We start from the raw sequence: 49,732 nt of genomic DNA on the forward strand, positions 1-49,732 counted from the left end.
ACCCGCGCCCGCGCCGAAGGGCGCCGGCTGGCCGACGCGATCCGGCTGTTCGCCGCGACCGGCGCCGACTGGCGGCTCAGCCAGCCGACTTGAGGATGTCGGCGATCCGCGCGGCGTCCGCCGCGTCGAGGTCCATGTAGAACGGCAGGCCCAGGGTCGAGCGCGCCAGGCGCTCGGTGTTGGGCAGGTCGGTGCGCGGGCACTCGGCGAAGGCGGGCGAGGCGTGGCAGCCCTCGCCCCACCACTGGCGGGTGTCGATGTCGGCGGCCTTCAAGGCGGCGATCAGGCGCGGCGCCGCGCCTTCCGGGGTGGCGACTACGCAGACGCTGGTCGTCCAGTCGCGGCCCCAGCCCGGCTGGAAGCCGATGTCGGATCCGTACAGCGCCTGGCGCAGGGTCTGGGCGGCGGTGAACCAGCGCAGCCGGTCGCCCGGCCAGGCGTCGAGCGCGGCCAGGCCCACGGCCGCGGCGTACTCGCTGATCTTGGCGTTGGTGGCGGCGTGCTGCGACAGGCGCGAGCCTTCGAAGCCAAAACCGGTCAAGCGGCGCAGGCGGCTGGCCAGGGCCGGGTCGTCGGTGACAACATAACCGCCTTCGCCCATGCCCAGGACCTTGGTGGCGTGCAGGCTGACGACCGTCGGCAGGCGCGGGTCGCCGGCGGCGTCGAAGGCGGCGGCCGCGTCGAGGATCACCTTCACGCCGGTTCGGTCCTGGAAATCGAGCCAGGCGGCGACGTCGGGCATGTGGCCGAACGGGGCGACGATGATCACGGCGCTGACCGGCCCGGGCGCGCGGGGCAGGGCCGCTTCCAGCGTCTGCGGCGTCAGCATCCAGCTGTCGCGGTCGGCGTCGAGAAACCAGGGCATCAGCCCGGCCTGCACGGCCGCGTGCGCCGTGGCCACGAAAGTCCAGGACGGCATGGCGCACAGCGTTCCGGGCGTCGCGCCGAGGGCCTTGAGGGTCAGGGTCAGGCCCTGGGTGGCGTTGCTGCAGGTGACGGCCAGAGCGTTCGCGCCGAATCGATGGGCCAGGCGCTCTTCCAGCTCCTGCACCAGCGGGCCGAAGTTCGAATACCAGCGGGCGGTGTCGATCCGGCGAAGATAGGGAAGAATGGCGTCGGCCAGGGGCAGGCGAGGTTTCGCGACGGCGATCGGCGAAACACTATCGGCGCGAAGGTTGCGGGCCTGCTTGGCCATGGAGATTCCCCGATTGGTTTCGTAACCTGCGGGCAACATAGTTAACGGGTGCTAACCGGCGCCGTGTACGGGTTGCGACGGATTGCCTCGTCGCCCAGAAGCGGTATTGGGTGGCGGTATTCATCTCATCCGTCGCCGTCGTGTTCGGCGGTCATGGAGAAGCTTTCGATGTCGGCAGCGACGCCCGGCCCCGTGCAGGATCTGATCGAGCGCGGCTATCACGTGCTTCCGGGCGGACTGGACGCCGACGCGGCGGGCCGGCTGCTCGCGCGCATCCGTGATCTGCGCAGCTTCGGCGAGGAGCTGTTCCTCAGCGAGGAAGAGTTCGACGCCAATCCGCAGTATGTCGGCGTCAACCCCGCCCCCGGCCGCAACCTGCTGGAGCGCTTCGACGAGGAGCTGGCCTTCGTCGAGAAGGACGCCGGCCTGACCGGCGCGGTGGCCGGCCTGCTGGGCGACGACTACGAGATCCTGCTCAAGAAGCTGATCTGCGGCGTGCCGGCCTCGGCCGTGCCCCAGTGGCTGAAGACCCGCATCCATGGCAACCCGGTCAACAACCTAGGCCCCTATGTGAAGCCGCAGTACCGGGACGTGACCTATTTCTACGGCATCGACTTCCACCAGGACCTGATCGACTACAAGGACCGGGAAGCCGACTTCATCACCCTCTATGTCTATCTGCACGACGTGGGCGAGCGCGACGCGCCGCTGTTCCTGCTGGAGAACAGCCAGACCCTGGGCGGCACGCTGTTTCCGCACGACCTGACCAAGGACGAGAGCGGCTGGACCTACGGCGATCGCAAGGGCGGGCAGGTGCACTGCCCGCAGCACCTGCTGATCGGCCCGGCCGGTTACGCGGCCATGTGGCACGCCTGCACCCTGCATGGCACCCAGCCCGATGCGGCCGACCACGAACGCCTGTCGCTGCGCTACCTGATCGCCCGCAAGCCCTCGCGCAAGGACACCGGCATCGACGCGGTCAACGCCACGCTGAAGGGCCCGCTGAGCCTGACAGCGACGCGCAACGATCTGGACGAGGCCGGGGCGGCCAAGGTGAAGGCCAACAGCGTCAACGAGGCTTAGGGCTTCCCTTGGTCCGTCATCCCGGGCGGAGGGCCGCGAAGCGGACCGCAGACCCGGGACCTAGGGGCGGCCGCATTGCGCTGGCTACCGCCCTGGGCGGACGAAGCTGACTGCTGCGCCAGTCTCCTTAAGTCCCGGCTCTCCGCTGCGCTGCGGCCGGGATGACGTGGAAATGGTGGGCGTCAAACCTTGCTCGCCATCGCCGCGAACGCCGCCTCCATCCGTCGCGTGAACCCCGCCTCGTCGCGATAGGGCGAGGCGTCCAGGGCGGGACGGATCCTGGCGCGCAGCGCGGCCAGGGCCTCGTGGTTCTGATCCAGTCGCGCGGCGAAGGCGGCCATGGCGCTCCAGTCGTCGAACAGCAACTCTTCCAGCCCCATGGCGCTCAGGGCCTCGACGGCGACGCGGCTGTAGTAGTCGCGGCCCCGGATCGCCAGCACTGGCACGCCGCGCGAGACGGCCTCCATGGTCGTGGTGCCGCCGCCGACCGGGCTGGGGTCGAGCGCGAAGTCGATGCCGGCGAAGGCCTGCTCGTATTCCTCGCCCGTCGTCTTGCCCTCGAACTGGATGCGCTGGGGCGCGATCCCGTGAGCCAGGAACCGGCACTGGGTCGTGGTCTGCAGCACCGGATCGACGAAGTAGCTGTACTTGAAGAGCAGCTCGGCGCCCGGGCAGGCGTGCAGGAGCCCGGCCCAGCCGGCGACGGTCTCGTCGCTGATCTTGGCCGGATGGTTGAAGCTGCCGAAGGTCAGATGGCCGGTCTCGATCGCCGGGGAAGGCGAGGGGGCCGCCGTCGGCGTCGGCCGGAACGCCGCCAGGATCGGGCCGATGTCGTGCAGCGTCTCGACGAACAGCGGCGGGGCGTCGGCGGTCAGCATGTGCGAGCCGAGCATGGAGTAGTCCATGGCCTCCAGGCCCGTGGTCTGGATCCAGTTCAGCCAGGCGAGTTGCACCGGCGCGGGGCGGCGGGCGAACACCGCCAGGCGGTTGCCCGAGGCGTGGCCCCAGACATCGACCAGCACGTCGATCGCGTCGGCGCGGATCAGGTCGGCGTGGGCGTCGTAGGTCAAGGCCTTGCAGGACCGCACCGTGACGTGGGCGGGCAGGCGTTCCTTCTCTGCGTGATCCACATAGGCGAAGACCTCGAAGCGCTCGGTGTCGTGGTTCTCGAACACCAGGTCGACGAAGTGGCGCAGCTGGTTGGCGAAGCTGGGCGCCACATAGCCGACGCGCAGCTTGCGCCGGCCGTCCCAGGCGGGCGGGAACTTTGGCGAGGCCGGCAGGACCTTGCGCATCACCTCGCCCCAGCGGCGGGCGGTGTCGGCCTGGCGCTGGAGGCCGTCCTTGGCGAACATCAGCGAATAGAGCACGAAGCCCGAGAGGTACGACGCCCCGGTCAGGCCCACCGCCTTGTCGAAGGCCGCCAGCGCCGCCTCGATGCGGCCGGCGTGGTGCAGCGACTGGCCGTAGACGAACAGGCCCTCGTTGGCCGCCACCGCAGGGTCGTTCAGCGCGCAGCCGCAGGCCGCGGCGGCGACGCCGACATAGTCCTCTGCGTAGAACATTCGGCCGACGTCGAGGGCGAAGGCGGCGTCGCGGGCGATCCGGTCCAGCGCGATGTCGTTCTCGCCCATCACCGTGAAGGCGTGGTTCATCCAGGCCGTCTCGAAGGCCGCTCGGGCGCGGGCCTCCTCGCCCATCGCGCTCAGGGCCGCGGCGTGGAAATAGTGGACCTGGACGTCGTCGCCATTCTGCGCGGCCAGCGGACCCAGCAGCGCCTCGGCGCCGACGGCGTCGCCGGCCAGGAGCAGCTCCATCGCCCGGGGGAACACGTCTTGCGCCGACATTGAAGGTTTCCCGCAAATCAAACGGCTGGCCCTTGGGCCAACGACGCGCTTAGATTGCGCTCGACATTGTTCTGCAATGATTCATTCCGCGGCCGCGAGGCGTATATGTTGACCGCCAGGATCAAGGCGATCGCAGGTCACCTGCCCGAAGGCCGCCTGACCAACGACGCCTTGGCCGCACGCTTCCCCGACTGGAGCGCCGACAAGATCCTTGAAAAGACAGGCATAGCCGAGCGTCGCATCGCGGCGGACGGCGAGACCGCGCTCGACCTCGCCGAAGGCGCGGCCCGCGCTCTGTTGGCGAAGGAAGGCCTCGATCCAGCCGAGATCGATTTCCTGCTGCTGTGCACCCAGACGCCCGACTATGTGTTGCCGACAGGCGCCTGCCTGTTGCAGGCCCGCCTTGGACTGCCGACCAGCGCCGGGGCCCTGGACTTCAATCTGGGCTGCTCGGGCTTCGTCTATGGGCTGAGCCTGGCCAAGGCGCTGATCGAGAGCGGCCAGGCCAAGCGGGTGCTGCTGGTCACGGCCGACACCTATTCCAAGCTGCTGGATCCCGACGACCAGAGCGTGCGCACCCTGTTCGGCGACGGCGCGGCCGCCACCCTGGTCGAGGCTGTCGAGGCCGACGCGCCGCTGATCGATCCCGTGGTGTTTGGCACCGACGGCAAGGGCGGCGAGCACCTGATGGTGCGACGCGGCGGCTTCCGCGAGCCCTCGGCCGGCGGCGACATGGTGTTGCGGATGGACGGTCCGGCGGTGATGGCCTTCACCCTCGGCCACGTGCCCAAGGCCGTCGACGGGCTGCTGCAACGCACCGGGCGGACGATGGAGGAGCACGACCTCTTCGTCTTCCACCAGGCCAACGGCTTCATCCTGGAGCGCCTGCGCCGCAAGCTGGCCATCGCACCCGAGCGCTTTGTCATCGACATGCGCGAGGTGGGCAACACGGTGTCGTCGACCATTCCGCTGGCGCTCGCCCCATTGTTGCAAGCCGCGGGCGCCCCTAGAGGAGCCCCCAGACGCGCGATGCTGGTGGGCTTCGGCGTGGGCCTGTCGTGGGCCGCCGCCAGCGTCGTCATTTGAGGAGACCAAGATGAGCGCCCTTTACGCCGGACTGGCCGAGATCTTCGAGGTCGACGAGTCCGAGATCTCGCCGGCCGCCGAGCTGGCCGCCTTCAACTGGGACTCGCTGGCGATCATCTCGACCCTGGCCCTGGTGGACGAGGTCCATGGCGTGCTGCTCGACGGCCAGGCCCTGGCCAAGTGCGAGACCGTGGCCGACATCGAGGCGCTGGTCGCCAAGGAAACCGCCTGATGCAGCCCGCGCCCGGCGGCTATCGGGTCGAAGGCGTCCGCCTGGCGGGCGTGGTCTCGACCGTGCCTGCCCGCCGGCTGGAGAACCAGGCGTTCGAGGACCGTCTCGGCGAGGCGGCCGTCGCCGACGTCGCCAAGATGACCGGCGTCCAAACCCGCTACTGGGTCGAGCCGGGCCAGACCACGGCCGACCTCTGCCAGGCCGCCGCCGAGCGGCTGATCGAGCGCCTGGCCTGGGACCGCGCCTCGATCGACGGGGTGATCTTCGTCTCCCAGACCCCCGACCACGCCCTGCCGGCCAGCGCCTGCCTGCTGCACGGCAAGCTTGGTCTTTCGCCGCACGCCCAGGCCTTCGACGTCGGCATGGGCTGCTCGGGATACGTCTACGGCCTGTGGCTGGCCTCGTGCCTGCTGCAAGCCGGCCTGAAGCGCGTGCTGCTGCTGGCCGGCGACACCATTAGTCCCTTGCTGGATCCCGATGATCGCGCCACCGCGGTGCTGTTCGGCGACGCCGGCTCGGCCACCGCGCTGGAGCGCGACGCCGCCGCCGCGCCGCTGCATTTCCGCCTGGGAACCGACGGGACCGGCGCGACCGAGCTGATCGTGCAGGACGGCGGCTTCCGCTCGCCGTGCGGTCCCGCCGGCGGCATCGCTCCGACCCTGAAGATGGACGGCAACGCCGTCTTCGCCTTCACCCTGCGCGCGGTGCCGGCCCTGATCGAGGCCGTGCGCGTCGACGCCGGCCTGACGGCTGAGGATGTCGACTTCCACCTGCTGCACCAGGCCAACCAGTTCATGCTGCGCCACATCGGCAAGAAGGCGAAGGCCCCGCCCGAGCGCCTGCCGATCAACATCGGCAAGTTCGGCAACACCAGCTCGGCCACCCTGCCGCTGCTGCTGACCGACGCCGTGGCCGAGCGCTTGAGCGGTGAAGCCGCGACCCTGGTCCTGGCCGGGTTCGGCGTGGGCTATTCCTGGGGCGCGGTCGCCGGCCGCTTCGGCCCTCTCGACTGCGCGGAGACGCTGTACCTGTGAGCCTGCATCCCCAAGCCCTGGCGGATAAGACCATTCTCGTCACCGGCGCCTCCTCGGGCCTTGGGCGCGCGACGGCGCAGGCCGTGGCCGCTGTCGGCGCGCGGGTGATCGCCGCCGGCCGCGACGCCGGGCGCCTGGACCAGACCCTGGCCAGCCTGGCCGGCGAGGGCCACGTCTCCCTGATCCAGGACCTTTCCGAAGGCGACGCCGCCACCGAAGCCGTGGCCAAGGCCGCCATCGAGGCCGGCGGGCTGGACGGGATCTTCCACGCCGCCGGGATCGAGATGGTCCTGCCGATCCGCATGACCAAGGACGCCAAGCTCGACGAGGTGATGGGCGCCTCCTTCGGCAGCGCCTTCGCTGTCGCTCGCGCCGCCGCCAAGGCCAAGGTGATGAAGGACGAGGGCTCGATCGTGGTGGTCAGCTCGGTCGCCGCCGAGCGCGGTCGTGCGGGCATGACCGCCTACGCCGCCTCGAAGGCCGCCGTGGAGGGCCTCGTGCGGTCGCTGGCCTGCGAGCTGGCGCCGCGTCGCATCCGTGTCAACGGCCTGGCGGCCGGCGCGGTCGAGACCGAGATGCACGAGCGGATCACCCGCGGCCTGACCGGCGACGGGATCGAGGCCTATCGCGCGCGCCACCTGCTGGGCTTTGGCCGGCCGCAGGACGTGGCGGCCGTGGCGGCCTTTCTGCTGACCCCGGCCGCGGCCTGGGTCACCGGCGCGATCTGGGACGTGGACGGCGGCTACAAGGCCGCCTGACAAGACTACACGGAGGAAACGCGAGATGGACTACGTGATGGTCGGGGGCGGCGCGCTCGCCCGGGAAATTCTCGACTGGTTCGGCCCGCAGTTCGCCAAAAGCGGCGACCGCTTCGTCGGCTATCTCGATGACGGCGACGCGCCGATGGCCGCCTTCGGTCGTGACCTGCCGTATCTGGGCAAGATCGCCGGCCACGTTCCGGCCGCCGGCGTCCTGCTGGTGATGGGCATCGGCACGCCGGCGGGCAAGACAGCGGTCGGCAAGGCCCTGCGCGCGGCCGGCGGCAGGTTCGCCACCCTGGTCCACGACCTGGCCTTCGTCACCGCCTCGGCCAGGCTGGGCGAGGGCGTGCTGGTGGGGCCGTTCGCCAATGTCTCGTCCGACAGCAAGGTGGAAGACCTCGTCACCATCAACGGCCATTCCGGCGTCGGCCACGACGTGGTGCTGGGCGCCGGCTCGACCCTCAGCTGCCATGTCGACCTGACCGGCCGCGTGAAGGTGGGCGAGGGGGTGTTCTTCGGCTCCGGGGCGAGGGTGCTGCCGGGCGTCACCGTCGGCGCGGGCTGCACGATCGGGGCCGGGGCGGTGATCGTCCGCGACACTACGCCGGGCGCGACCTATTTCGCCGCGCCGGCCCGGAAGCTCTAGGCCAGAAAGCTCTGATGACGCCTCAGGTCGACGCGCTCTACCGCTGCTACTGGCACCTGGTCGCCCACCGCTCGGAAGTGGCCGAGCCGGGCGCCTGGCTGCGCCTGGACTGGGCGTTCGGCGACCTGCTGGTGTTCAACGACGACGGCGAGATCGGGGCTTTCGACAATGTCTGCCCGCATCGCGGCGCGCGCTTCTTCGTCGGCGACCATGGCGTCGGGCCGATGCTGTGCCCCTATCACGGCTGGCGCTATGGCGGCGGCGCGCTGAAGCCGGCCCTGGCCAAGAGCTTCGATCCGGAAGTCCTGGCCGCCCAGACCATCGGCCGCTACCGCACCGCCTGGTGCGGCGACTTCCTGTTCGTCGGCGTCGAGCCCGAGCAGGACCTGGCCGATCAGCTGGGCGGTGCGGCGGTGCAGCTGGAAACCGTCTCGCGCCTGATCACTAGGCGCCGCGACTTCCACGCCCTGCCGTTCGAATGCGACTGGCGGGTGGCGGTCGAGAACGCGCTGGAGACCTACCACGTCAACCTGATCCACGGCGAAACCCTGGCGAGCCTGGCCATGGTCGAGAAGAGCCTTGTGGTGGACGGCCCCAACCTGACCTGGGAGGGCGAGGTCACCGACAAGCGCACCCTGCGCGGTCTTTCGGCCTTGGGGCGCTATTTCGACGCCGCCGAGGCCTATCAGGGCTACTGGACGATCCACGTCTTTCCGTTCGCGATGATCTCGTCGACCTTCGGCTATTCCTATGCCGTGCAGACCTATTTCCCGGCCAGGGACGCCCGTCGGACCCACTTCTGCACCCGCCTGCTCGACGGCCGCGTGCGCCCCGGCGCCGAACGGGCGGTCGAGGCCTTCCTGGACTCCAGCGCCGAGATGAACCGCCGGATCTTCGAAGAGGACCGCCAGATCTGCGAACGCGTCAGCCCCGCCTACGACCTGGAAAAGCCCCAGCGGGCCTTCGCACGGTCGGAGGAGCGCCTGCGGCTGCTGCACGAGCGGCTGTCTGCGATGAAAAACCCTCTCTCTTAGAGAGAGGGAGGGGGCCGCCGCGAAGCGGTGGGAGGGTGAGAGGTTTCACCGTCGGCAGGCAAATCCTGACGCATGATCATATGTCAGTAAGTAGCTGATAAATAATCGAATAATATCCAAACCTCGCGCAACGGAGCGCCGCGCCTCTTCCGGAGAGTTTGTTACCTCTCACCCTCCCACGCCTTCGGCGCGGGTTCCTCCCTCTCTCAAAGAGAGAGGGATTTATCGGGCGGCTCAGGCCTGATCCGGCCACTTCGCCGCGAACATCCCGAGATAGGCCTCCTCCAGCGTCCGCGTCACCAGCGCCTCGTCGCGGAACGAGGCCTTGGCGAAGCCTTCCCACGTGCGGTCGCGCAGGGCCTGCAGGCTCGCCGGATCGGCCGCCGCAGCCGCGGCCTTGGCGACGTAGTCGTCCCAGTTGTCGGCCACCAGGTCGGGCAGGCCCGCGCCCTCGACCAGTTGAACCCCGATGCGGCTGTAGAAGGTCGGCCCGCGCAGGGTGATCACCGGCACGCCGCGGGCGAGGGCTTCCAGGGTGGTGGTGCCGCCGGGGCAGGGGGAGGGGTCGAGCGACAGGTCGATCCTGGCGAAGGCCTGCTCGTAGTCGTCGCCCTGAGAATGGCCCTCGTAGACCAGCCGGTCGGGGTCCACGCCATGGGCGGCGAAGCGCGCCGTCGTGGCTCGGGCCAGCACCGGATCCTCGAAATAGCGGTACTTGAGCAGCAGCCGCGAGCCGGCGACGGCGAGCAGCAGCCGCGACCAGCCGGCGACCGCCTCGTCGCTGAGCTTCGACGGATTGATGAAGCTGCCGAAGGTGACGCTTCCGCTGGCCAGGCTGGGGGCGGGGGAGGGCGTCGCCGGATCGGCGCGGAACGGGGCCGAGATCGGCTCCACCGGCCAGACGGTCTCGGTGAACAGCGCCTCCATGCCGGGCGTCAGGATCGACTGCGAGTGGATGGCGAAGTCCATCGCGCGCAGGCCGGTGGTCTGCTGATAGTTCAGCCAAGTGGCCTGCACGGGCGCGGCCCGGCGGGCGAAGATCCCCAGCCGCGAGCCGGAGGTGTGGCCCCAGGCGTCTATCAGCACGTCGATCTGGTCCTGCCGGATCAGGGCCACGGCTTCGTCGTCCTTCAGCGCGCCGATCGGGCGCACGGTCGGCGCCGCGCCCCAGTCGGTCGTGTCGGCCTCGTTCGGATAGAGGAAGATCTCGAACCGCTCGGTGTCGTGGTGGTCGAGCAGCGGGGCCATGAACTGGCGGATCTGGCCGCTGGAGAACACCGGCGCCACATAGCCCACGCGCAGGCGGCGGCCGGCCAGCGGGGCCGGGGGCAGGGCGGGCGTCAGCACCGGCGTCTCGAAGCGTTCGGCCCAGGCCCTGGCCGCCTGGGCGTGCCGCGCCACCCCGTCCTGGACCATGAACAGGCTGTAGAGCTCGAACTGCTGGGCCGGGGCGCTGTCCGGCATGGCTTCCGAAAGCGCGCGGAAGATGTTGTTGGCCTCCTCGGCGCGACCCTGGTGCAGGAAGGCCAGCCCCAGCGACACCAGCGACTGCGGCTCGTCCCGGCCGGCGATGACCGCCAGACCGAAGGCGACGGAGGCGCAGGCCGGATAGTTGGCGTTGTAGAGGCGGTGGCCGATCTGCAGGGCGTATTCGCCTTCGGTCGTCAGCCGCTTGGCGTCGCCGCCGATGGCGCGGATGACCGCCAGGCCGTGGGTCAGGCGGGCGTCGTTCAGGGTCTGGGCGGCGGCCGGATCGCGGTTGGCCGCCTGGGCCGAGGCCAGCCAGTAGAGCGGTTCCGCCGTGCCCGGCGCCTTGGCGACGGCGGCCTTGGCCGTGTGCAGGGCCACGGCCGGCTTGCCCGTCAGCAGGGCGTTGCGGGTGCGAAGAAGATCCTGCTCGGGCGCGGCCATGGATTGCGATCATCTCGGGCGAGACGCCGCCCCCCATGGACGAAAACGAGTCACCTAACCACCGATTGTAGCCGATCGGCCGGATCGCCAGAAAGGCGGTTCGGGCGGTTCGGGCGGCTCGCGGCGTCTCAGTGCGTCATCCGGGCGCCGCCCCAGACGACCACCGGCGGCGCGGCCGCGTCACTGGAGACGGCCACCAGCTCGAGCACCTTCACGCCCTTGATCGGCGCGTTCAGCGCCACCGGCGCGTCGCCGGCCCGTAGCGGCTTGCTGCGCGCCAGGAGGCGGCCGTCGCCATAGACGGCCAGGCGCACGCTCGCCCCGGACGCCTTCGAGGCGTCGTCGACGCCGACATTGGCGGAAAAGCGCTGGAACTCGCCCGCGGCCAGGACCTCCAGGCGCGAATTGGCCAGCACGCCGATCCCGTGGGCGAAGCGGCGCCCGCCCGCCGCCAGCGGCGTGCGATAGGGCGAGAAGTCGGCCTGAGCGCCGCCGGTGTGGCCGGCCGGACCGACCGGTCCGTCGAAGCCGTCGGCCGGCGGCGGCCACGAGGGCTCCTGGGCTACATGGATGCGGGCCGGGATCTCCGACAGCAGCACGCCGTCGGCGATCAGCGGCGCGCCCCTGACCTCGAACACCTTGGTCTCGCGCGGCGCCAGGTCGAAGGCGGCCCGGCCGGTGAAGCCCGGCGCGTCCTTGCCGGTCCAGAGATCGCGCAGGACCACGGGCGCATCGGCGGCCAGCTTCAGCTGCTCGTTCGTCAGCGTGATCTTCGCCGGCTGGCCGCCGCGATTGAACAGGGCCAAGGCCTTGCGCCCGCCGCTCAGCGTCTTGAGCAGGACCTGCACCTCGCCTTCGTGGTGGACCAGAACGGCCTGGTCGCCCAGCGGGTCCTGGTTCACGGCCACGAGATCGGCGGCGGCCCAGATGTCGAGCAGCGCTTTCGGCGCCTGACGCAGGTCGTAGCCGATCAGCAGCGGGGCGGCGGTCATGGCCCACAGCGCAAAGTGGCTGCGGGCTTCGGTCAGGTGGTTCTCGTCGAAGTCGCCGGCGCCGATGTAGAGCATGTCCGGGTCGTTCCAGGCCCCGGGGCGGGCGTAGAGCGAGCGCGTCGCCACGCTGTCGAACGAGCGCAGCATCGAACTCCAGCGCGGGCTGATGTCGGGGCTGGTGCGCCACAGGGCGCCGACCTCGCCGCCCCAGGCGCGCACGTCGCCGCGGCCCCAGGTGCAGATCGACAGCACGCGCTCGCCGTCGGCGCCGTGGCGGGCCATGGCGGCGGCGACCTGGCGGTACATCGCCTCGATCCGGGCCGAAGCGTCCTTGGCCGGTTCACGGCGAACGATCAGCGGCTCGCGCGGCCGATAGCCATTGCGGCCCACCACCGGCGCGCCGGGCGCGTAGTCGGCCAGGCCGCAGGCGTCGACCTTCACATAGTCGAAGCCCCAGGTTCCGAAGAAAAGATCGATGTCCTGGTCGACATGGTCCTCCAGCCCGACCTCGCGCTCGGCCGTCGAACCGACCGGCAGGTTCGGCGACTTCAGGTCCCAGGCCTGCGAGCAGGCGTTACGGCCGATGTCGGTATAGATGCCGGCCTTCAGGCCCATGCCGTGCAGGCGATCGACGAACGGCTTGAAGCTGGAGTCGCCGCCGGGAACCTCGGCGCTGGGAAAGATCGCCGTGCGGATCTCCAGCTGGCCGTCGCTCTGGCGACGCCTCAGCCACCAGCCGTCGTCGAGATTGACCTGCACATAGCCCAGCCTGGCCAGGCCGGTATCGACCAGGGCCTGGGCCGAGCCCATGACCTTGGCCTCGTCGACCTCGGTGCGAAAGGCGTTCCAGGCGTTCCAACCCATCGGCGGCGTGGCTGCTGCGCCCGGCTTCCGGGCCGTCCAGCGGCCTGTCGGCTCGAGGCTGTCCTGGGCGAAGGCGAGGAGCGGCGCGGCCAGCAGGGCCAGCGCCGCCGTCGCCGTCAGGAGCTTGCGGAGGCGGCGACGGGGCAGGGGGCGCATGGCGGTTTCAGGCCCCCAGCATGTTGCCGTAGCCGATCACCACCGTGGCGCCGACCAGGAGGGCGACGCCGGCCCAGACCATGTTGCGCACGGCCGGACGGGCGTCCTTCCATTCCTTGAAGGCGAAGCCCCACAGCGTGCCGAAGATGATGATGCTGGCCATGTGCAGGGTCCAGCTGGAGAAGCCGAACTTGCCCATCTGGCTTTCGCCCATGGTGTAGAAGAAGAACTGGAAGTACCAGGCCGTGCCGGCCAGGGCGCTGAGCAGATAGTTGGCCAGCAGCGGCGGCCGGTCGGCCGATTCCTTGGCGTCGGGCGCGCGGCCGATCCACTGGCCGGCGCTGCGGTTCCTGACGATCAGGAAGGCGCACCAGACGCCGTTGGTGATCAGGCCCCCGAACATCACCAGGCACAGCACCGGCAGGCCGGTCCACAGCGGGCCGGTGCCGGCCGCCGCCGAGATCGCCTTGATTCGGCTCGCCGGCCGCCAGGCCGAAGGCGAAGCAGGCGCTCATCACGCCCGAGAACACCGCCACGGCGATGCCCTTGCGGAAGTCGAACTCAGCCACGGCCGCGCGCTTTTCCTCCGGCGACAGGTCGCCGTCCTTCTTGGCGCCGGCCCAGGCGACCACGACGATGCCGGCCAGGGTCATCATCAGGCCCAGCAGGATGATCCGGCCAGAGGGGGTGGCCAGCAGGGCGTCGGCGAAGGTCCCGCGCACCAGCGGCGGGATCAGGGTGCCGAATACGGTGCACAGGCCCAGCACCACGGCCATGCCCAGCGACAGGCCCAGATACCGCATGGTCAGGCCGTAGGTCAGGCCGCCAAAGCCCCACAGCACGCCGAACAGCACGCACAGGCCGACCACGTTCGGCGGAACCTGGGCCATGACGCCGAACAGATCGTGCGTTTGCAAGGAAGCGAAGAACCAGGGCGCCAGCAGCCAGGAGAACACGCCGCCGGTCAGCCAGTAGATCTCCCAGGACCAGCGCCGAACGCCACGATAGGGCACGTAGAAGCTGGCCGAGGCCAGACCGCCCAGCCAATGGAAAAGGACGCCCAAAAGCGGATTCAACGTCAACTCCCGTAATTTGGAACATTGTTCTAATTAATGAGATGGTCGGCGCGCCAGTCGGATCTGTCAATGCGCCGCTGTGCGTGTCGGATGAAATCCGCGCCATGGACTTGTGGTGGAGAGTTTTGCAACTGTAGCGACGCTCGAAACTGGAGGGGGATCGATGCCGCTTGTGATCATGAACACCCCGCAAGGACCGGTGGCGGTCAATTCCGCCGACGTGTTCTGCATCGTGCCGGAGCCGCAGACGCCGGCGGCTGACTGCGAGATCCGCTACGACGCGCCCAGGAGCGTGCTGGCGCTGCATACCGCCGACGAGGCCGCGGCGCGGCTCGACGCGGATCTGCGCCGGCTGGCGGCGGCGTCGCTGGACTTCGACCATGTCTGGATCAATCCGGCGCGGGTCACGAGCGTCGTGCCGCATCCGCAGGTCGCCAACGTCTGTTTCGTCGTCAGCGCCGCACGCAAGATCGCGGTGAAGGGCGAACTGGAGGCCGTGGTGGCGGCGCTGGGCTGAAGACGACGCTGGCGCTAGAGAGCGTGCGGCTCGATTTGGGGTATTATTGCTGATAATATTCCTTAGGCGATGTATCTGGCCTCAAATCCCCCACGACGGCGGCCCGCCCAGGGCTTAAACAGCCGCCTCGTTCGAAAGGCCCGACCATGTCTCTCCACATCGCCCTGCTGCGCGGCGTCAACGCCGCCGGTGGTCGTCTGATCACCGCCGACGAGCTGACCGGCCTGCTGACCGATCTCGGCCACACCGAAGTCCGCATGGGCCCCAAGGTCGGCGACCTGGTGTTCGAGAGCGGCGAGCGCACCGGCGCGGAACTTCAGACCCAGATCGAAACCGAGCTGATGGCGCGCCTGGGCCTGCGCACCGATGTCTATGTCCGCACCGCCGAGGCCTGGCGGGCTCTGGTCGCGGCCAACCCGTTCCCGGATTTCGCGGCGGCCGATCCGGGCTGGCTGATGACTTTGTTCTGCAAGGACACTCCCGACAAGAAGGCCATGGGCGCCCTGCGCGCGGCGATCCGCGGGACCGAGCAGGCGCGGGCCGAAAGCCGCCAGATCTATGCGATCTATCCCGACGGCGTCGGCGGCTCGAAACTGACCACCAGCCTGGTCGAGAAAACCCTCGGCACGCGGATCACGGGGCGAACGTGGACGGCGGTGCTGGCGCTCGCCGACATGCTTGAGCCGACCTAGTCCCTCACCGTAAGGCCCCTACCCTTTCGCAAGGCAGAAATAGGGATTGGGCCGGAAGTCCAGCGACCGATTTTTCAGTCCTTCGACGACAGATTTTTCCCCGAACGCCCCGTAGTCGATGTAGCCGTTTATGCTCGCGCCAGGGGCTATCCGGATTTCGCAATCAGGGCCGATACAGTAGGGAAATTCGGTCTCGATCGATGCGATCGTGCCATTGTCTCCCTTGATCGCAGCGAGATCCCCACCTCCGGAAACCTTGCCCACGTCGTTGGGCCAGGAAGGCAGTGACATGCAAAGGCGCCGCTTGCTGGTCGAGGTGAGGATCACGTCGAAGCGTTCTCGCGAGACGTCTTCCCGCCAAGAAACGCTAAAGTCCTTGCCCTCGACCGCATAGTCGATCTTCGGAGGCGAAGTGGCGCAGCTCGACGCCGAGGCGCCGAGGGCTATAGCCAGTAAGCTGACAACTGAATTTTTCATCACCGCACCGCCGCAGGTATACGGCCATAGGCCTGCAACATGATGTAATCCGGATTGGTCATCGCCGCGGACGACGATATTGACCGATACCGTCCATAAGCCCCACCCACGCACAAGCTTAAGCTCCGATAGACGATTGGGTGAATTCGCGTCAAGGTTGCCTTGGTAATAAAGGCCCTGCCCTGCTAAGTAAAAATCCAGATTGAGCGAAAACTAATCCGCCGACAGACTGATTTGCCCCTCATTCCTAATGGCAAAGCATTGATGTCGAACATAAAAAATCGACCGCTGCCAAGCATCGACGCGGACATGTCGCCCCAACCGACAAATCTCGGCCGTTAGATATCCGGTTGCGGCATATGCCAATTGCGACGCGACCTTTCATAAACGGCCGATAGCGCAGCGCGCGCCGTCGAAAGGAATATATTCCTATTATTGCGGAGTGGCTGGTCTCACAGATCAGCGACAGCGCATCTAGGACTAAATTCCTATTCCCCGCCGATCCTGCGGCTCAGAGCCTGGCCTGCTTCACGCACCTGGCCTCTCAGGCGCTCCAGGCGCTCGTCGTCGAGATACTGCGGGATGGTCGACAGGCTGATGGCGGCGACGATCGCGCCGGCGGCGTCGCGCACGGGCGCGGCGATGCAGACGATGGCGTCGCCGAATTCGTCGCGGTGGAAGCCCAGGCCGCGCGTCCGCGCCTGGCGCATGACCGCAGTCCATTCGGGCGTTTCGCCGGCTTCGTCGTCGCTGTCGAGCATCAGCGCCTGGCCCATGGCCGTCTGGCGCAGCCGGTTGCGCGCGCCGACGCCGTGGCGGACGACCAGCCGGCGCGTGCCCGGCGACTGGGCGACGTAGATCACCTCGTCGCCGTCGCGCACGCCCAGATTGGCCGCGTCGCCGGTGTCGCGGGTCAGCCCCTCCAGGATCGGTTGGGCGAGCCTGGGCAGATCGACGGCGCGCGCGGCGCTGGCGCCCAGGGCGAACATCCGCGGTCCCAGCTTGTAGCCGTGGCCGCCAGCGTTCAGGTGACCGCGTTCTGCGAGCAGCGCGGCCAGCCGGTAGGTCGTGCTGCGGCTCAGCGACAGGCGCTCGGCGATCTGCGCGGGACTGGCGCAGCCGGCGGCCACGGCCTCGAGGATGTCGAGGCCGCGGTGCAGGGTCTGGGAGAGCTTCTGGGCGCTGTCGGTCATCGAGCCATCCTACGCCGCCAGCGCGTTGCCAAGACCGATGACCACGGTCGAGGCCACCAGCACGGCGATGCCGGCGATCACCAGGCCGCGCGTCTTTTTGCTGGCCGCCGCCCACTCCTTCAGGGCGAAGCCCCACAGGGTCGAGAAGATGATGATGCTGGCCATGTGCATGGTCCAGCTGGAGAAGCCGAACCGGCCCATCTGGCTCTCGCCCATGGTGTAGAAGAAGAACTGCAGATACCAGGCCAGGCCGCCCAGGGCGCAGAGGCCGAAGTTGAGGGCCAGCGGGGCGCCCTGCCCCCCTCCCCGGCCCAGCCATTCGCCGGCGCTGCGGTTCTTGAGGATCAGCCCGCCGCACCAGACGAGGTTGGTCGACAGACCGCCCAGCAGCACCACGCACAGCACCGGCAGGCCTTGCCACAGCACGCCCGTGCCGTGGGCCAGCGACAGCCTGCGGATCGGCTCGCCGGCGGCCAGGCCGAAGGCGAAACAGGCGCTCATGATCCCGGAGAAGACGGCGACCGCCAGGCCCTTCCTGAGGTCGAACTCGCCGACGGCGGCGGTCTTGGCCTCGTGCGACAGCTCCGCCTCCTTGGCCTTGCCGGCCAAAGCCACCAGCACGATGCCCAGCAGGGTGACGACGACGCCGGCCAGGATCACCCGGCCGCTGGTGTTGCTGAGCAGCTTTTCGGCGAAGGTGCCGTCGAACAGCGGCGGAACCAGCGTGCCGAAAGCCGTCGTCAGGCCCAGGGCCACGGCCATGCCGAGCGACAGGCCCAGATACCGCATGGTCAGGCCGAAGGTCAGGCCGCCCAGGCCCCACAGGGCGCCGAACAGCCAGCACCAGAACAGGGTGTCGCGTGGCGTCGCGGCCAGCACGGCCAGCAGGTCCTTGGTCTGCAAGGACGCGAACAGCCACGGCGCGATCAGCCAGCTGACGATGCCGCCGGTCAGCCAGAAGATCTCCCACGACCACTTCCGCACGCCCTTGTAGGGCACATAGAAGCTGGCCGACGAAAGCCCGCCCAGCCAGTGGAAGACGAGCCCGAGAAGCGGGTTGCCCATACGCGATTACTCCTGGCGCTCGACGATCAGCCTGGCCGGCTCGATCAGGCCCGAGGGCGACAGCGGCGCCTGCGGCGGATAGGGATCGAAGGTGGCGAAGGTCTTGGGACCGGCGTAGCCGGGCTGCTTGTCGCCGATCAGGCGGTTGGGCCACAGGTTGACGACCTTGACCTCGAGCTTGTTGTCGCCGGCCTTCAGGGCGTCGGTGACGTCGACCTCGAACGGCGCCTTCCACAGCACGCCCAGGTCCTTGCCGTTGACGCTGACGCTGGCCAGGTTCTTGACCGCGCCCAGGTCGAGCACGACGCGAGCCCCCTTCCCCGCCTTCGGGGCCTTGAAGGTGGTCGTGTAGGCGGCGGTTCCGGAGAAGTAGCGGACGGCGGGGTCGGCGCTGTCGGTCCAGGAGCCGGGCTTGACGTCCTTCAAGGTCGGGCCTTGCGGGAAGCTGAGCGTCCAGCCGCCGTCGATCACGGCGGCGACGGTGCGGACCTTGGCCGGAACGGCGCGTTCCGCCGGACCGGACTTGCGGAACACCACGAACACCGCGTCGTGGGCGTTCAGCGCCAGCGGCACGTTGGTGCGGCCGTCGGCGGTCTTGTAGCTGGCCGGCGCGATCGAACCGGTGTCGGCCCGCCAGATCTCGGCCTCGCGGCCGGAAGTGCGGAAGCTGACCGAAGCGGTCTTGGCCTCGCCCGGGTTGCTGACGAAGTAGAGGTCGCCGTCCGGCAACTGGCGGTGCACGAAGCGCAGACCCGCGCCGCCGTCGTCGGCGTCCGGGCCGATCCCCGCCAGGGCCGCGCCCAGGTCGGCGCTGACCCCCGCGAACACCTGGTCGGCCAGGCGCTGGAACTCGGCCGGATCGTCCGACAGGCTGGGCGTGGCGTCGGGGCGGACGCCCACGATCGGCACGCCGGCCGCCTTCAGCGTCAGAAGCTTGCGCAGAACGGGAACGGTCATGCGGCGCACCGACGGATCGATGGCCAGCACGCGGTAGCGCATGCCGCTGGGCGTTGCGACCTGACCGTCCTTGGCGTCCAGCAGGTTCACCAGGGCGTCGCCGTTGACGAAGTCGTAGGCGTGGCCGACCGGGATCTTCGGCATGGCCTTGCCGTAGAGCTCGGTGATGTTGCCGTCCTCGCCGTAGAACCAGGCCACGTCGGCGACGAACCGGCCCTGCTGCAACAGCAGCGAGCTGCGCGACAGATAGTCGATCCATGGCCCTGCTTGCTCGGCCCAGGTCTCCTTGCGGGTGAACCACTGGCCGAAGATGGCCAGGGTCATGCCCGGCCCGGCCGTGTCGAGCGGCTGATGCACCGAGGTGTGAATGATGAAGCGGTTGAGGCCATTGGCCATCATCGCGTCGGCGGTCGGCTTCAGCTTGGCCGGGTCGTAGCCGAAGGGGCTGCTGGCGCTGGTGAACGACTCCGCCGCCACCAGGTTCTGGCCGTAGAGGTGGGCCACCGACGCCGATTCACGAATGTCGGCGTCGTAGCTGAAGGGGTCGTTGGTGACCGGCACCTCGGTCCAGGTCGCGCCCATCGGCACGTCGGCGCTCTTCTTGACCTGCATGCCGTCGCCGACGAAGGCGCGGCCGGTCTCGTGGGACTCGCCGTAGCGCTTCATGCCGCGTGCATGCAGGGCGTCCGACAGCGCGCCGTAGTGCTCGTCGGCGATCAGGTCGCCGATGGTCTTGCGGAAGTCCCAGAGGAAGGCGTCGCTGGCCGCGGCGCTCTCGACCACCCGGCCGCTCAGCACCGGCAGCCAGGGCCTGGCGTCATAGCCGCGCCGGGCCTGGAACTGGGCCAGCATCTTTTCGGTCCAGTTGGCCGAGCCGGCCTCCCAGCTGTCGGTGATCATCGCCTGGACGCCGCGCTTGCCCATCAGCTCGGGGCCGACGGTCTGCTGGTAGAGGTCCAGATAGGTGTCGGCATAGGCGGTCACGTGCTCGCGGCTGAGCTTGTCGACCTCCAGGCCGGTGCCCTCGGCCGAGGCCGGGCTGTTCTGGCGCCCGGTCAGCGAATAGCCGTAGCGCAGCACCTCCCAGCGGCCGGCCGGCGGCGTCCAGTCCAGGGTCCCGTCGGGCTTGAGACGGTCGGTCAGGTCGACGACGTCGGCGCGGTGAACGATGGTGTCGGCCGAGGCCTGCGGCGTGGGATCCTCGTCCAGGCCGCCGGCCGACGACCAACCGGCCTTGTCCTCGAAGCGGTGCACCCGCGCCCCGGCCTCGAAGGCCAGCTCGGCGATCTGGTGGCTGGTCGGATCCTTCAGCCCAGCCATCGCCAGGGCCGGATTGGACGGCCGCGGCAAGAAGACGACCCGGAAGTAGCGCGCCGTCGTCGCCGGGAAGGCCACGGTCTGCTGCAACGCGCCGTGGACCGGCAGCTTGACGACTGGACGGAAGGTCTTGCCGTCGTCGCTGGCCTCGATGCGGCCCTCGGGCGCTGTGGCCCCGAACTCGCCGAAGCCGCCGGCGTGGGCGGCCACCAGTCGCAGGGCGCGCAGGGTCTGGGGCTTGGCGTATTCGACCTGGATCCAGGTTTCCTTGTCGGGCGCGAAGGGCAGCTCGACCTGGCGCACCAGGTCGCCGTCGGTCAGCAGGGCGACGTCGACCGGGTTGCTGGCGGTGATCTTGGCCGACGCGAGCGGGGCCTGCTCGGCGGCCGGCAGGCGGTAGGCGACCACGGCCGCGTCGCGATAATAGGTCGGCAGCTGGCCTTTGATCGCCGACATGGCCGAGCCGCCGCCCGGCACGCCCAGGAACGGTCCGGTGACCGACGGCGGCGCGGCCAGGGGCTTGTCGAGCTTGCGGCCGCCTTCGACGATCGTCTCGCTCCAGACCAGCTTCTTCATCGCCTGTTCGGGTTTGACCCAGGGACCGCCGGTCTCGCTCCAGCCGGGCGAGCCGGCGATGGCGAACTCGAAGCCGTCGGCGTCGGCCGTCTCGACCGCGTGCTTGAACGCCGCCCGCCACTCCGGCGTCATGAACACCAGGCGCTTGTCGACGACGTGCGGGGTGTCGAAGAAGCCGCCGTCGTTGAAGCCGGCGTCGAAGTTCTGCACCCCGGCCAGGCCGATGCGCTTCATCCAGGCCAGGTCCTTGTCGATGCCATCCTGGGTGACGTTGCCGCTCATCCAGTGCCACCAGACCCGCGGCCGGGCCGTGTTCGGCGGATCGACGAAGCTCGCGCCGAGGGCGTCGGCCTGCTGCCGGGCCAGGGCCGGCGATCCGGCGAGCATGGCGGCCAGGGCCGCTCCGGCGATCAGGCGTCGGGCGAGGGTCATGGGCAGATACTCCAGAGGCGGCCGCGCGCCGGCCGCCCCAACAAACAGGATGTCAGGCGGCGGAAGCGGCGCGACGGGCCTTCAGGCCCTCGACCAGCAGGGCCATGAAGCCGCCGAAGAAGCCGCTGAACAAGCCGCTGATCCCATTGCCGAGCGCGTTGGCGGCGGCGTGGGGCGGCAGCGGGACGACATAACCGACGGCGGCGCTGATCACGGCGCCGATGAGCCCGCCGATCAGGCCGGCGATGAGGGCGTTCTTCATGGCGTCAGATCCGGTTGGCGCGGGCGATCTGGCCCAGCAGCACGGCGCTGGGCTTGGGCGTGCGGGCCTGGGTGGCGCGGTCGACGGCGACGAGGCCGAACTTGGGTCCGTAGCCGAACACCCACTCGAAATTGTCCAGCAGCGACCAGTGGACGTAGCCCTTCACCGGGATGCCATCGTCCATCGCCGCCTTCAGGCCTTCCAGCGCGATCTTGATGTAGGCCACGCGACGCGTGTCGTCCTCGATCGCGACGCCGTTCTCGGTGACGTAGATCGGCTTGCCCGAGAGGGCGTGGGCGTAGCGCACGGTCTGACCCAGGGCCTGGGGCGAGAACTCCTCGCCGGTCTGGGTCAGCTCGACGCCCTGCGGCGGCTGCATCTGGCCCTTGGCGTCGATCTGGGCGCGGCTGTAGGTCTGGACGCCGACGAAGTCGCCGGTCTGCTTGATGGCCTCCAGCCAGGGATCGTAGCACTGGGCCCGCTTCTCGTCGCGCCGGCTGTTCTCGCCCACGGCCTGATCGTCCAACATCGCCAGGGTGGCGCCGACCGGGAAGTCGCCGGGACCGGCCTTGATGGCGGCGTAGCCCTGCTTGTGGGCCTCGATCAGGTTGGGCAGCATCACGTCCTGGCGACCGAACTGGGCGCTGGAGAAAAGCGGCGTGCCGCAAGCCTTGGCCGCGTCGACCATCGCCTGCTTCATCTGGTCGAGGATGAACGGCGGCAGAATCCACTGCAGCAGCAGGCCGATATTGGGCTCGTTGAAGGTGGCGGCCCCACCGGCCAGGTCGCCCACGCCCTTGACCGCATAGGCGCAATAGCGCGCGAACAGGGCCGGACTTTCCGGGTTCTCCCAGCCGCCCTGGGCCGCGAACCAGCGCGGCACGACGAAGTGGTTGAAGGTGATCAGCGGCGTGACGCCGTGCTTGCGGCAGGTCAGGGCGACCCGGCGATAGTGCTCCAGCTCGGCGGCCGAGAACTGGCCCTTGGCTGGCTCGATCCGCGCCCACTCCAGCGAGAAACGGTAGGTGTTCAAACCCAGCTTCGCCAGCAGGGCGATGTCGGCCTCGTAGCGGTGATAGTGGTCGCAGGCGTCGCCCGACGGCTCCATGAACGGGCTGGGCTTCAGCTGCTCCAACAGCCAGGTGTCGCTGTTGACGTTGTTGCCTTCCACCTGGTGGCCGGCGGTGGCCGCGCCCCAGAGGAAGCCCTTGGGGAAGTCGCCGCCGGCGGCCTTGGCCTGGGAGACGGCGGGACTGGCGGCGGCCGCGGCGCCGGCCGCCATCAGCAGCCGGCGGGTGAGCGGGAGGTCACGGAAGGTCATCGGGATCTCCGGAAAAGGAACGCAATAGGGGTCACTGGACGGGTCACTGGGCGGGCTTCAGCAGGCCGCGTGCGGCCATCCAGGCGTAGAACTGGTCGATCCAGAGATCGCTGGTCGTGCCCCGCTTGTGCAGGCCGAACCCGTGGTCGCCCTTCTCGTAGACGTGCATCTCGACCTTGCCGCCGGCCTGCTTCCAGGCCTGGACGAGGCCGTAGTCGGTATTGCCGAACAGCGGATCGTCATTGGCGATGGCGGTGAACATCGGCGGCGGGTCGGCCGGCGGGCTCACCGTGTTCATCGGGCCGTAGATCGGGGCGATGAAGTCGGGCCGGGCGTCCGGCGCATTGCGCAGCGTCGCGCCCAGGGTGGTCATGGCCCCGGCGGAGAAGCCCATCAGCCCCACCCGCCTGGGATCCACGCCCCACTCGCCGGCCCGCGAGCGCACCAGGCGCAGGGCCTGCTGGGCGTCGTCCAGCGCCAGGGGCTGGCTGATCGGCGGGGCCTTGTCGGCCCCGGCCTTGGCCGCCGCGCCGAAGCGCGCGCCCAGCACCTGAAGCGTCTCCTGGTCGTTGTCCGGCGTCGGGTCCAGGCGGTACTTCAGGACGAAGGCGGCGATCCCGTGATCGGCCAGCCACTGGGCGACCTTCTCGCCTTCCCACTCCATCGACAGCAGCATGTAGGCGCCGCCGGGGGCGACGATCACCGCCGCGCCCGTCGCCTTGCCCTTGGCCGGCAGATACGGCGTCAGGGTCGGCCTGGTGACGTTGCGCACGGCCACGCCGTCGATCAGGTAGTTCCAGTGCTCCACCTGGGTCGCGCCCTCCGAACCCGGCGCGACGCCGGGCCAGAGCGGGATCGCCCCGGCTTGGGCCGGCGCAGGGATCGTGCGGATCTCGACGCGCTGAGGAATGCCCTGGGCCAAGGCGCTCCCGGCGAACGCGGCGAGAGCCGCGCCCACCAGAAGGAAGAACCTCGCCCGCATCAGAAGTGGCCTTCGAGGGTCACGCCGACGGTGCGCTCGGCCTCGCGGGTGCGCCAGTTGATGTAGCCGTCATAGCCGCTCTGGAACGGCAGGGTGATGATCGCCGCGTTGAAGTCCTGCTTGAGCAGGTTGCGGGCGAACACCCCGACGCGCCACTGGCGGTCTTCCGGACCGATCCCGGCCGAGACGTTGAGCACGCCGTAGCCCTTCTGGATGGTGTTGGGATCGCCGACGCTGTTCTGGGTCTTGGTGCGGTAGGAGTAGTTGGCCGCGGCGTCGAACGTCAGGGCGTCGGTGATCGCGTGCTCATAGTTGGCGCCGAGCACGACGGTGACCTTCGGCGCGCCGGCCAGGGTCTGGCCCTTGGCCTGATAGACGTAGGTGCCGTTGTTCAGGGTGCAGCCGACGTAGCCGGCCAGGATCAGGTTGTTCGGGCAGCTGGTGACGTAGTCGGTGTACTTGGCGTCGGAATAGGTGGTCGAGGCGTTCAGCTTCAGCGAGCTGTTGACCCGCAGGTTGGCCTCGATCTCGAAGCCCTTGGCCTCCAGCCCGCCGGCGTTCTCGGTGACGAACTCGTTGTTGCGCAGCACCGCGGTCTGCAGGTCGGTGTACTTGTCGTAGAAGATGTTGCCATTCAGCGTCAGGCGACGATCCAGCAGGGTCGTCTTGGCGCCGATGGTGACGTCGTCGACGGTCTGCGGCGCGACATTGGTCTTGGTGCCGCTGAGCGCCGAGAAGGTCACCGTCGGGCCGAGATAGCCGCGGGCCACGGTGCCGAAGATCAGCACGTTGTCGGACGGCTTCCAGTCCAGGCCGATGCGGCCCGAGGGGCTCGACTTCGAGGTCTCGCCGGTCTGCAGGGCGCGCGGCGTATAGGGCACGGTGGTCCCGCCGGCCGTCAGGAAGGCCGGCAGCGACGGATCAAGCTCGGACCAGTTGGAGGCCTCGACTTTGTCCTTGGTCATCCGCGCCCCGCCCAGCAGGCTGAGGGTGTCGCTCAGCTTGTAGCGGCCGTCGATGAACACCGCGGCGCTGTCGGTCGTGGTCTTGCCGTGGTTCAGGCCGGCCGTGATCGAGACCACCGGGGCGGTGCTGTAGGGCGTGGCCGGGCGCAGTTGGGCGCTCTCGCCTGTGTTTTCGGTCTCCAGGCGCGAGACGAACAGGCCGGCGACATAGCTGAGGCGGCCGCTGCTGGGCGAGGTCAGGCGGAATTCCTGCGAGGCCTGGGTCTTGACCTGCCCGCGGGCCTGGGCGGTGAACTTGGACTGCGGCGAGGCGTCGATCGAGTAGTTGTACGGATCGTCCTTGTAGCCGCGATAGGCGCTCAGCGAGGTCAGGGTGTACTCGCCCAGCTCCCAGTTCAGCTCCAGCGAGGCGCCGTAGTTGGTCGTGCCCAGGCTGCCGCCGCCGTCCTCGATGGACTTGTCGTTCGAGGCGCTGGCCGTGACGCCCAGGGCCGAGAGGCTGGTGAAGGGCGCCAGGAAGTTGGCGTCGGTGGTCGGGGCCTTGTTCAGGGTCCAGAGCTGGCCGGGACCCTTCTGGCGCTGGCGCGAATAGTCGCCGATCAGGTAGGCGCTAAAGGTGTCGGTCGGCTTCCAGTAGAGCTTGCCGCGCGCGCCGTTGTTGTGGATGCCGCCCCAGTCCTCGTTGCGCACGACGTTGTGGACGTAGCCGTCATAGGCCTTGTCGTAGAGGAAGATGCCGACGGCCAGGGTGTCCGACAGCGGGGCGGTGACGCCGCCGTGCACGTCGCGCTCGTTCAGCGAGCCGTAGGAGGCGAAGAAGTCGCCCGTCGCCGTGGTCAGGCTAGGCTTGCGGGTGGTGATCGAGATGACGCCGCTGGAGGCGTTCTTGCCGAACTGGGTGCCTTGCGGGCCTTTCAGCACTTCGACGCGCTCCAGGTCGCCCAGGCTGTCGACCGGCGAGCCGAACGGAACCACGACGCCGTCGACCACCAGGCCGACCGGCGATTCCGAGCTCGAGGTGAAGCCGCCGGCCGAGCCGACGCCGCGCAGGCGGAAGCCGGAGTCGTTGGGCGTGGTGCCGAACTGCACGCCGGCGACCGAATACTGCAGGTCGGTCACGGCCTTGGCGCCGGTGGCGGCCAGCTGGTCGCCGCTGACGGCCGAGACGGCCAGCGGCACGTCCTGCAGGCGCTCGGAGCGGCGGGTGGCGGTGACGACCACTTCTTCGATGGCGATCGGCGACTCGGTGGTCGCGCCGTTGGCGGGCGAGGCGTCCTGCGCGTGGGCCGCGCCGCCGATGGCGACGGTGAGGCTGGTGGCGGCCAGCAGGCTGAGCTTGAATGCGTTCATGGGGGTTCCCCTTCCCTGCGAGCCGGCGATCTTCGTCGTCCGGCTTCGTTTCCGTTTCCCTGGACCCCGGCTTGGCGCCGGCGTTGGTGTTGAGCTGGACGGTAGCGAGGGGGTCCCGCACCGACCAATTCAATCGTTGAACAGCAACTATCACTCAAGATTATGCGGGACTGCGTTTCATATAATGAAACTGATAAGGTGCTTGCCCCAATGGCGCCGCTCGGTCTAAGCCGCTTGAAATGTCAGGGTCCACAGAAGGCCCGATGTCTCTGGAGGATCCTGCCGTGCGCTTTCACAACCTCGACCTGAACTTGCTGGTCGTGCTGGATTCCCTGCTTCAGGAGCGCAGCGTCAGCCAGACGGCCCAAGCCCTGCGCCTCACCCAGCCGGCGATCAGCAACGCCCTCTCGCGCCTGCGCCAGCACTTCGAGGACGACCTTCTGGTCCAGGTCGGCCGCAAGATGGTCCCGACCCCGTTCGCCGAAAGCCTGGCCGCACCGGTGCGCGAGGCCCTGGACGGCCTGCGCCGCATCGTCGTCAACCGCTCGGAATTCGATCCCGCCGCCGCCGACCGCACCTTCACCTTCGTCTGCTCGGACTACGTCTTCAACGTTCTGATGACCGGAGCCATCCGCAAGCTGGTGACCGTCGCGCCGCGGCTGAAGATCGTGGTGCTGCTGACCTCCGACCAAAGCGCGGCCCTGCTGGGCGAGGGCAAGATCGACTTCATGATCTCGCCCGAGCGCAAGTGCGATCCGGGCCATCCGAAGAGCCCGCTGTTCAGCGACCGCTTCGCCTGCATCGCCTGGCGCGACAACCCGCTGGTCGGCGCCAGCCTCACCCTCGAGAAGTACCTCGAACTGGAGCACGTCTCGGTGACGCTGGGCCCGCACAACCCGCCGCACATCGAGCAGGAATCGCTGGACGCCCAAGGCGTGGAGCGCAACATCGTCGTCCACGCGCCCACCTTCAACTGCGTGGCCGAGATCGTGGTGGGCACCAACATGATCGCCACCGTCCATGCCCGCAACGCGGCTATCCTGGCCAAGCGCCTGCCGCTGAAGGTGCTGGCGCCGCCGGTGGAGATCGCGACGTTCACCGAGTTCCTGCAGTGGCACAAGAACAAGGAAACCGACGCGGGCACGCTGTGGCTGCGCGACTTCCTGATCGAGCACGCCCAGAGCCTTTAGAGGCGAGGGTCGGTGACCGGCCCTAGGTCGCCAGGCCGATCAGGATCTTGAGCACGACCGCGGCGGCCGTCAGGCCGGCGATGATCGTGGTGAAGCAGAAGAGGCTGCTGGTCAGCCCGTGCGCGCGGCGCTGGCGACGCGAGACCATGTCGATGGTCATGTCCTGTTTCCTCCCAAGACCGCTCTGACGGCGGCATGGGAGGAGCTTCCTCGCGATACTGACTATCCGCCAATTCAATCGCTGAATGGCGACCATAAGCCGCATGAAGGTGTCGGCCCCATCATCGCCGGTGATGCGAGACATTCCCCGATTGAATTTTTTCCGGCCGGTCCCCTCCCCGTAAATGGTCGCAAGGGGCGCGGCGCATCATCGACCGCCGCCCGCGAACAAAAATCGGCAGGGTGGAATCCACGTGGCGCGTACGCTCATCACCAATATCCAGGTCTTCGACGGCACGGGCCGCGCGCCCTTCGCCGGCGAGGTCCTGATCGAGGACAACCGCATCGCCCGCGTGGCGGCGACGGCTTCCGAAGGCCGGATCGAAGCGGCCGACGCAACGGTCATCGACGGCGCCGGCGCGACCCTGATGCCGGGTCTGATCGAAGCCCACGCCCACCTGTCCTGGCCCTCGTCGATCGAGCGCTTCATTCCCGAATTCATCCTGCCGCCGGAAGAACAACTGCTGGCCACGGTGCGCAACGCCCGCGTCCTGCTGGAAAGCGGCTTCACCAGCGCCTATTCGGCCGGCGCCCTGGGCGAGCGCATCGAGGTGGTGGTCCGCAACGAGATCGACGGCGGCTGGACCCCGGGTCCGCGCCTGCGCGCCTCGACCATTGAGCGCAGCCCCGAGGGCGAGAACACCGGCGAGATCGACCACGGGCGCGGTCCCGAGGCGATGAAGGCCTTCGTCAAGCACTGCAAGACCATCGGCATCGACCAGGTCAAGCTGGTGATCAGCGGCGAAGACGCCCTGCTGCCCGGCTCCTCGCAGCACATCCTCTACACCGAGGAAGAGGTCCAGGCGGCCGGCGAGCAGGCCCGCGAAAGCGACATCTGGCTGTCGGCCCACACCCAGGCCGGCGAGGCGATCAAGATGGCCCTGCGGGCCGGCGTACGGGTGCTCTACCACTGCACCTACGCCGACGAGGAAGCGCTCGACCTGCTGGAAGCGCACAAGGACGAGATCTTCGTCGCCCCGGCCATCGGCGTCATCGTCGCCACCTTGGAGGCCAAGCCGCCGCCGCACATCGACATGACCTCGATGAAGGAAGCCGCCGTTCCGGTCGTCGAAAAGTGCAAGGTGCTGATCCCCGAGCTGAAGCGCCGGGGCGTGCGCGTGCTGCCCGGCGGCGACTACGGCTTTCCGTTCAATCCCAACGGCGCCAACGCCCGCGACCTGCAGCACTTCGTCGACCTGTTCGGCTACACGCCCACCGAGGCCCTGGTGGCCGCCACCAAGCTGGGCGGCGAGCTGATGGGCCGCGCCGACGAACTGGGCCTGGTCGAGCCGGGCTACCTGGCCGACCTGCTGCTGGTCGACGGCGACCCGACCCAGGACGTCTCGATCCTGCAGCGTCGCGACCGCCTGCTGATGATCATGAAGGACGGCAAGATGCACAAGGCGCCGGCCCAGCCGGTTGCGCGGGCCGCCGCCTGATGAGCGTCCGTTCCGATATCGTCTTCGGCGTCGCCGGCTCGGCCGAGCTGAAGGGCGACCTCTATCTGCCCGACGCGCCGGGCCCGCATCCGGTGCTGGTCGCGGCCCCCGGCGGCGCCTGGCTGCGCAACGACAAGGCCCAACTGGCCCGCTGGGGCAAGTATCTCGCCGGCCAGGGCTACGCCGTCTTCGCCATCGACTATCGCCGCTCGACCAACGGCAAGTCGTTCCCCGGCAACGTCCAGGACGTGGTCGAGGCCGCGCGCTTTCTGAAACGCGAGGCCGCCGGCCTCGGTGTTGACCCCGACCGCATCGGCCTGCTCGGCGCCTCGGCCGGCGCCCACCTGACGGCGCTGGCGGCCCTGGCCCAGGGCCAGCCCTGGCTCTATGGCGAAACCGTCCAGTTCAAGACCCTGGTCGCCGTCTACGGCGTCTACGACCTCTTCGCGCACTGGCAGGCGGATCTGGCCAAGAACGCCGCCCCGGGAACCGATCCGACCTTCCGGATGCTGGGCGCGGATCCGTACGAGGATCCGCAGCTCTATGTCGCCGCCTCGCCGCTGCGCCACGTGCGCTACGATCGCAACGCCCTGAAGGCGCTGGTGATCTGGGGCGAGCGCGACCACGACATCGATCCCGGCCAGTCGGAAGCCTTCGCCCGCGCCCTGCGCCAGGCCCGCTTCTTCGTGCGCACCCTGCCCGTGCCCGACGCCGGCCATTTCTGGTTCAGCGAGGAAGAGGTCGACACGCCCCACACCGCCGCCGGCCGGGTCGCTCCCGCCATCGTCCGTTTCCTCGACAAGCACCTGTGATGATTTACGACGTCGCCATCGTCGGCTGCGGCCCCGTCGGGGCCCTGGCCGCCAACCTCCTGGGCCAGGCGGGCCTCAGCGTTCTGGTGCTCGAGCAGGAGCGCGATCCTCATCCCCTGCCCCGCGCCGTCCACCTCGACCACGAGATGATGCGCATCTTCCAGGGCGCGGGTCTCGTCGAGCGCCTGCATCCCTTGATGCGCGAGACGCAGGGCCACCTGCACATCGGCGCCGACGGCGGGGTGATCCGCTACATGGGCACCGCCGGCCAGGCCAAGCGCTTTGGCTGGGCCAACGACTACTTCTTTTACCAACCCGAGCTTGAGGCGCAGCTTCGCGACGCCCTGGCCCGTTTCCCGGCCGTCACCCTGCGCCTGGGCGCCAGGCTGGAAAGCCTGACCCAGGACGCCGACGGCGCCGACCTCGCGCTGGCCGGCGGCGAGACCCTGCGCGCCCACTGGGTGATCGCCTGCGACGGCGCCCGCAGCGCCGTGCGCAAGAGCCTGGGCGTCAGGCTCGACGACCTCGATTTCGAGGAGCCCTGGCTCGTCGTCGACGCAGAGGTCGACGGCCCGATCGTCTTCCCCGACATTCCCGGCCTGCCGGCGGGCGCTGATCTGCAGCAGCTGTCGGTGATGCTGTGCGACCCGCGCCGTCCGGCCACCATCGTGCCGGGCCGCGGCAATCACCGCCGCTGGGAGTTCATGCTGCTGCCCGGCGAGGACGACCAGGCGATGATGGCGACGCAGCAGGTCGAGGCCCTGATCGCGCCCTGGGTCGAAGGCTCGACCTATCGCCTGGTGCGCGCCGCCACCTATCGCTTCCATGGCCTGGTCGCCGAGCGCTGGCGTGTGGGCCGGGTGTTCCTGGCCGGCGACGCCGCCCATCAGACCCCGCCGTTCTTCGGCCAGGGCATGTGTCATGGCCTGCGCGACGTCTCGAACCTGGCCTGGAAGCTGCCGCTGGTGATTTCCGGCCTGGCCGAGGACGCTCTGCTCGACACCTACCAGCCCGAGCGCGACCCGCACGTACGCGGCGTCATCGGCGCGGCCGTGAACGCGGGCCGCTACATCTGCCAGCTCGACCCCGCCAAGGCCGCCGAGCGCGACGCCCACATGCGCGAGGTCATGGCCGCCGCCAAGCCCGGAACCACGGCCGCCGACCTGATCCCCGCCTACCAGGCCGGGGTCGCCCGCCCCGGATCCGGCGAGCGCTTCATCCACCCCCGCGTCGGCGGCGTCCTGCTCGACGATGTGCTGGGCGAGGGCTTCGCGGTCATCGCCCGCGAACCGGTGGCCGCATCGCCCGCCTTCGCCCGCATCGGCGGTTCGCTCCACGTGATCGGCGAGGGCCTCGACGACGCCGACGGCGCCTTGACCGCCTGGCTCGACGCCAAGGGCGCGGCCGCCGTGCTGCTGCGCCCCGACCGCTACGTCTACGGCGTCGCCGAGATCGCCGACGCCCTGCCCGCCCTGATCGACCAGCTTTGCGCCGACCTCTCTCTCAAGGTCGAAGCGCCCAAGGAGACCGCATGTCCCGCCTGACCCTGGAGGCCGCCTCCATCATCGTCGACGCGGCCCTCGCCCAAGCCCGTCGCGACGGCTACCAGCCGCTGGCCGTGGCCGTGCTCGACGCCGGCGCGCACCTGGTGGCCCTCAAGCGCGAGGACGACGCCAGCCTGATGCGGCCGCAGATCGCCGTCGCCAAGGCCACCGGCGCTCTGGGCATGGGCTACGGCAGCCGTGAGCTGGCCAAGCGCGCCAACGCCGCCCCGGTGTTCTACTCGGCCCTCTTCGCCATCAGCGGCGGGGCCATGGCCCCCTCGCCCGGCGGCGTGCTGATCCGTGACGAAGGCGGCCGGATCATCGGCGCGGTGGGCGTCAGCGGCGACACCGGCGACGCCGACGAGGCCTGCGCCATCGCCGGCGTGATCGCCGCCAGCCTCACCCCCGATCCCGGCGGCGCGCCCGCGCCGCAAGCCTAGAGTGTCCCCCATGCGCCTTCGCAGCATCGAACTGAACCTGCCCGACACCGCCGCGGCCGTCGATTTCCTGACCGGGACCTGGGGCCTGGCCGACGCCGGGACCGCAGGCGAGACCCGCTATCTGCGCGGTTCGGGGCCGTTCCCCTATCTCGTGGCCATGACCGAGACGGCCGGCCCGTCGGTGCGCTGCACCACCTTTGTCGGCGAGGAGGCGGAGGTCGAGGCGATCGCCGCCAAGGCCCGCGCCGCCGGCGCCCCGGTGGTCGAGACCATGTCCGAGGATCTCGGCGGCGGCCGGGGCGTCCTGGTCCAGCTGCCCGAGGGCGAGGTGTTCCGCTTCCTGCACGGCGCGGCCCTGGCAGAGCCGATCGAGGGCCGCGACCTGCCGGTCAAGCTGACCCACGTGGTCATGAACGCCGCCAACGCCGAGGCCACGGCCGACTTCGCCGAGGCCGCCCTGGGCTTCAAGGTCTCCGACCGCACCAAGGGCATGGTGTTCGTGCGCTGCAACGCCTCGCACCACTCCACCGCCTTCGCCCGCGCCGGCTTCACCTCGCTCAACCACATCGCCTTCGAGATGGCCGACCTGGATGCGGTGATGCGCGGCGTCGGCCGCCTGCGCGACACCGGCGCGGTCCCGGCCTGGGGGCCCGGCCGCCACGGCCCGGGCGACAACGTCTTCGCCTATTTCATCGCCCCGTTCGGCGCGGTCGTGGAGTTCTCGACCGCCGTCGAGATCATCCCCGACGACTACAAGGTCGGCGCGCCCGAGGACTGGACCTGGCCCGAGGGCCGCATCGACCAGTGGGGCCTGTCGGGCAAGGACTTCGCCGGCCTCAACACCGCCGAGCGCACCTTCGGCCACGCGCCGCTGCCGGTCGCCTAGACGCAACGCACCTCAAGAATCGAGACCAAGCTTATGAAACTGATCAGCTTCCTGCGTGACGGCGTCGCCTCCTACGGCGCGATCCAGGGCGACCGCGTCGCCGACTTCGGCGCCATCGCCGGACCGGACGAGCACGACCTCGTCGCCGCCCTGCGCCTGGACGCCATCCCGGCCCTGGCCGCCGAGGCGGCCTTCGACGTGCCGGTCTCCGAGATCCAGCTGCTGCCGGTCGTCACCACCCCGGGCAAGATCTTCTGTGTCGGCCACAACTACGAGACCCATCGCCAGGAGACCGGCCGGGCCAAGGTCGGCCACCCGTCGATCTTCACCCGCTTCGCCGACACCCTGACCCCGCACGGCGGTCCGATCGTGCGGCCCAAGAGCTCGACCAGCCTCGACTACGAGGGCGAACTGGCCATCGTCATCGGCAAGGGCGGTCGCCACATCAGCGAGGCCGACGCCATGAGCCACGTGGCCGGTTTCGCCTGCGCCAACGACGCCTCGGTGCGCGACTGGCAATGGCACACCCAGCAGTTCACGCCCGGGAAGAACTTCCCCGGCACCGGGGGCCTTGGCCCCTGGCTGGTCACGCCCGACGAGATCGACGACCTGAACGCCGTCACCGTCACCACCCGCCTGAACGGCCAGCAGGTGCAGCACGCCAGCCTCGCCGACCTGATCTTCCCGCTGCCGACCATCATCGCCTATCTGTCGGGCTTCACCCCGCTGTCGCCGGGCGACCTGATCCTGACCGGCACGCCGGGCGGCGTCGGCGCCAAGCGCGAACCGCCGCTCTGGATGAAGGCCGGCGACGTCGTCGAGGTCGAGATCACGGGCGTCGGCCTGCTGTCGAACACGGTCGTGGACGAAGCCTGATCGGGAAGCTTGAGCATGAGGCTGCGGCCTTAAGCCGCTGTTCAGGTGCGATTAATCACGCGCCGTTCATCGTGGATGCAAACGCCGGGGATCCGTCCCCGGCCCCTTCCATGAGTGCCCGCCATGCTTGCCCGCAAGAAACCCCAGAAGACCCCCTTCCCCGTGGCGGACGGCGACACCGTCGAGGTCGTGCTCCGCTGCGGCTACCGGACCCGCGCCTCGGTGCTGTGCTCGCGCGGCGGCATGGTCGAGCTGGCCTATCGCAAGGCTGACGACCGCTTCGGCCACGCCTTCGTCGATGCGGGCACCCTGCAGCCCGGCCTGTCGGTCAGCTGGGCTTTCCTCGCCGGCGTGCGCGCCCAGCCCTAGGCCACCCGCGTCCAGACCTGCGTCTTGCACAGGAAGTTGCCGAGCACGCAGCCGCGCGCCTTCAGCTTGCCGGCGTCGAGCACCAGCACCCGGCCCGAGAAGGTCATGTTGACGTCGGGCGCGAACACCTTGCCGCGCCACTCGCCCTTGTCGCCGCGGGAGAAGTCGCTGAGCAGCTGCCGGCCCACCAGTTCGCCGCCCGACCCCTTGCGCGCGTCCGTCCGCGCCTCGTCATTGGCCCAGATCACATAGCCGCAGACCTCGCCGCCGCACGGCTTGATCTCGACATGGACGCTGTCCTTGGGATTGCGCCAGACGCCGAAGATGTCGGGACCCGGCGCCTGAACCTGGGCCTGGGCCAAGCTCGCCGACGACAGCATCAGCATCGCCAGGGCGGCGAGGCCCGACTTGAAGAACGACACCGGCGACCTCCCCGATCACGGCGGCCGCCCCGGCCGCATCTCAGTCGGCGGACGGTCGGCCGGATGGCGGGCGGCGTCAAGCGCCCGCCTGTCGTCGGCTGATCGGGCCGTCTATTGGATGGCGACGTTCGGCGTGCTGCTCAGCGCGCCGCTGACCTGGCATGCCGGCGCGCCCGGAATGACCGTGGCGTTGAAGATGATCGTGCCGGGGTTGGCCCAACTGGCCGTGACTACGCCCGAGCATTCGCTCAGACCGCCCGTCAGCGCCATCGGCGAGAGGCTGACCTGGGCCGTGGTCAGCGGCGTCAGCGTCCAGGGAAAGCTCGCGGGGATGGCCAGCCATCCGCATTGCCAACTGCCTGGCGCCATGGAGCCGCCCGTGATGGTCACGCTGCCGCCGCCCGGGTTCACCACGCCGGTCAGGATGGTCGAGCAGCTCATGGGCGTGGGGCCGAGGGTCAGCGTACCAGCGAAGGTGACCGGAACGGTCGTGGAGGAACTGTTGGGCGTGAAGGTCGCGGCCGAGGCGGCGGATGCGAGGCCGGCGACCGCGAGGCTGGCGGCGACCGCCAGGGAAACGCTCTTCGACATGACGTCTTCTCCCCAATGACCTGTCGCGGGAGCGGAGCCGCCGCTCCCTGAAAGCAAGAAACGCCGGGAACCCGAAGGCTCCCGGCGAGTCGAGGGGTGGATCGAAATCCAACCGATCTCCGGAGCCTGGGCTTAGGAGATCGACAGCGGGGTCGAGCTGCTGGCCGTCAGCGTGCCGACCAGCGTGCAGACGCTGGGGCTGCCGCCGATCTGGTTGTTGGGGGCGGCCTTGAAGGTCGCGCTGCCCGGCGTGGCGTTGTTCCAGTCCAGGCTGACGGTGCCCGAGCAGCTGCCCGCGATCGAGCTGGCCGCGATACCCGACACGGTGATCTGGGTGGTCGAGTTCGGGGTCACGGTCCAGGGGAAGCCCGACGGAACCACCAGCCAGCCGCACTGCCAGCTGCCCGGGGCGAACGAACCGCCGGTGATGGTGGCGGCGGTGCCGGCCGCGTTCACCGTGCCCGTCAGGGTGACGGCGCAGTTGACGGTGGTCGTCTGGCTCAGGGTCAGGGTGCCGGTGAGCGTGAAGCTGCCGCCGGCCGGGGCGATGGTCGCGGCCGAGGCGGAGCTGGCGCCGGCCAGGCCGGCGAAGCCGAGGGCGGCGGCGGCAAGAACAGAAGCGGTCTTCAACATGACGTCTTCCTCCGATGTTTTTTATTGCAACCGCGCATTGGGGCGGCGGGGTGATGCAACTGCGAAATGCAGAGGGAGTCAAACAAAATAATACAGTATTTTCAACGACTTATAGACGAGTCGCGCCAGCGCCCGGCGTTCCTTCGTGGAACGTCGGGGGCGAAAAAATCGCCGCCCCGGGAAGGGGCGGCGAGTCACCGAGAGGGCCTAGAAGCGCTTGGACACGCTGACCGCGATGAGACGGGGATCGAGGGTGAAGACATTGGCCGTCAGGCCGGTGTCGTCGCTGTTGGTGAAGCTGTCGGTGATGGGGGTCTTGTCGAACAGGTTCTTGACGTAGGCCTGGAAGACGAGCCCGTCGGAGGGCTTCTCCAGCGTCACCGAGACGTTGACGTTGTCCCACGACTTCAGCCGGTCGTATTCGGTGTTGTAGACGCGGGCGTAGCTGCTGCCCTGGTAGTAGTAGTCGCCGCGAAGCGTCAGGGCCCAGTCGTCCTTGTGGAAGGTGTACTGGGCGCCGATGTTGGCGGTCCAGTTCGGGGCGTTGGGCAGTTCGTTGCCGCTGAGGTCGGCCTCGAAGCCGCGACCGCCGTTGGGGGCCTCGGTCAGCGGATCGTAGGTGAAGCCGTAGAGCCGCCAGAACGGCAGGGTCGAGGTGAAGTTCGGGTTGAACGTCCCCGTCCGCAGCGAGCCGCCGCACAGGGCCTGCAGGGCCAGGGTCGTCAGCTCCACCGGGAACGGCCGGGACAGGACGGTCTCGACGTACTTGGTCGGCGCCACGCAGTTGGACGGCACCTGCAGCCACGGCCGCAGCACCATCCAGTCGGCGTTGCCCTGGGTGCGGTTCATGACGTCGATGGAGCCCTCGCCGTCGGCGATCCGCGTGTTCAGGTAGCCGAGGTTGGCGTCCAGCCGGAAGTCGCGGGTGGGCCGGAACACCGTCTCCAGCTCCACGCCCCAGGTGCGGGCGTCGAAATTCTCGTTCAGCGAGATGCGGTCGACGATCTGCGAGACCTGGTAGTCCTTGTAGTCGTAGTAGAAGGCCGTCGCGTTGAAGCGGACCATGCCGTGGGCCAGGGTGTTCTTGGTCCCGATCTCGAAGGCGTTGACGTATTCGGGATCGAAGGTCTCGGCCAGCGGCTGGTACTGGATCACCGTCGGGTTGATGTCGACCCGCGGCGGGTTGGCGCCGCCGCCCTTGTAGCCGCGCGAATAGGACGCGTAGATCAGGGTGTCGTCGGTGAAGCTGAAGTCCGGCTTCCAGTCGACCACCAGCCGGCCGGTGAGAGCGTCCCACTGCTGGTCGATGTCCGGCAGCGCCGGATAGCCGCGGCTGACATAGCCGCCCGACGACGTGCCCGGCGTGCCCCGGTCGGCGCCCAGCAGCAGCTGGCTGGGATAGGGCGTGCTGACCTTGCGGTCGTCGGTGTAGCGCAGGCCCGCGGTCAGCCGCCAAGTGGGCGAGAGGTCGTAATAGGCCTCGCCGAAGATGCCCCAAGAACGGGTGTGGATGGCGTTCTTGCTGCGGAAGTAGTTGTGACCGTCGCCCGCCAGGTTATCCAGCGACGAATAGTCGACATAGACGCATTCCTTGGCCGTGGTCGGCGTGCAGGGCGCGGTCTGGCGGCCCTGGTTGCTCGGCAGGGTGACGTCGACGTTGTAGTAGTACTCGGCCAGGAACGTGAAGACGTTGTTGAACACGAAGTAGTCGTCGGCCGACTTGAAGTCGATGTAGTTGGCCCCGAGGCTGAAGTTGAACGGCCCGTCGAAGGACGACTGCAGGCGCAGTTCCTGGGTCCACTGGCGGTTGTCGGAGCGGCTGAGGTCGGCCGAGACCATCCGGTTCGACGTGCCCAGCTGCGGGTCGGTGTAGTAGCCGCCCGACAGGAACGACTTGCCCACGATCGGCTGGCCCAGCACGTCCCGCAGCCCGTCGGTGCTGCTGAAGATCGGGTTGGAGACGAAGCGGTTGTAGTCCTGGGTCGAGTAGTAGTCGTCCTTGGCGTAGGCCGTCTGCGAGATCAGCTTCAGCTTGTCGGTCAGGTCGAACTCGATGTTGAACTGGAAGACGTCGTTCTTCACGCGGAAGACCGGGTCGTAGCTGGTTGCGATCTCGCGCAGGTCCTTCGACTGGGTCAGGCCGGCATAGGGATCGGTGCCCAGCGGCACGGCGAACACCGTCTGGTTGGCCGCGTTCTGGCCCAGCGACACCGAGGCCAGGAAGATGTGCGCGAAGGCGCCGCCGTTGGGCACGCCATAGGCCGCGTCATTGTACAGCGAGCCCGGCAGGCAGCCCTGGCTCAGGCGGTTGCGGATCAGCGCCGAGGTGATCGTCACGGCGCCCACCGTGGTCGGGCCCGGATCGGTGGTGCAGAGCTGCTTGCCCGTCCGCGAGCGGTTGTCGTCTTCCTCGAAGTGCTCCCAGATCGCGTTGGTGCGCAGGCGGCTGGTCGGCTCCCAGGCCGCCGACAGGCGGGTGGACCACAGGTCGCGGTCGTTCACCTTGGTGTCGTTGAAGCTGTTGTAGTCGAAGCCGTCGCGCTTGGTGGCCGAGCCGGCCAGGCGCAGGGCGAAGGTCTCGCCGATCGGCACGTTGATCAGGGCCTGCATCCGCCGGCTGTCGTAGTTGCCGACCTCGCCCTTGATGAAGCCTTCGAATTCCCGGCCCGGCAGGTTCGGGATCATGTTGACGACGCCGCCCGTGGCGTTGCGGCCGTAGAGCGTGCCCTGCGGTCCGCGCAGCACCTCGACCCGCGCCACGTCCAGGTATTCCTGCTCGAACAGCCGGTTGCGGATCAGCGGCGTGGAGTTGAAGCTGACGGCCACGGCGGGATCGCTGCTGGCCGAGATCGCCTTGGTCCCGACCCCGCGGATCGAGAAGTTGTACATGCTGAAGTTCGCCTTCGAGAACGAGACGTTCGGCACGGCGCGCATCAGTTCGGAGCCGCCCTCGATCTTGCGTTCGTTGAGCGCTTCCGAAGACAGGGCCGTTACGGCGATCGGCACCTGCTGGATGGACTCCTCGCGCTTCTGCGCGGTGACGACGATGTCCTCTACTTGGGTCGTGGCGTCCTGCGCCAAAGCCGGCCCCGCCGCCACGGCGAGCGCCATGGCGGATGCGGTGACGGCCAGACGCGCGCGCACGCAGGCTTTTGCAGCCATGCCCTATCCTCCCCTGCCCCGGCCAGCTCTGCGTCTGGCCCGGTGAACGTTTCCCCCGCCCCTCATCAATCTCCGCGCGGCATGGCGGCTCCGCCCCACGGTTGGGTTGTACGATCTACCTATTCACTAGCATGTCAATACATTACTTACATCGATGTTCAGTTACGCTACGGCAGTCTGCCGGCGCGCCTTCTGGGGCAAGGCGGCGCGTGTCGAAGATCGCTTTTCAAGGCCCTCCGGAGCCGGACGATCGGGCCTGTTCCTGACCTCGAATTAATATTTACATCGCTGTAAAAACAGCCAAGGTTCAGCGCCGATCGGGAGGGCGAAAACATGGATGCCGACGTCATCGTCGTGGGGGGCGGACTGGCCGGGCTGGTGGCCGCCGACGAACTCGTCCGGGCCGGCAAGCGGGTCGCCCTGCTCGACCAGGAGAACCCCGCCAACCTGGGCGGCCAGGCCTTCTGGTCGTTCGGCGGGCTGTTCCTGGTGAACTCGCCCGAGCAGCGCCGCATGGGCATCCGCGACAGCCTGGAGCTGGCCTGGCGCGACTGGACCGGCAGCGCCGGCTGGGACCGCCTGGACGGTCCCCTGCCGCAGGACGAATGGGCGATCCGCTGGGGTCGGGCCTATGTCGAGTTCGCCGCCGGCGAGAAGCGCCACTGGCTGCGCCGCCACGGCATCAGCCTGACGCCGATGGTCGGCTGGGCCGAGCGCGGAGCCGGCCAGGCCAGGGGTCACGGCAACTCCGTGCCCCGCTTCCATGTCGCCTGGGGCACCGGCACCGGCGTCTCCGAACCCTTCGCCGACAGCGCCCGGCAGGCGGCGTCCGACGGCAAGCTGACATTCCATCACCGCCACCGGGTCGATCACCTGGTCGTCGAGGGCGGCCGGGTCACGGGCGTCTCCGGCGCGGTGCTGGCGCCCGACGACGCCCCGCGCGGCGCGCCGTCCAACCGCGAAGTCGTGGGCGACTTCACGCTGAAGGCCCAGGCCGTGGTGCTGGCCACTGGCGGCATCGGCGGCAATCACGACCTTGTCCGCCGCTACTGGCCCGAGCGCCTGGGAACGGCGCCGGCCAGCATGATCACCGGCGTGCCGGCCTATGTGGACGGCCGCATGCTCGACATCGCCGGCGACGCAGGGGCCCGCCTCGTGAACCGCGACCGCATGTGGCACTACGTGGAAGGCGTGCGGAACTGGGCGCCGATCTGGCCCAGCCACGCCATCCGCATCCTGCCCGGCCCCTCGTCGATGTGGTTCGACGCCCTGGGCCGGCGCCTGCCCTTCCCCGCCCTGCCCGGCTACGACACCGTCGCCACCCTGCGCCACCTGCGCACGACGCCCGACCTGGCGCAGCACGACCACAGCTGGTTCATCGTCACCCAGAAGATCCTCGAGAAGGAGTTCGCCCTCTCCGGCTCCGAGCAGAACGGCGACATCACCAACCGCCGGCGTCTGAGCTTGCTCAAGTCGCGCCTGGGCAAGGGCGCGCCGCCCGAGGTCGACGCCTTCAAGCGCAACGGCGCCGACTTCGTGGTCGCCGAGCGGCTGGAGGATCTGGTCGCCAAGATGAATGGCCTGACCCAGACGCCGCTGCTCGACGCCGCCCTGGTCCGCCGCCAGATCGAGGACCGCGACGCCCAGATCGCCAATCCCTTCGCCAAGGACCTGCAGGTGATGGGCATCCACAACAGCCGCAGGTCGCTGGGCGATCGCCTGGCCCGCACGGCCGCGCCGCACCGGATCCTCGATCCCGCCGCCGGGCCGCTGATCGGGGTCAAGCTGCACGTCCTGACCCGCAAGTCGCTGGGCGGCCTGCAGACCGACCTTTCCAGCCGCGTGCTCACCCCCGACGGCCAGGTGCTGGAGGGGCTCTACGCGGCCGGCGAGGCGGCGGGCTTCGGCGGCGGGGGGCTGCACGGCTACAACGCCCTGGAGGGCACCTTCCTCGGCGGCTGCATCTTCTCGGGACGGGCCGCGGGCCTGGCCCTGGCCGGCGCGGTCTGAGCCGTGGAGGGCCTGGCCTCGCCGCTGATCACCACCGGCCTGCCGGCAGCGCTGGGGATCATCATGTTCGGCCTGGGCCTTGACCTGACCCCGGCCGACTTCACCCGGGTGGCCCGCCAGCCGCGCGCGGCCCTGGTCGCCCTGGCCTGCCAGGTGCTGATCCTGCCGCTCGTCGCCTTCGCCCTGGCGCTGCTGTTCGACCTGCCGCCGGCCATGGCGGTCGGGCTGATGCTGCTGGCGGCTTCACCGGGCGGGACGGCGGCCAATCTCTACAGTCACCTCTTTCGCGGCGACGTGGCGCTGAACGTCAGCCTGACGGCGATCAATTCGGTGCTGGCCGTCATCACCCTGCCGCTGGTCGTCAACCTGGCCATCGCGGTGTTCGAGCCCGGCGACGCCCGCGTCGGCCTGCGCCTGGACAAGACGGTCGAGGTGTTCCTGGTGGTGCTGGTCCCCGTGGCGCTGGGCATGCTGACCCGCCGCCTGAAACCGCGCTTCGCCCGCGCCATGGACAAGCCGGTGCGCATCGCCTCCAGCCTGTTCCTGGCCGTCTTGGTCATCGGCGCCGTGGCCTCGAACCTGGCCGAGCTGCGCGACGAGATCCTGGCCCTGGCGGGCGTCACCGTCGTCTTCTGCCTGGCCAGCCTGACCCTCGGCTTCGTCGTGCCGCGGCTGCTGCGCGTGCCCCGCGACCAGGCGATCGCCAGCGCCTTCGAGGTCGGCCTGCACAACGCCGCCCTGGCCATCGTCATCGCCCAGTCGGTGCTGCAACGCCCCGAGGTCAGCCTGCCCGCCGCGGTCTACGGCGTCGCCGCCTTCCCGCTGGCGGCGCTGTTCGGGCTGGTGGTGACGCGGGGCGCGGTGCGCGAGGCCCAGCCTTCGACGAGCTCAGCCCCAAACTCGTCGTCATCCCGGCCGTAGCGAAGCGGAGAGCCGGGACCCAGGGGGACTGGGCGCGAGCGCGGCCGCCCCGAGGTCCCGGGTCTGCGGACCGCTTCGCGGTCCTCCGCCCAGGATGACGATCTGAGGGGAAGCCCTACCGCAACTCCCGCCGCAGCACCTTGCCCACCGCCGTCTTCGGCAGCGGCTCGACGCGGAACTCCACGATGCGCGGCACCTTGTAGCCCGTCAGCCGCTCGCGGCACCAGGCGATCACCGCCTCGGCCGTCAGCTCGGCCGAGCGCGCCACGACCACCACCTTGATCCGCTCGCCCTGCACCGGGTCGGGCACGCCGACGGCGGCGACCTCGTCGACCAGGGGGTGGGCGGCGACCACGTCCTCGATCTCGCTGGGATAGACGTTGAAGCCCGAGACCAGGATCATCTCCTTCAGCCGGTCCAGCAGCCGCACGCGGCCGTCGGCCTGCATGACGGCGACGTCGCCGGTCGAGAGCCAGCCGTCGGCCGACAGCACCCGCGCCGTCTCGCCTGGATGGTTCCAGTAGCCCTTCATCACCTGCGGCCCGCGCACGCACAGCTCGCCCGGCTCGTCGACGCCGCCCCAGGAGCCGTCCTCGCGCCGCATGCGCACCTCGGTCGAGGGAACCGGCAGGCCCACCGTGCCGTCGAAGGCCATGGTCTCGGGGCGTTCCAGATCGACATACCCCACGCAGACGATCGGCGAGCATTCGGTCAGGCCGTAGCCCTCGATCACCGGGCAGCCGGTGACCAGCTCCCACTCCTCGGCCACGGCCCGCTGGGTGGCCATGCCGCCGGCGATGGTCAGGCTGAGCTCCGAGAAATCGCGCCCCCGGAAGGCGTCGTTCTTCAGCAGGCTGGCGAACAGGGTGTTCAGCCCCGCCAGCCCCGCGAACCGCTCCTTGCGCAGCACCCACTCCACCCGTTTGGCGTCGCGCGGATTGGCGATCAGGATATTGCGACCGCCCACCCCGACGAACATCAGCAGGTTCGCCGTCAGCGAGAACACATGGTAGAGCGGCAGCATGGTGACGTTGCCCACCGCCTGGTCGGGCGGGATCTGGGTCATGATCCAGGCGCGGCCCTGCAGCACATTGGCCAGGATGTTGCGGTGGGTCAGCATGGCCCCCTTGGCCAACCCCGTCGTGCCGCCGGTATATTGCAGGAAGGCCAGATCCTCGGGGCGCACCTCGACAGGCGACAGCTTCAGCCGCCGCGCCCGCCGCATCATCGCCGGCCAGCGCAGGGCGCCGGGCAGCCGCCACTTCGGGACCAGCTTCTCGACATGACCCATCAGGACGTTGATCGCCGTCCCCTTGGCCAGCCCCATCATGTCGCCCATCGACGTGACGACCACCTGGCGTAGCGCCGTGCCCTCGATCGCCTGCTCCAGGGTGTGGGCGAACATGTCCATGACCACGATGGCGACCGCGCCGCTGTCCTCCAGCTGGTGGCGCAGCTCGCGCGGCGTGTAGAGCGGGTTGACGTTCACCACCACGGCGCCGGCGATCAGCGTGCCGAACAGGGCGATCGGATATTGCAGGCAGTTGGGCATCATCAGCGCCACCCGCTCGCCCTGGCGCACGCCCGCCGCCTGCAGCCAGGCGGCGAAGGCCCGCGCGTCCTTGAGAGCCCGGCCGTAGTCGACTCCCGAGCCCATGCTGACGAAGCCGGTGCGTTGCGCGAAACGCGCCGCGTCGTGCTCGAACAGCTGGCCGACCGACCGCCACAGCGCCAGCTCGTCGTCGATCGTCGCCGGCACGTCGGGACGATAGGCGCGGGTCCAGAAGCGCTCGGCCCACAGCTGTTCGGCGTCGGCCCCGTCGACGCCCTGGATGATCGGCGCGCGGGTCATTTCTCCAGCACCGCCACGACGCCCTGGCCGCCGGCTGCGCAGATCGAGATCAGACCCCGGCCGCTTCCCTTGCGGTCCAGCATGGTCGCCAGATGCGCCAGGATCCGACCGCCGGTGGCGGCGAACGGGTGGCCGGCGGCCAGCGAGCTTCCGTGCACGTTCAGCTTGTCGCGGTCGATGGCCCCCGGCGCGCGCTCCAGCCCCAACCGCGTGCGGGCATAATCGTCGTCCTCCCAGGCTTTCAGCGTGCACAGCACCTGGGCGGCGAAGGCCTCGTGGATCTCGTAATAGTCGAAGTCCTGCAAGGAGAGGCCCAGCTTCCCAAGCATGCGCGGCACGGCGTAGGCCGGGGCCATCAGCAGGCCCTCGTCGCCGCCCACGAAGTCCACCGCCGCCGTCTCGCCGGCTAGCAGGAAGGCCAGGATCGGCAAGCCCCGCGCCCTGGCCCAGTCTTCGCTGGCCAGCAGCACCACCGAGGCGCCGTCGGTCAGGGGTGTGGAATTGGCCGCCGTCAGCGTGCCGTGCTCGCGGTCGAACACCGGCTTCATCGTCGCCAGCTTGGCCGGGTCGATGTCGGGCCGCAGGTTATTGTCGCGCTTCAGCCCCCGGAACGGCGTGACGAGGTCGTCGAACAGGCCGTCGTCATACGCTTTCGCCATTCGCCGGTGGCTGCGGATCGCCAGGGCGTCCTGCTCCTCGCGGGCGACGCCCCACCGCTTGGCCATCAATTCGCAGCTCTCGCCCATGGAGAGGCCCGTGCGCGGCTCGGCGTTGCGCGGCGGCTCGGGGCGGAACGGCGCGGTCAGACCTGCGCCCGCCAGGGCCTTGACCTTGGCCCCCGTCGTCTTCTGGCGATTGGCCGCCAGCAGCGCCTTGCGGAAGTCCTCGTTGAGGGCGATCGGCGCGTCCGAGGTCGTATCGACGCCTCCCGCTATGCCGACGTCGATCTGGCCCAGGGCGATCTTGTTGGCCACCAGGATCGCCGCCTCCAGACCCGTGCCGCAGGCCTGCTGCACGTCGTAGGCGGGGGTGTCGTGACCGATGGTGGTCGAGAGCAAGCTCTCCCGGGTCAGGGCGATGTCGCGCGAATGCTTGAGCACGGCGCCGGCCGCCACCTCGCCCAGGCGCAGGCCGTGCAGGTCGAAGCGGTCGGCCAGACCCTGGAGGGCGGCGGTCAGCATGTCCTGGTTGGAGGCCTCGGCATAGGCGGTGTTGGAACGTGCGAAGGGAATGCGGCGGCCGCCGATCACGGCGACGCGGCGCGGCGCGGGCAAGGTCAGCATGGGGATGGATCCTGTGATTGGGGCGCGCTTCTCAGGCGCCCGCGCAGATGGGTGCGGCCGCCCGAGGCGTCCGTCAGTTCGAAGGCGTCGCCGGGGCCGCTCGACAGGCGGGCCTCGCTTGGCAGCAGCAGCGGCGCGCGGAAGGCCGTATCGACCTCGATCGCCTCGATCGCCTGACCTCGGGTCAGGGCCGCCACGGCCCGGGCCTTGGCCCACATGCCGTGGGCGATCGGCCGTGGAAAGCCGAACAGCCGCGCGCCCAGCGGCGAGGTGTGGATCGGGTTGGCGTCGCCCGACACCTGGGCGTAGCGCCGGCCGATGTCGGCGGGGACCTGCCAGGCCTCGACCGGCGCCCGGGCCTCGCCGGCGTCGAGCAACGGCGCGGGCTCGCCTCGGCCGGGCTTGCCTAGGCGCAGATAGACGCTCGTTCCCTCCCACACCGTGGCCCCGTCGCGCAGCGCCCAGGTCTCCAGCGAGAAGGCCTGGCCCCTGTCGTGGGCCAGCAGCCGGCCGGTGCGGGCGCCGATCGTCAGGGCCTCGCCGATCCGCAAAGGCGCGCGCTGGCGGATGCGGTTGTGGATGTGCACCAGGCCCATGACCGGGAACGGAAACCCCGCCGCCAGCATGATCCGCATCTGCAACGGGAAGGCCAGGATATGGGCGAAGGTCGGCGGCACGCCCGCTTCGAGCCCAAAGCCGCACAGCCCGGCATAGGCCCTGACGGCCTCGGCGCGCACCCAGACCTGATCGGCGTGCAGGCTGACGGACGGCAGGTCGCCGACCGTTGCGCCGCGCAGCAGCCCTCGCGCCGCACCCCAGGCCAGGCCCAGGGGCGACACCGGCTCGGCGTTGGACATGGTTCTAGGCCCCCAGCAGGCTCTGGCCGCAGACGCGGACCACCTGGCCGTTGACGCCGCCGCTGGCCGGGTGGGCCAGCCAGGCGATGGTCTCGGCCACGTCGACCGGGCTGCCGCCCTGCCCCATGCTGTTCATCCGCCGCCCGGCCTCTCTGATCGCGAACGGGATGGCGGCGGTCATGCGGGTCTCGATGAAGCCCGGCGCCACCGCGTTGACGGTGATGCCGTGGTCCAGCCCGTCGCGCGCCATGCGGCCGACTGCGCCGATCCAGCCAGCCTTTGAGAGCGCATAGTTGGTCTGGCCCATGTTGCCGGCCACGCCGCTCAGCGATGAGACCGCCACGATCCGGCCATTGCGGCGCACCGCGCCGGCCTCCAGCAGCACGCGGGTCAGGGCCAGGGGCGCGCCGAGATTGACGGCCATGACGCTGTTCCACTCGCGCTCGTCCATGCGGCCCAGGGTGCGGTCGCGGGTGATGCCGGCGTTGTGCACCACCACGTCGAACCCGCCCCTCGCCCGGGCCGTCTTCAGCAGCACGCCGGCCGCCTCCGGCGCGGTGATGTCCAGCGCCAGCGGATCGACGCCCAGTTCCTGGGCCAGGGCCCGCAGGTCGTCCTGGGCGCTGGGCACGTCCAGAGCCGTGACCTTGGCGCCCTCGGCGACGAACAGCCGGACGATGGCCTCGCCGATGCCGCGCGCGGCGCCGGTGACCAGCACCTGGCGGCCGGCGTGGCCGACGGCGGGGTCGGCAGCCACGGCGGCGGCGCCTACCCGGATCACCTGGCCCGACACATAGGCCGAGCGCGGCGACAGCAGGAACGCCAGGGTGCTCTGCGCCTGATCCTCGCGGCCGGGCGTCACGTAGAGCAGTTGCACGGCGATGCTGCGCCGCGCCTCCTTGGCCAGCGACCGCACGAAGCCCTCCAGCCCGCGCTGGATCGCCTCGCCCTCGGCGGTCTTGGCCGTCTCGGGCGGAATCCCGACCACGACGATGCGGCCGTGCTCGGCCACCGAGCGGATCGCCTGGTGGAAGAACCGGTACAGCCCCTGCGTCGCGGCGACGTCCAGGCAGGCCGAGGCGTCGAACACCAGGCCGCCATAGCGCACGTCCGGCGTCCAGGCGTGGTGGATCTCGACGCCCGAGCCGGCGGCCAGCCGCATCAGCACCGGACCCATGCGGCCATCCGCCGTCGGCGGACCCAGCAGCAGCGGCAGGCTCGGCGGCGCCTCCCCCTCGCCTCGCCGCAGCAGCGGCGCGGGCTTGGGCAGGCCCAGGGCCTCGACCACCCAGCCGCCCAGGCCGCTGCTGGCGAATTCCAGATAGCGGTCGGGCATCAGGCGACCCCTTCCTTCTTGGCGCGCGCCGCGCCCTTGATCCCGTTGCGGCGGGCCAGACCCTCGCCCAGGCCGAAGTCCTGCGGGAAGTCGTCGACCTGGATCGCCTGGTCGGCGAGGTGCGCGAAGCGGCCGACCAGGTCGCGTTCGGCGGCGTCGATCAGGCCCTTGGCCTCCGCCTCGGCCGCCCAGGCGTCCATCAGCGTCAGGTTCTGCGGCGCGCGGGCGATCGTCCCGGCGGCGATGGCGGGCTTGAGGCGACGCTCGATGGCTTCGACCTGCGGATGGAGATCGAAGGCCACCGCCGTGGCGGCGATCGGATCGACCTCGATGCGCGGCGTCCACGACCCGGCCAGCAGGCGATCGCGGGCCGGACCATGGCGCTGGATCAGGCCGGCGACGGCGGAGGCGACATCGTCATTGGGTCCGCGCGTCAGGCCCGAGAGGCCCGCCCCGACAAGGCCCAGCAGCCCGGCGACCACGCGACTGGGATGGTTGGCCAGCAGCGCCGTCCAGGCGACGGCGGCCCGCGACAGGGCGTCCTGCGCTGCCCAGTGGACGAACGGCAGGTCCTCGGCCGGCCGCCCCTCGTCCTCGAAGCGCTTGAGCACGCTCGACAGGATAAACAGCTGCGACAGCAGGTCTCCCAGACGCCCGGTCAGCGCGCCCTTGCGCTTCAGCGCGCCGCCCACCGTCGCCATCGACATGTCCGAGGCCAGGGCCAGCAGGGTCGAGAACCGGGTCGCGGCGCGGTAGTAGCGGGCCAGCTGCGGCGCGGCGCCGGCCGGGGCGGCGATCAGCGCGCCGCCGGTCAGGGCGAAGGCGGCCGATCGAGCCAGATTGCGGAACAGGAAGCCGACGTAGCCGAACAGCGCCGCGTCGAAGCTCTTCAGGTCACGCTCTTGCGTCGTCCGCATCAGGGTCAGGACGTACGGATGGCAGCGGATCGCGCCCTGGCCGTAGATGATCAGGGTGCGGGTCATGATATTGGCCCCCTCGACCGTGATGGCGATGGGGATCTGCTGGTAGGCGCGGGCCAGGAAGTTGCCGGGGCCCATGCACACGCCCTTGCCGCCGACAACGTCCATCGCCTCGTTGACGACGATGCGGGCGCGCTCGGTGACGTGGTATTTGGCGATCGCCGAGACCACCGACGGCTTCTCGCCCTGGTCCAGGGCCGCGGCCGCAAGCTGTCGCACGCTGTCGGCGGCGTAGAGATGGCCGGCCATGCGGGCCAGCGGCTCCTGCACGCCCTCGAAGGCGCCGATCGGCATGTTGAACTGCCGGCGGATCGCCACATAGGCCCCGACCATGCCGACCGCGAGCTTGGACATGCCCACGTTGGACGACGGCAGCGAGATCGCCCGCCCGGCCGCCAGGCACTCCATCAGCATTCGCCAGCCATGGCCGACCTGGGCCTGGCCGCCGATCACCATCTCCATCGGCACGAACACGTCGTCGCCGGTGATCGGACCGTTCTGGAACACTGCGTTCAGCGGCCAGTGGCGGCGGCCGATATTGACCCCCGGATGCTCGCGCGGGATCAGCACGCAGGTGATGCCGGGCTCGGCGCCCAGCCCCAGCAGGCCGTCCGGATCGACGGCCCGGAAGGCCAGGCCGATCACCGTCGCGATGGGGGCCAGGGTGATGTAGCGCTTGCGCCAGCTGATGCGGAAACCCAGGGTCTCGCGGCCCTGCCAGGTCCCGCGGCAGACCACGCCGGTGTCGGTGATCGAGGCGGCGTCCGAGCCGGCATAGGGGTTGGTCAAGGCAAAGCACGGGATCTCGTCGCCGCTCGCCAGCCTGGGCAGGTAGTGGTCCTTCTGCGCCTGCGTGCCGTAGTGCAGCAGCAGTTCGGCCGGACCCAGCGAATTGGGCACCATCACCGACACGGCCGCCGCCGAGCAGCGGGTCGACAGCTTCTGCACCACCTGGCTGTGGGCGTAGGCCGAGAAGCCGAGGCCCCCGTACTGCTTGGGGATGATCATCCCCAGGAACCCCTTGTCGCGGGCGTAGGCCCAGGCGGCCGGCGGCAGGTCCTGCCAGACGGCGGTGCTTTCCCAGTCGTTCGACAGGTCGCACAGGTGCTCGGTCTCGACGTCGACGAAGCGCTGCTCCTCGGGGCTCAGCTTCGGCGCCGGGGTGGCCAGCAGCGTCTTCCAGTCGGGCCGGCCGGCAAAGAGCTCGGCGTCCCACCAGACGTTGCCGGCCTCGACGGCGGCCTGCTCGGTGGGGCTCATCTTCGGCATGATCGCGCCGAAGGCCTTCATGGCCGGCGCCGACAGCACGGCGGCGCGCAGCGGCCTCAGGGCGAACAATGCGGTGAAGACCGCGACAACGGCCGCCGCCGCCAGGGCCTGCGTCGCGCCCACCAGGCCCAGGGCCCATCCCGCCGCGATCCAGGCCGCCAGGGCCGCGCCCCAGGCCAGCGCCCTGGCCTGCACGAAGGCCAGCAGGAACACCACAGGCGCAAGCGCGCCGATCCAGATCAGCATGGTCGCAATCCCCCGTCCGGCGTCCCTTTCGACGCCGGCTTCCTCGAAGCCATCGGATGAAAAGCGGCGGCCTGGGCCGCCCGTTACTGGGCACTCATTGGGCCCGCGCGCCCGATACTCAGCGCGCGCGTTTCCAGGTCTGGGTCCGGCAAAGCAGCGGCGCGATGCAGCCCTTCACCGCCAGGGTGTCGTCGTCGATCAGGGTCAGGGTGCCGGTCGAAGCCCGGTCCCCGGTGTCGGGGTCGTAGAGCGGCCCGCCCTTCCAGGCCTTGGGACCGCCGGTGAAGTTCTCCAGCACCAGCAGGTTCATCACCCGCCGGGTGCGCAGGGCCGGCTTCTTGTTGTGGATGTCGCGCTGGTCGGGATTGGTCC

At 69.6% G+C, this 49,732-nt stretch carries 43 protein-coding genes and 2 pseudogenes; 19 read left to right on the forward strand and 26 right to left on the reverse strand.

The annotated features are described in order from the left end of the window. Nucleotides 1-76: 76 nt before the first annotated feature. Entirely contained in the window at nucleotides 77-1,195 is a 1,119-nt protein-coding gene (locus DMC18_RS06720) for a DegT/DnrJ/EryC1/StrS aminotransferase family protein (protein WP_199232544.1), read from the reverse strand. Nucleotides 1,196-1,363: 168 nt separating this feature from the next. On the opposite strand from DMC18_RS06720, the gene DMC18_RS06725 reads away from it, so the two are divergent. Continuing rightward, nucleotides 1,364-2,278 carry a hypothetical protein gene (locus tag DMC18_RS06725; protein WP_233248083.1) on the forward strand — a complete coding sequence of 305 codons (915 nt, stop codon included), beginning with the start codon at nucleotides 1,364-1,366 and terminating at the stop codon, nucleotides 2,276-2,278. 16 nt (nucleotides 2,279-2,294) lie between these two features. On the opposite strand, the pseudogene DMC18_RS27260 reads toward DMC18_RS06725, so the two are convergent. Beyond that, nucleotides 2,295-2,442, reverse strand: a pseudogene (locus DMC18_RS27260) (hypothetical protein); the annotation flags it as partial. Between the two features lie 18 nt (nucleotides 2,443-2,460). After that, the gene (locus tag DMC18_RS06730; RefSeq protein WP_110132789.1) at nucleotides 2,461-4,125 is read right to left on the reverse strand and encodes a hypothetical protein; all 1,665 of its coding nucleotides are present in this window, start codon (nucleotides 4,123-4,125) and stop codon (nucleotides 2,461-2,463) included. 105 nt (nucleotides 4,126-4,230) lie between these two features. On the opposite strand from DMC18_RS06730, the gene DMC18_RS06735 reads away from it, so the two are divergent. From DMC18_RS06735 to DMC18_RS06760, 6 genes are read left to right on the forward strand one after another with little or no spacing between them, the layout of a single operon-like run. Beyond that, nucleotides 4,231-5,211 carry a 3-oxoacyl-ACP synthase III family protein gene (locus DMC18_RS06735; protein WP_110132790.1) on the forward strand — a complete coding sequence of 327 codons (981 nt, stop codon included), beginning with the start codon at nucleotides 4,231-4,233 and terminating at the stop codon, nucleotides 5,209-5,211. Between the two features lie 10 nt (nucleotides 5,212-5,221). Further along, on the forward strand, nucleotides 5,222-5,443 hold the full coding sequence (locus tag DMC18_RS06740; protein ID WP_110132791.1) for a phosphopantetheine-binding protein: 222 nt from the start codon (nucleotides 5,222-5,224) through the stop codon (nucleotides 5,441-5,443). Then, complete coding sequence (locus DMC18_RS06745) at nucleotides 5,443-6,477, forward strand: ketoacyl-ACP synthase III (protein WP_110132792.1); 1,035 nt, start codon at nucleotides 5,443-5,445, stop codon at nucleotides 6,475-6,477. Before DMC18_RS06740 ends, DMC18_RS06745 begins: the two co-directional genes overlap by 1 nt. Further along, the gene (locus DMC18_RS06750; RefSeq protein ID WP_199232545.1) at nucleotides 6,474-7,235 is read left to right on the forward strand and encodes an SDR family NAD(P)-dependent oxidoreductase; all 762 of its coding nucleotides are present in this window, start codon (nucleotides 6,474-6,476) and stop codon (nucleotides 7,233-7,235) included. Before DMC18_RS06745 ends, DMC18_RS06750 begins: the two co-directional genes overlap by 4 nt. 25 nt (nucleotides 7,236-7,260) lie before the next feature. Further along, nucleotides 7,261-7,884: a NeuD/PglB/VioB family sugar acetyltransferase gene (locus tag DMC18_RS06755; protein ID WP_158285871.1), complete on the forward strand. Its 624-nt coding sequence runs from the start codon at nucleotides 7,261-7,263 to the stop codon at nucleotides 7,882-7,884. 14 nt (nucleotides 7,885-7,898) lie between these two features. Further along, a complete protein-coding gene (locus DMC18_RS06760) occupies nucleotides 7,899-8,918 on the forward strand; it encodes an aromatic ring-hydroxylating dioxygenase subunit alpha (protein WP_110118747.1) in 1,020 nt (339 codons plus the stop codon). A gap of 234 nt (nucleotides 8,919-9,152) precedes the next feature. On the opposite strand, the gene DMC18_RS06765 is transcribed toward DMC18_RS06760, so the two are convergent. The 4 genes and pseudogenes from DMC18_RS06765 to DMC18_RS26825 form a co-directional block, all read right to left on the reverse strand. After that, the gene (locus DMC18_RS06765; RefSeq protein WP_110118746.1) at nucleotides 9,153-10,829 is read right to left on the reverse strand and encodes a hypothetical protein; all 1,677 of its coding nucleotides are present in this window, start codon (nucleotides 10,827-10,829) and stop codon (nucleotides 9,153-9,155) included. A 128-nt stretch (nucleotides 10,830-10,957) separates the two neighbouring features. Beyond that, a complete protein-coding gene (locus tag DMC18_RS06770) occupies nucleotides 10,958-12,841 on the reverse strand; it encodes an NPCBM/NEW2 domain-containing protein (RefSeq protein ID WP_110118745.1) in 1,884 nt (627 codons plus the stop codon). A 7-nt stretch (nucleotides 12,842-12,848) separates the two neighbouring features. Further along, nucleotides 12,849-13,259 carry an L-rhamnose/proton symporter RhaT gene (locus DMC18_RS26820; protein ID WP_233248085.1) on the reverse strand — a complete coding sequence of 137 codons (411 nt, stop codon included), beginning with the start codon at nucleotides 13,257-13,259 and terminating at the stop codon, nucleotides 12,849-12,851. 112 nt (nucleotides 13,260-13,371) lie between these two features. Further along, nucleotides 13,372-13,854 (reverse strand): annotated as a pseudogene (locus DMC18_RS26825) (L-rhamnose/proton symporter RhaT); the annotation flags it as partial. A gap of 226 nt (nucleotides 13,855-14,080) precedes the next feature. Here DMC18_RS26825 and DMC18_RS06780 point away from each other — a divergent pair. Both DMC18_RS06780 and DMC18_RS06785 read left to right on the forward strand, forming a co-directional pair. Then, nucleotides 14,081-14,434: a hypothetical protein gene (locus DMC18_RS06780; protein WP_110118744.1), complete on the forward strand. Its 354-nt coding sequence runs from the start codon at nucleotides 14,081-14,083 to the stop codon at nucleotides 14,432-14,434. A gap of 146 nt (nucleotides 14,435-14,580) precedes the next feature. After that, nucleotides 14,581-15,126, forward strand: a complete 546-nt coding sequence (locus tag DMC18_RS06785; RefSeq protein ID WP_110118743.1) for a DUF1697 domain-containing protein — start codon at nucleotides 14,581-14,583, stop codon at nucleotides 15,124-15,126. An 18-nt stretch (nucleotides 15,127-15,144) separates the two neighbouring features. Here the strand turns inward: DMC18_RS06785 and DMC18_RS25600 are convergent, their stop codons facing one another. From DMC18_RS25600 to DMC18_RS06820, 8 genes are all read right to left on the reverse strand, one after another. After that, a complete protein-coding gene (locus DMC18_RS25600; RefSeq protein WP_146217995.1) occupies nucleotides 15,145-15,603 on the reverse strand; it encodes a hypothetical protein in 459 nt (152 codons plus the stop codon). 488 nt (nucleotides 15,604-16,091) lie between these two features. After that, on the reverse strand, nucleotides 16,092-16,796 hold the full coding sequence (locus tag DMC18_RS06790; protein WP_110118742.1) for an IclR family transcriptional regulator: 705 nt from the start codon (nucleotides 16,794-16,796) through the stop codon (nucleotides 16,092-16,094). A 9-nt stretch (nucleotides 16,797-16,805) separates the two neighbouring features. Beyond that, nucleotides 16,806-17,861 carry an L-rhamnose/proton symporter RhaT gene (rhaT, locus tag DMC18_RS06795; protein ID WP_110132793.1) on the reverse strand — a complete coding sequence of 352 codons (1,056 nt, stop codon included), beginning with the start codon at nucleotides 17,859-17,861 and terminating at the stop codon, nucleotides 16,806-16,808. Nucleotides 17,862-17,867: 6 nt separating this feature from the next. Beyond that, the gene (locus DMC18_RS06800; protein WP_199228363.1) at nucleotides 17,868-21,143 is read right to left on the reverse strand and encodes a glycosyl hydrolase; all 3,276 of its coding nucleotides are present in this window, start codon (nucleotides 21,141-21,143) and stop codon (nucleotides 17,868-17,870) included. 52 nt (nucleotides 21,144-21,195) lie between these two features. Beyond that, nucleotides 21,196-21,405, reverse strand: a complete 210-nt coding sequence (locus DMC18_RS06805; RefSeq protein ID WP_110118739.1) for a hypothetical protein — start codon at nucleotides 21,403-21,405, stop codon at nucleotides 21,196-21,198. A 4-nt stretch (nucleotides 21,406-21,409) separates the two neighbouring features. Beyond that, entirely contained in the window at nucleotides 21,410-22,726 is a 1,317-nt protein-coding gene (locus DMC18_RS06810; protein WP_110118738.1) for a glycoside hydrolase family 1 protein, read from the reverse strand. Nucleotides 22,727-22,769: 43 nt separating this feature from the next. Then, entirely contained in the window at nucleotides 22,770-23,708 is a 939-nt protein-coding gene (locus DMC18_RS06815; protein WP_110118737.1) for an alpha/beta hydrolase, read from the reverse strand. Next, nucleotides 23,708-26,023, reverse strand: a complete 2,316-nt coding sequence (locus DMC18_RS06820) for a TonB-dependent receptor (RefSeq protein WP_110118736.1) — start codon at nucleotides 26,021-26,023, stop codon at nucleotides 23,708-23,710. Before DMC18_RS06820 ends, DMC18_RS06815 begins: the two co-directional genes overlap by 1 nt. A 284-nt stretch (nucleotides 26,024-26,307) precedes the next feature. Between DMC18_RS06820 and DMC18_RS06825 the strand changes: the two genes are divergently transcribed. Next, entirely contained in the window at nucleotides 26,308-27,213 is a 906-nt protein-coding gene (locus DMC18_RS06825; protein ID WP_110118750.1) for a LysR family transcriptional regulator, read from the forward strand. Nucleotides 27,214-27,235: 22 nt separating this feature from the next. On the opposite strand, the gene DMC18_RS25925 is transcribed toward DMC18_RS06825, so the two are convergent. After that, complete coding sequence (locus DMC18_RS25925; RefSeq protein WP_158285872.1) at nucleotides 27,236-27,373, reverse strand: hypothetical protein; 138 nt, start codon at nucleotides 27,371-27,373, stop codon at nucleotides 27,236-27,238. 253 nt (nucleotides 27,374-27,626) lie between these two features. On the opposite strand from DMC18_RS25925, the gene DMC18_RS06830 reads away from it, so the two are divergent. From DMC18_RS06830 to DMC18_RS06860, 7 genes are all read left to right on the forward strand, one after another. Next, complete coding sequence (locus tag DMC18_RS06830) at nucleotides 27,627-28,871, forward strand: amidohydrolase family protein (RefSeq protein ID WP_233245186.1); 1,245 nt, start codon at nucleotides 27,627-27,629, stop codon at nucleotides 28,869-28,871. Then, nucleotides 28,871-29,683, forward strand: a complete 813-nt coding sequence (locus tag DMC18_RS06835) for a S9 family peptidase (protein WP_110118734.1) — start codon at nucleotides 28,871-28,873, stop codon at nucleotides 29,681-29,683. Before DMC18_RS06830 ends, DMC18_RS06835 begins: the two co-directional genes overlap by 1 nt. Beyond that, on the forward strand, nucleotides 29,683-31,227 hold the full coding sequence (locus DMC18_RS06840) for a bifunctional 3-(3-hydroxy-phenyl)propionate/3-hydroxycinnamic acid hydroxylase (RefSeq protein ID WP_199228362.1): 1,545 nt from the start codon (nucleotides 29,683-29,685) through the stop codon (nucleotides 31,225-31,227). The genes DMC18_RS06835 and DMC18_RS06840 overlap by 1 nt, the downstream gene beginning before the upstream one ends. Then, nucleotides 31,215-31,667: a heme-binding protein gene (locus DMC18_RS06845; protein WP_110118733.1), complete on the forward strand. Its 453-nt coding sequence runs from the start codon at nucleotides 31,215-31,217 to the stop codon at nucleotides 31,665-31,667. Before DMC18_RS06840 ends, DMC18_RS06845 begins: the two co-directional genes overlap by 13 nt. 10 nt (nucleotides 31,668-31,677) lie before the next feature. Further along, nucleotides 31,678-32,553 (forward strand): VOC family protein, encoded by an 876-nt coding sequence (locus DMC18_RS06850; RefSeq protein WP_110120548.1) that lies wholly within the window; start codon nucleotides 31,678-31,680, stop codon nucleotides 32,551-32,553. Between the two features lie 33 nt (nucleotides 32,554-32,586). After that, nucleotides 32,587-33,429, forward strand: a complete 843-nt coding sequence (locus tag DMC18_RS06855) for a fumarylacetoacetate hydrolase family protein (RefSeq protein WP_110120549.1) — start codon at nucleotides 32,587-32,589, stop codon at nucleotides 33,427-33,429. Nucleotides 33,430-33,552: 123 nt separating this feature from the next. Next, a complete protein-coding gene (locus DMC18_RS06860; RefSeq protein ID WP_110120550.1) occupies nucleotides 33,553-33,798 on the forward strand; it encodes a hypothetical protein in 246 nt (81 codons plus the stop codon). Here the strand turns inward: DMC18_RS06860 and DMC18_RS06865 are convergent. From DMC18_RS06865 to DMC18_RS06880, 4 genes are all read right to left on the reverse strand, one after another. Then, entirely contained in the window at nucleotides 33,795-34,220 is a 426-nt protein-coding gene (locus DMC18_RS06865) for a DUF2147 domain-containing protein (RefSeq protein ID WP_233245284.1), read from the reverse strand. The genes DMC18_RS06860 and DMC18_RS06865 overlap by 4 nt on opposite strands. A gap of 111 nt (nucleotides 34,221-34,331) precedes the next feature. Continuing rightward, complete coding sequence (locus tag DMC18_RS25605) at nucleotides 34,332-34,811, reverse strand: protein activator of alkane oxidation PraB (protein ID WP_110120551.1); 480 nt, start codon at nucleotides 34,809-34,811, stop codon at nucleotides 34,332-34,334. 132 nt (nucleotides 34,812-34,943) lie between these two features. Continuing rightward, nucleotides 34,944-35,444: a protein activator of alkane oxidation PraB gene (locus tag DMC18_RS06875; RefSeq protein ID WP_110120552.1), complete on the reverse strand. Its 501-nt coding sequence runs from the start codon at nucleotides 35,442-35,444 to the stop codon at nucleotides 34,944-34,946. Nucleotides 35,445-35,651: 207 nt separating this feature from the next. Then, nucleotides 35,652-38,606 (reverse strand): TonB-dependent receptor, encoded by a 2,955-nt coding sequence (locus tag DMC18_RS06880; RefSeq protein ID WP_110120553.1) that lies wholly within the window; start codon nucleotides 38,604-38,606, stop codon nucleotides 35,652-35,654. 333 nt (nucleotides 38,607-38,939) lie between these two features. Here DMC18_RS06880 and DMC18_RS06885 point away from each other — a divergent pair, with 333 nt between their 5' ends. Both DMC18_RS06885 and DMC18_RS06890 read left to right on the forward strand, forming a co-directional pair. Further along, entirely contained in the window at nucleotides 38,940-40,616 is a 1,677-nt protein-coding gene (locus DMC18_RS06885; protein ID WP_110120554.1) for an FAD-binding dehydrogenase, read from the forward strand. A gap of 3 nt (nucleotides 40,617-40,619) precedes the next feature. Beyond that, the gene (locus DMC18_RS06890; RefSeq protein WP_233245285.1) at nucleotides 40,620-41,537 is read left to right on the forward strand and encodes a bile acid:sodium symporter family protein; all 918 of its coding nucleotides are present in this window, start codon (nucleotides 40,620-40,622) and stop codon (nucleotides 41,535-41,537) included. A 115-nt stretch (nucleotides 41,538-41,652) separates the two neighbouring features. On the opposite strand, the gene DMC18_RS06895 is transcribed toward DMC18_RS06890, so the two are convergent. From DMC18_RS06895 to DMC18_RS06920, 6 genes are all read right to left on the reverse strand, one after another. Further along, a complete protein-coding gene (locus DMC18_RS06895) occupies nucleotides 41,653-43,389 on the reverse strand; it encodes an AMP-binding protein (RefSeq protein ID WP_110132795.1) in 1,737 nt (578 codons plus the stop codon). Further along, on the reverse strand, nucleotides 43,386-44,672 hold the full coding sequence (locus DMC18_RS06900; protein ID WP_110120556.1) for an acetyl-CoA C-acetyltransferase: 1,287 nt from the start codon (nucleotides 44,670-44,672) through the stop codon (nucleotides 43,386-43,388). Before DMC18_RS06900 ends, DMC18_RS06895 begins: the two co-directional genes overlap by 4 nt. Further along, the gene (locus tag DMC18_RS06905) at nucleotides 44,666-45,529 is read right to left on the reverse strand and encodes a MaoC/PaaZ C-terminal domain-containing protein (protein ID WP_110120557.1); all 864 of its coding nucleotides are present in this window, start codon (nucleotides 45,527-45,529) and stop codon (nucleotides 44,666-44,668) included. Before DMC18_RS06905 ends, DMC18_RS06900 begins: the two co-directional genes overlap by 7 nt. Before the next feature lie 4 nt (nucleotides 45,530-45,533). Next, nucleotides 45,534-46,865, reverse strand: a complete 1,332-nt coding sequence (locus DMC18_RS06910; RefSeq protein WP_110120558.1) for a 3-oxoacyl-ACP reductase — start codon at nucleotides 46,863-46,865, stop codon at nucleotides 45,534-45,536. Beyond that, nucleotides 46,865-49,360, reverse strand: coding sequence for an acyl-CoA dehydrogenase (locus DMC18_RS06915; RefSeq protein WP_110120559.1), 2,496 nt, complete (start codon nucleotides 49,358-49,360; stop codon nucleotides 46,865-46,867). The genes DMC18_RS06910 and DMC18_RS06915 overlap by 1 nt, the downstream gene beginning before the upstream one ends. A gap of 118 nt (nucleotides 49,361-49,478) precedes the next feature. Next, nucleotides 49,479-49,732: DUF2147 domain-containing protein (locus DMC18_RS06920; RefSeq protein ID WP_146217996.1), on the reverse strand; the 254-nt coding region annotated here is incomplete at its 5' end.

Origin of the sequence: Caulobacter sp. D5 (genome assembly GCF_003185805.1) — a bacterium.
In the GTDB taxonomy this organism is placed as follows: domain Bacteria; phylum Pseudomonadota; class Alphaproteobacteria; order Caulobacterales; family Caulobacteraceae; genus Caulobacter.

What these genes read in the sequence shown, in the direction of transcription:
- DMC18_RS06720 (WP_199232544.1), bottom strand. Translation starts at nt 1,195, where the DNA reads ATGGCCAAGCAGGCCCGCAACCTTCGCGCCGATAGTGTTTCGCCGATC.
- DMC18_RS06725 (WP_233248083.1), top strand. Translation starts at nt 1,364, where the DNA reads ATGTCGGCAGCGACGCCCGGCCCCGTGCAGGATCTGATCGAGCGCGGC.
- DMC18_RS06730 (WP_110132789.1), bottom strand. Translation starts at nt 4,125, where the DNA reads ATGTCGGCGCAAGACGTGTTCCCCCGGGCGATGGAGCTGCTCCTGGCC.
- DMC18_RS06735 (WP_110132790.1), top strand. Translation starts at nt 4,231, where the DNA reads ATGTTGACCGCCAGGATCAAGGCGATCGCAGGTCACCTGCCCGAAGGC.
- DMC18_RS06740 (WP_110132791.1), top strand. Translation starts at nt 5,222, where the DNA reads ATGAGCGCCCTTTACGCCGGACTGGCCGAGATCTTCGAGGTCGACGAG.
- DMC18_RS06745 (WP_110132792.1), top strand. Translation starts at nt 5,443, where the DNA reads ATGCAGCCCGCGCCCGGCGGCTATCGGGTCGAAGGCGTCCGCCTGGCG.
- DMC18_RS06755 (WP_158285871.1), top strand. Translation starts at nt 7,261, where the DNA reads ATGGACTACGTGATGGTCGGGGGCGGCGCGCTCGCCCGGGAAATTCTC.
- DMC18_RS06760 (WP_110118747.1), top strand. Translation starts at nt 7,899, where the DNA reads ATGACGCCTCAGGTCGACGCGCTCTACCGCTGCTACTGGCACCTGGTC.
- DMC18_RS06765 (WP_110118746.1), bottom strand. Translation starts at nt 10,829, where the DNA reads ATGGCCGCGCCCGAGCAGGATCTTCTTCGCACCCGCAACGCCCTGCTG.
- DMC18_RS06770 (WP_110118745.1), bottom strand. Translation starts at nt 12,841, where the DNA reads ATGCGCCCCCTGCCCCGTCGCCGCCTCCGCAAGCTCCTGACGGCGACG.
- DMC18_RS06780 (WP_110118744.1), top strand. Translation starts at nt 14,081, where the DNA reads ATGCCGCTTGTGATCATGAACACCCCGCAAGGACCGGTGGCGGTCAAT.
- DMC18_RS06785 (WP_110118743.1), top strand. Translation starts at nt 14,581, where the DNA reads ATGTCTCTCCACATCGCCCTGCTGCGCGGCGTCAACGCCGCCGGTGGT.
- DMC18_RS25600 (WP_146217995.1), bottom strand. Translation starts at nt 15,603, where the DNA reads ATGAAAAATTCAGTTGTCAGCTTACTGGCTATAGCCCTCGGCGCCTCG.
- DMC18_RS06790 (WP_110118742.1), bottom strand. Translation starts at nt 16,796, where the DNA reads ATGACCGACAGCGCCCAGAAGCTCTCCCAGACCCTGCACCGCGGCCTC.
- rhaT (WP_110132793.1), bottom strand. Translation starts at nt 17,861, where the DNA reads ATGGGCAACCCGCTTCTCGGGCTCGTCTTCCACTGGCTGGGCGGGCTT.
- DMC18_RS06800 (WP_199228363.1), bottom strand. Translation starts at nt 21,143, where the DNA reads ATGACCCTCGCCCGACGCCTGATCGCCGGAGCGGCCCTGGCCGCCATG.
- DMC18_RS06805 (WP_110118739.1), bottom strand. Translation starts at nt 21,405, where the DNA reads ATGAAGAACGCCCTCATCGCCGGCCTGATCGGCGGGCTCATCGGCGCC.
- DMC18_RS06810 (WP_110118738.1), bottom strand. Translation starts at nt 22,726, where the DNA reads ATGACCTTCCGTGACCTCCCGCTCACCCGCCGGCTGCTGATGGCGGCC.
- DMC18_RS06815 (WP_110118737.1), bottom strand. Translation starts at nt 23,708, where the DNA reads ATGCGGGCGAGGTTCTTCCTTCTGGTGGGCGCGGCTCTCGCCGCGTTC.
- DMC18_RS06820 (WP_110118736.1), bottom strand. Translation starts at nt 26,023, where the DNA reads ATGAACGCATTCAAGCTCAGCCTGCTGGCCGCCACCAGCCTCACCGTC.
- DMC18_RS25925 (WP_158285872.1), bottom strand. Translation starts at nt 27,373, where the DNA reads ATGACCATCGACATGGTCTCGCGTCGCCAGCGCCGCGCGCACGGGCTG.
- DMC18_RS06835 (WP_110118734.1), top strand. Translation starts at nt 28,871, where the DNA reads ATGAGCGTCCGTTCCGATATCGTCTTCGGCGTCGCCGGCTCGGCCGAG.
- DMC18_RS06840 (WP_199228362.1), top strand. Translation starts at nt 29,683, where the DNA reads ATGATTTACGACGTCGCCATCGTCGGCTGCGGCCCCGTCGGGGCCCTG.
- DMC18_RS06845 (WP_110118733.1), top strand. Translation starts at nt 31,215, where the DNA reads ATGTCCCGCCTGACCCTGGAGGCCGCCTCCATCATCGTCGACGCGGCC.
- DMC18_RS06850 (WP_110120548.1), top strand. Translation starts at nt 31,678, where the DNA reads ATGCGCCTTCGCAGCATCGAACTGAACCTGCCCGACACCGCCGCGGCC.
- DMC18_RS06855 (WP_110120549.1), top strand. Translation starts at nt 32,587, where the DNA reads ATGAAACTGATCAGCTTCCTGCGTGACGGCGTCGCCTCCTACGGCGCG.
- DMC18_RS06860 (WP_110120550.1), top strand. Translation starts at nt 33,553, where the DNA reads ATGCTTGCCCGCAAGAAACCCCAGAAGACCCCCTTCCCCGTGGCGGAC.
- DMC18_RS25605 (WP_110120551.1), bottom strand. Translation starts at nt 34,811, where the DNA reads ATGTCGAAGAGCGTTTCCCTGGCGGTCGCCGCCAGCCTCGCGGTCGCC.
- DMC18_RS06875 (WP_110120552.1), bottom strand. Translation starts at nt 35,444, where the DNA reads ATGTTGAAGACCGCTTCTGTTCTTGCCGCCGCCGCCCTCGGCTTCGCC.
- DMC18_RS06880 (WP_110120553.1), bottom strand. Translation starts at nt 38,606, where the DNA reads ATGGCTGCAAAAGCCTGCGTGCGCGCGCGTCTGGCCGTCACCGCATCC.
- DMC18_RS06885 (WP_110120554.1), top strand. Translation starts at nt 38,940, where the DNA reads ATGGATGCCGACGTCATCGTCGTGGGGGGCGGACTGGCCGGGCTGGTG.
- DMC18_RS06895 (WP_110132795.1), bottom strand. Translation starts at nt 43,389, where the DNA reads ATGACCCGCGCGCCGATCATCCAGGGCGTCGACGGGGCCGACGCCGAA.
- DMC18_RS06900 (WP_110120556.1), bottom strand. Translation starts at nt 44,672, where the DNA reads ATGCTGACCTTGCCCGCGCCGCGCCGCGTCGCCGTGATCGGCGGCCGC.
- DMC18_RS06905 (WP_110120557.1), bottom strand. Translation starts at nt 45,529, where the DNA reads ATGTCCAACGCCGAGCCGGTGTCGCCCCTGGGCCTGGCCTGGGGTGCG.
- DMC18_RS06910 (WP_110120558.1), bottom strand. Translation starts at nt 46,865, where the DNA reads ATGCCCGACCGCTATCTGGAATTCGCCAGCAGCGGCCTGGGCGGCTGG.
- DMC18_RS06915 (WP_110120559.1), bottom strand. Translation starts at nt 49,360, where the DNA reads ATGCTGATCTGGATCGGCGCGCTTGCGCCTGTGGTGTTCCTGCTGGCC.